55 protein-coding genes, 2 pseudogenes and 3 riboswitches (2 of these 60 cut by a window edge) are annotated in these 57,671 nt (G+C 45.3%); of the genes and pseudogenes, 18 read left to right on the forward strand and 39 right to left on the reverse strand.

What is annotated here, in order from left to right; translation table 11 throughout:
• The 3 genes from AR442_RS12510 to AR442_RS12520 all read left to right on the forward strand — a co-directional run.
• Positions 1-483, forward strand: partial view of a L,D-transpeptidase family protein gene (locus AR442_RS12510; protein WP_088056573.1) — the 3' portion only. Its footprint begins 12 nt before the window's first position; the window shows 483 of its 495 coding nt (coding positions 13-495); its start codon lies off the left edge, out of view; the stop codon is at positions 481-483.
• 75 nt (positions 484-558) lie between these two features.
• Positions 559-1,851 carry an MFS transporter gene (locus tag AR442_RS12515; protein ID WP_014417606.1) on the forward strand — a complete coding sequence of 431 codons (1,293 nt, stop codon included), beginning with the start codon at positions 559-561 and terminating at the stop codon, positions 1,849-1,851.
• A gap of 122 nt (positions 1,852-1,973) precedes the next feature.
• Positions 1,974-2,438 carry a YkyB family protein gene (locus AR442_RS12520; RefSeq protein WP_003154622.1) on the forward strand — a complete coding sequence of 155 codons (465 nt, stop codon included), beginning with the start codon at positions 1,974-1,976 and terminating at the stop codon, positions 2,436-2,438.
• Between the two features lie 42 nt (positions 2,439-2,480).
• On the opposite strand, the gene cheV is transcribed toward AR442_RS12520, so the two are convergent.
• Positions 2,481-3,392, reverse strand: coding sequence for a chemotaxis protein CheV (gene cheV / locus AR442_RS12525; protein ID WP_014417604.1), 912 nt, complete (start codon positions 3,390-3,392; stop codon positions 2,481-2,483).
• A gap of 188 nt (positions 3,393-3,580) precedes the next feature.
• Between cheV and AR442_RS20650 the strand changes: the two genes are divergently transcribed.
• Both AR442_RS20650 and AR442_RS12530 read left to right on the forward strand, forming a co-directional pair.
• Positions 3,581-3,742 carry a hypothetical protein gene (locus AR442_RS20650; RefSeq protein ID WP_007409608.1) on the forward strand — a complete coding sequence of 54 codons (162 nt, stop codon included), beginning with the start codon at positions 3,581-3,583 and terminating at the stop codon, positions 3,740-3,742.
• 200 nt (positions 3,743-3,942) lie between these two features.
• Positions 3,943-5,156: pseudogene (locus tag AR442_RS12530) on the forward strand (aminotransferase A).
• Here the strand turns inward: AR442_RS12530 and AR442_RS12535 are convergent.
• Positions 5,137-6,957 carry a PAS domain-containing protein gene (locus tag AR442_RS12535; protein WP_021493759.1) on the reverse strand — a complete coding sequence of 607 codons (1,821 nt, stop codon included), beginning with the start codon at positions 6,955-6,957 and terminating at the stop codon, positions 5,137-5,139. The pseudogene AR442_RS12530 and the gene AR442_RS12535 sit on opposite strands and share 20 nt — an antisense overlap.
• A 177-nt stretch (positions 6,958-7,134) precedes the next feature.
• On the reverse strand, positions 7,135-9,267 hold the full coding sequence (locus AR442_RS12540; protein WP_014417602.1) for a peptidoglycan D,D-transpeptidase FtsI family protein: 2,133 nt from the start codon (positions 9,265-9,267) through the stop codon (positions 7,135-7,137).
• A 339-nt stretch (positions 9,268-9,606) separates the two neighbouring features.
• Here AR442_RS12540 and AR442_RS12545 point away from each other — a divergent pair, with 339 nt between their 5' ends.
• Together AR442_RS12545 and AR442_RS12550 are read left to right on the forward strand one after the other, a co-directional pair.
• Complete coding sequence (locus AR442_RS12545; protein WP_014417601.1) at positions 9,607-10,383, forward strand: CAP domain-containing protein; 777 nt, start codon at positions 9,607-9,609, stop codon at positions 10,381-10,383.
• A 316-nt stretch (positions 10,384-10,699) separates the two neighbouring features.
• A complete protein-coding gene (locus AR442_RS12550) occupies positions 10,700-11,092 on the forward strand; it encodes a hypothetical protein (RefSeq protein WP_032863772.1) in 393 nt (130 codons plus the stop codon).
• Between the two features lie 556 nt (positions 11,093-11,648).
• On the opposite strand, the gene AR442_RS12555 is transcribed toward AR442_RS12550, so the two are convergent.
• The 9 genes from AR442_RS12555 to AR442_RS12595 all read right to left on the reverse strand — a co-directional run bounded on the left by AR442_RS12555 (position 11,649) and on the right by AR442_RS12595 (position 22,420).
• On the reverse strand, positions 11,649-12,515 hold the full coding sequence (locus tag AR442_RS12555) for an NAD(P)-dependent oxidoreductase (RefSeq protein ID WP_014417599.1): 867 nt from the start codon (positions 12,513-12,515) through the stop codon (positions 11,649-11,651).
• 82 nt (positions 12,516-12,597) lie between these two features.
• Positions 12,598-14,565, reverse strand: coding sequence for a methyl-accepting chemotaxis protein (locus AR442_RS12560; RefSeq protein ID WP_032863836.1), 1,968 nt, complete (start codon positions 14,563-14,565; stop codon positions 12,598-12,600).
• A gap of 126 nt (positions 14,566-14,691) precedes the next feature.
• On the reverse strand, positions 14,692-15,720 hold the full coding sequence (gene splB / locus AR442_RS12565; RefSeq protein WP_003154644.1) for a spore photoproduct lyase: 1,029 nt from the start codon (positions 15,718-15,720) through the stop codon (positions 14,692-14,694).
• 84 nt (positions 15,721-15,804) lie between these two features.
• Positions 15,805-16,044, reverse strand: a complete 240-nt coding sequence (gene splA / locus AR442_RS12570; protein ID WP_003154646.1) for a splAB operon transcriptional regulator SplA — start codon at positions 16,042-16,044, stop codon at positions 15,805-15,807.
• 87 nt (positions 16,045-16,131) lie between these two features.
• Positions 16,132-17,847: a phosphoenolpyruvate--protein phosphotransferase gene (gene ptsP, locus AR442_RS12575; RefSeq protein WP_014417597.1), complete on the reverse strand. Its 1,716-nt coding sequence runs from the start codon at positions 17,845-17,847 to the stop codon at positions 16,132-16,134.
• The gene (locus AR442_RS12580) at positions 17,847-18,113 is read right to left on the reverse strand and encodes a phosphocarrier protein HPr (RefSeq protein WP_003154654.1); all 267 of its coding nucleotides are present in this window, start codon (positions 18,111-18,113) and stop codon (positions 17,847-17,849) included. Before AR442_RS12580 ends, ptsP begins: the two co-directional genes overlap by 1 nt.
• Positions 18,114-18,209: 96 nt before the next feature.
• On the reverse strand, positions 18,210-20,306 hold the full coding sequence (ptsG, locus tag AR442_RS12585; protein ID WP_014417596.1) for a glucose-specific PTS transporter subunit IIBC: 2,097 nt from the start codon (positions 20,304-20,306) through the stop codon (positions 18,210-18,212).
• A 231-nt stretch (positions 20,307-20,537) separates the two neighbouring features.
• On the reverse strand, positions 20,538-21,404 hold the full coding sequence (gene glcT / locus AR442_RS12590) for a glucose PTS transporter transcription antiterminator GlcT (protein ID WP_012117426.1): 867 nt from the start codon (positions 21,402-21,404) through the stop codon (positions 20,538-20,540).
• A 50-nt stretch (positions 21,405-21,454) separates the two neighbouring features.
• Entirely contained in the window at positions 21,455-22,420 is a 966-nt protein-coding gene (locus AR442_RS12595; RefSeq protein ID WP_014417595.1) for a LacI family DNA-binding transcriptional regulator, read from the reverse strand.
• 98 nt (positions 22,421-22,518) lie between these two features.
• On the opposite strand from AR442_RS12595, the gene AR442_RS20990 reads away from it, so the two are divergent.
• Entirely contained in the window at positions 22,519-22,644 is a 126-nt protein-coding gene (locus tag AR442_RS20990; protein ID WP_014721086.1) for a hypothetical protein, read from the forward strand.
• Positions 22,645-22,701: 57 nt separating this feature from the next.
• On the opposite strand, the gene AR442_RS12600 is transcribed toward AR442_RS20990, so the two are convergent.
• From AR442_RS12600 to AR442_RS12625, 6 genes are all read right to left on the reverse strand, one after another.
• Positions 22,702-23,796 (reverse strand): M24 family metallopeptidase, encoded by a 1,095-nt coding sequence (locus AR442_RS12600; protein WP_014417594.1) that lies wholly within the window; start codon positions 23,794-23,796, stop codon positions 22,702-22,704.
• 112 nt (positions 23,797-23,908) lie between these two features.
• Positions 23,909-25,822, reverse strand: a complete 1,914-nt coding sequence (locus AR442_RS12605) for a heavy metal translocating P-type ATPase (protein WP_014417593.1) — start codon at positions 25,820-25,822, stop codon at positions 23,909-23,911.
• A 242-nt stretch (positions 25,823-26,064) separates the two neighbouring features.
• Positions 26,065-26,559, reverse strand: coding sequence for an endospore biogenesis thiol-disulfide oxidoreductase StoA (stoA, locus tag AR442_RS12610; RefSeq protein WP_014417592.1), 495 nt, complete (start codon positions 26,557-26,559; stop codon positions 26,065-26,067).
• Positions 26,560-26,621: 62 nt separating this feature from the next.
• On the reverse strand, positions 26,622-27,962 hold the full coding sequence (locus AR442_RS12615) for a polysaccharide biosynthesis protein (protein ID WP_003154663.1): 1,341 nt from the start codon (positions 27,960-27,962) through the stop codon (positions 26,622-26,624).
• Between the two features lie 115 nt (positions 27,963-28,077).
• Positions 28,078-28,701 (reverse strand): cell wall hydrolase, encoded by a 624-nt coding sequence (locus AR442_RS12620; protein ID WP_014417591.1) that lies wholly within the window; start codon positions 28,699-28,701, stop codon positions 28,078-28,080.
• A gap of 275 nt (positions 28,702-28,976) precedes the next feature.
• Positions 28,977-29,171 (reverse strand): hypothetical protein, encoded by a 195-nt coding sequence (locus AR442_RS12625; protein ID WP_014304905.1) that lies wholly within the window; start codon positions 29,169-29,171, stop codon positions 28,977-28,979.
• Positions 29,172-29,334: 163 nt separating this feature from the next.
• Here AR442_RS12625 and AR442_RS12630 point away from each other — a divergent pair, with 163 nt between their 5' ends.
• A complete protein-coding gene (locus AR442_RS12630; RefSeq protein WP_003154669.1) occupies positions 29,335-29,520 on the forward strand; it encodes a YkvS family protein in 186 nt (61 codons plus the stop codon).
• A 72-nt stretch (positions 29,521-29,592) separates the two neighbouring features.
• Here the strand turns inward: AR442_RS12630 and AR442_RS12635 are convergent, their stop codons facing one another.
• From AR442_RS12635 to AR442_RS12645, 3 genes and pseudogenes are all read right to left on the reverse strand, one after another.
• A complete protein-coding gene (locus tag AR442_RS12635; protein WP_014417589.1) occupies positions 29,593-29,868 on the reverse strand; it encodes a DUF3219 family protein in 276 nt (91 codons plus the stop codon).
• Between the two features lie 349 nt (positions 29,869-30,217).
• Positions 30,218-30,430 (reverse strand): annotated as a pseudogene (locus tag AR442_RS12640) (tunnelling fold family protein); the annotation flags it as partial.
• A 136-nt stretch (positions 30,431-30,566) separates the two neighbouring features.
• Positions 30,567-31,313, reverse strand: coding sequence for an SDR family NAD(P)-dependent oxidoreductase (locus tag AR442_RS12645; protein ID WP_014417587.1), 747 nt, complete (start codon positions 31,311-31,313; stop codon positions 30,567-30,569).
• A 168-nt stretch (positions 31,314-31,481) separates the two neighbouring features.
• Here AR442_RS12645 and AR442_RS12650 point away from each other — a divergent pair, with 168 nt between their 5' ends.
• Complete coding sequence (locus tag AR442_RS12650; protein WP_014417586.1) at positions 31,482-31,838, forward strand: winged helix-turn-helix transcriptional regulator; 357 nt, start codon at positions 31,482-31,484, stop codon at positions 31,836-31,838.
• 517 nt (positions 31,839-32,355) lie between these two features.
• On the opposite strand, the gene queF is transcribed toward AR442_RS12650, so the two are convergent.
• The 6 genes from queF to AR442_RS12680 form a co-directional block, all read right to left on the reverse strand.
• A complete protein-coding gene (gene queF, locus AR442_RS12655) occupies positions 32,356-32,850 on the reverse strand; it encodes a preQ(1) synthase (RefSeq protein WP_003154673.1) in 495 nt (164 codons plus the stop codon).
• A 17-nt stretch (positions 32,851-32,867) separates the two neighbouring features.
• Positions 32,868-33,599, reverse strand: a complete 732-nt coding sequence (gene queE, locus AR442_RS12660) for a 7-carboxy-7-deazaguanine synthase QueE (RefSeq protein ID WP_003154676.1) — start codon at positions 33,597-33,599, stop codon at positions 32,868-32,870.
• Positions 33,592-34,032, reverse strand: a complete 441-nt coding sequence (gene queD / locus AR442_RS12665; RefSeq protein WP_014417585.1) for a 6-carboxytetrahydropterin synthase QueD — start codon at positions 34,030-34,032, stop codon at positions 33,592-33,594. Before queD ends, queE begins: the two co-directional genes overlap by 8 nt.
• Entirely contained in the window at positions 34,033-34,692 is a 660-nt protein-coding gene (queC, locus tag AR442_RS12670) for a 7-cyano-7-deazaguanine synthase QueC (RefSeq protein WP_003154679.1), read from the reverse strand.
• A gap of 97 nt (positions 34,693-34,789) precedes the next feature.
• A riboswitch (PreQ1 riboswitch) is annotated at positions 34,790-34,834 on the reverse strand.
• A gap of 107 nt (positions 34,835-34,941) precedes the next feature.
• Positions 34,942-36,063, reverse strand: a complete 1,122-nt coding sequence (locus AR442_RS12675; protein ID WP_053285010.1) for a hypothetical protein — start codon at positions 36,061-36,063, stop codon at positions 34,942-34,944.
• Between the two features lie 97 nt (positions 36,064-36,160).
• On the reverse strand, positions 36,161-37,198 hold the full coding sequence (locus AR442_RS12680) for a YkvI family membrane protein (RefSeq protein WP_021493779.1): 1,038 nt from the start codon (positions 37,196-37,198) through the stop codon (positions 36,161-36,163).
• 401 nt (positions 37,199-37,599) lie between these two features.
• On the opposite strand from AR442_RS12680, the gene clpE reads away from it, so the two are divergent.
• The 3 genes from clpE to motB all read left to right on the forward strand — a co-directional run bounded on the left by clpE (position 37,600) and on the right by motB (position 41,438).
• Positions 37,600-39,696, forward strand: coding sequence for an ATP-dependent protease ATP-binding subunit ClpE (gene clpE / locus AR442_RS12685; RefSeq protein ID WP_053285011.1), 2,097 nt, complete (start codon positions 37,600-37,602; stop codon positions 39,694-39,696).
• Positions 39,697-39,865: 169 nt separating this feature from the next.
• Positions 39,866-40,681, forward strand: coding sequence for a flagellar motor stator protein MotA (gene motA, locus AR442_RS12690; protein ID WP_007408461.1), 816 nt, complete (start codon positions 39,866-39,868; stop codon positions 40,679-40,681).
• Complete coding sequence (motB, locus tag AR442_RS12695) at positions 40,653-41,438, forward strand: flagellar motor protein MotB (RefSeq protein WP_017417652.1); 786 nt, start codon at positions 40,653-40,655, stop codon at positions 41,436-41,438. Before motA ends, motB begins: the two co-directional genes overlap by 29 nt.
• A gap of 35 nt (positions 41,439-41,473) precedes the next feature.
• Here the strand turns inward: motB and mhqR are convergent, their stop codons facing one another.
• Positions 41,474-41,920 (reverse strand): MarR family transcriptional regulator MhqR, encoded by a 447-nt coding sequence (mhqR, locus tag AR442_RS12700; RefSeq protein WP_003154686.1) that lies wholly within the window; start codon positions 41,918-41,920, stop codon positions 41,474-41,476.
• Between the two features lie 198 nt (positions 41,921-42,118).
• Between mhqR and AR442_RS12705 the strand changes: the two genes are divergently transcribed.
• Complete coding sequence (locus tag AR442_RS12705) at positions 42,119-43,636, forward strand: sporulation kinase KinD (RefSeq protein ID WP_029974827.1); 1,518 nt, start codon at positions 42,119-42,121, stop codon at positions 43,634-43,636.
• A gap of 210 nt (positions 43,637-43,846) precedes the next feature.
• Here the strand turns inward: AR442_RS12705 and spo0E are convergent, their stop codons facing one another.
• From spo0E to AR442_RS12735, 6 genes are all read right to left on the reverse strand, one after another.
• Positions 43,847-44,107 (reverse strand): aspartyl-phosphate phosphatase Spo0E, encoded by a 261-nt coding sequence (gene spo0E, locus AR442_RS12710; protein ID WP_003154690.1) that lies wholly within the window; start codon positions 44,105-44,107, stop codon positions 43,847-43,849.
• A gap of 280 nt (positions 44,108-44,387) precedes the next feature.
• Positions 44,388-44,924: a 1,2-dihydroxy-3-keto-5-methylthiopentene dioxygenase gene (locus AR442_RS12715; RefSeq protein ID WP_021493782.1), complete on the reverse strand. Its 537-nt coding sequence runs from the start codon at positions 44,922-44,924 to the stop codon at positions 44,388-44,390.
• Between the two features lie 15 nt (positions 44,925-44,939).
• Positions 44,940-45,569: a methylthioribulose 1-phosphate dehydratase gene (locus tag AR442_RS12720; RefSeq protein ID WP_014417578.1), complete on the reverse strand. Its 630-nt coding sequence runs from the start codon at positions 45,567-45,569 to the stop codon at positions 44,940-44,942.
• Positions 45,527-46,231: a 2-hydroxy-3-keto-5-methylthiopentenyl-1-phosphate phosphatase gene (gene mtnX / locus AR442_RS12725; RefSeq protein WP_014721075.1), complete on the reverse strand. Its 705-nt coding sequence runs from the start codon at positions 46,229-46,231 to the stop codon at positions 45,527-45,529. The genes AR442_RS12720 and mtnX overlap by 43 nt, the downstream gene beginning before the upstream one ends.
• Positions 46,228-47,442: a 2,3-diketo-5-methylthiopentyl-1-phosphate enolase gene (gene mtnW / locus AR442_RS12730; RefSeq protein WP_014721074.1), complete on the reverse strand. Its 1,215-nt coding sequence runs from the start codon at positions 47,440-47,442 to the stop codon at positions 46,228-46,230. Before mtnW ends, mtnX begins: the two co-directional genes overlap by 4 nt.
• 81 nt (positions 47,443-47,523) lie before the next feature.
• A riboswitch (SAM riboswitch) is annotated at positions 47,524-47,623 on the reverse strand.
• Positions 47,624-47,659: 36 nt separating this feature from the next.
• Positions 47,660-48,856, reverse strand: coding sequence for a pyridoxal phosphate-dependent aminotransferase (locus tag AR442_RS12735; protein WP_014417575.1), 1,197 nt, complete (start codon positions 48,854-48,856; stop codon positions 47,660-47,662).
• Positions 48,857-48,948: 92 nt separating this feature from the next.
• Here AR442_RS12735 and AR442_RS12740 point away from each other — a divergent pair, with 92 nt between their 5' ends.
• The 3 genes from AR442_RS12740 to mtnA all read left to right on the forward strand — a co-directional run bounded on the left by AR442_RS12740 (position 48,949) and on the right by mtnA (position 52,337).
• Positions 48,949-49,728 (forward strand): carbon-nitrogen family hydrolase, encoded by a 780-nt coding sequence (locus AR442_RS12740; RefSeq protein ID WP_003154702.1) that lies wholly within the window; start codon positions 48,949-48,951, stop codon positions 49,726-49,728.
• A 92-nt stretch (positions 49,729-49,820) separates the two neighbouring features.
• Positions 49,821-49,975: riboswitch (SAM riboswitch) on the forward strand.
• Positions 49,976-50,084: 109 nt separating this feature from the next.
• On the forward strand, positions 50,085-51,269 hold the full coding sequence (gene mtnK / locus AR442_RS12745) for an S-methyl-5-thioribose kinase (RefSeq protein WP_014417574.1): 1,185 nt from the start codon (positions 50,085-50,087) through the stop codon (positions 51,267-51,269).
• Positions 51,270-51,275: 6 nt separating this feature from the next.
• Complete coding sequence (gene mtnA, locus AR442_RS12750) at positions 51,276-52,337, forward strand: S-methyl-5-thioribose-1-phosphate isomerase (protein ID WP_014417573.1); 1,062 nt, start codon at positions 51,276-51,278, stop codon at positions 52,335-52,337.
• Positions 52,338-52,578: 241 nt separating this feature from the next.
• Here mtnA and AR442_RS12755 read toward each other — a convergent pair whose 3' ends face one another.
• Both AR442_RS12755 and AR442_RS12760 read right to left on the reverse strand, forming a co-directional pair.
• The gene (locus tag AR442_RS12755) at positions 52,579-53,076 is read right to left on the reverse strand and encodes a methylated-DNA--[protein]-cysteine S-methyltransferase (protein ID WP_014417572.1); all 498 of its coding nucleotides are present in this window, start codon (positions 53,074-53,076) and stop codon (positions 52,579-52,581) included.
• On the reverse strand, positions 53,073-55,292 hold the full coding sequence (locus tag AR442_RS12760; RefSeq protein WP_014417571.1) for a PAS domain-containing sensor histidine kinase: 2,220 nt from the start codon (positions 55,290-55,292) through the stop codon (positions 53,073-53,075). Before AR442_RS12760 ends, AR442_RS12755 begins: the two co-directional genes overlap by 4 nt.
• Positions 55,293-55,547: 255 nt before the next feature.
• Between AR442_RS12760 and AR442_RS12765 the strand changes: the two genes are divergently transcribed.
• On the forward strand, positions 55,548-56,570 hold the full coding sequence (locus AR442_RS12765; RefSeq protein ID WP_014417570.1) for an acyltransferase family protein: 1,023 nt from the start codon (positions 55,548-55,550) through the stop codon (positions 56,568-56,570).
• Between the two features lie 41 nt (positions 56,571-56,611).
• On the opposite strand, the gene AR442_RS20335 is transcribed toward AR442_RS12765, so the two are convergent.
• The 3 genes from AR442_RS20335 to AR442_RS12775 form a co-directional block, all read right to left on the reverse strand.
• A complete protein-coding gene (locus AR442_RS20335) occupies positions 56,612-56,782 on the reverse strand; it encodes a hypothetical protein (protein WP_014417569.1) in 171 nt (56 codons plus the stop codon).
• 1 nt (position 56,783) lies between these two features.
• Entirely contained in the window at positions 56,784-57,458 is a 675-nt protein-coding gene (locus AR442_RS12770; protein ID WP_014417568.1) for a DUF421 domain-containing protein, read from the reverse strand.
• Between the two features lie 94 nt (positions 57,459-57,552).
• Positions 57,553-57,671, reverse strand: the final stretch of a protein-coding gene (locus AR442_RS12775; RefSeq protein WP_007408478.1) for a TrkH family potassium uptake protein. Its footprint extends 1,234 nt past the window's final position; the window shows 119 of its 1,353 coding nt (coding positions 1,235-1,353); its start codon lies beyond the right edge, outside the window; it ends in the stop codon at positions 57,553-57,555.

The raw sequence follows: 57,671 nt of genomic DNA on the forward strand, positions 1-57,671 counted from the left end.
CAAGTGAAACAAGGAGAAACCATCTCAAGCATTGCGCAAGACTTCAGAATAAGCACTGCTGCTCTCCTTCAGGCAAATCCCTCAATCCAATCGGTCATATACGCGGGACAGCACATTATCATACCGAATCTTCCTGACCCATCCACCATTCCCTACTCCATCATCGTGTATATCGGAGCGAAGAAACTGGAGTTATACCGCCTTGGCAGGCTCATCCGTACGTACCCCATCGCAGTCGGAAAAATATTGACGACCACGCCGACCGGAGAATTTTACATCGTGAACCGCCAGCCTAAGCCCGGAGGCCCGTTCGGCGCTTATTGGCTCAGCCTCTCTAAAATTCATTACGGCATTCACGGAACAAATAATCCTTCCTCCATCGGCAAAGCGGTATCAAAAGGATGCATCCGGATGTATAATCAGGACGTCACTAAACTTGCCGCTGCCGTTCCTAATGGAACAAGGGTGACTATTATAAGATAGAAAGATCTTATTTGTTAATGGAACGAGCTGATGATAATATATTACAGTGGGACCTTTAGGGTAAGGAGCGTGTTTATGGATATATTTAAAAATCGCAATTTTGTCCGTCTCTTTTTCGCAGCACTCGCTTCTCAAATGGGAACGACTGTAGGTAATATGGCTTTCGCTTTTTACTTGCTGGACCATTTTTCAAATCAGCCGGCATACACGACTTTGGCTGAGCTGATGTATTCACTGCCGACAGTTTTCGTATTTCTGATTGTCGGTGTCGCAGCTGACCGGCTTGACAGGAAAAAGGTCGCAGAGAATTGTGACTGGATCAGAGCCGGACTGACGATCGTATTGTTTGCCGCACTATACACCGGGAGCATCCCTCTCGTGTTCTGTATTTTGTTCATCAGAAGCGCCGTGACCAAGTTCTTTTTCCCGGCGGAAGCCAGCCTTGTACAAGCTATTCTGCCTAAGGAGCATTACGCGAAAGCGGCGGGACTTAACCAGATCCTGTTCAGCATCTTCATGGTATTCGGCGTCGGTATAGGCGCGTTTATGTATAAAACGATCGGTATTCACGGAGCCATTATCCTTGATTTTGTCAGCTTTATTGTATCAGGCTTTCTGATCCGCGCCTGCCGCATTCCGAAAGAAGCCCGTCAGCCGAACGGCCCTTTTAAATGGGGAGATTCGTTTCTGAAAGACTCGGTCGCTGATTTTAAGGAAGGGATCGTATATATTGTTAAAAACAAATTGCTTGCTTCCCTTATTTTCGGCTTTTTTATCTTCGGTTTTGTCAACGGCGGCTTTGCCGTACTGCCGATGTTTACGATGAAGTACGGACTTGCGCCTGATCATTACGAATCACATACTTCCATCTTCACCGTCGCACTCGGCTTCGGCCTGCTTGCAGGAAGTGTGATCGGAACGATGATCGCGAAAAAAGTCAAACCGCATCATTTGATGTCGATTCCTATTTTGGCAGCCGGACTGCTCATTTTTGTCCTCGGCTATACGGATAAGCTGTGGATTTATTATGCGGCGGCTTTCGTCCTCGGCATGTGCATCGGCCCTGTCAATATCGCCATCGGCGGCTGGATGCCGAAAATTGTTCATCCGAAAATAATGGGCCGGGTCAGCGGCTGGCAGGATCCTTTTATGATGTTTGCCCAATCGATTACACTCGGACTGGTTGCCCTGTTATTTCCGAAATTCGTTTCCAATATTGATTACCTTTATTACGGCATGGGAATCGTGATTTTAGCGGTATTTGTGTTCTATTTTATCGCTCTTCCGAAATACAGCGCCGAGGCAGCAGAGGTCGATGTGCAGCAATCATTAAAGGCTGATTCCGAAAAACATGCGAATCCTGTCTAATAAAGGAAAAAGATGCGCCCTTTTCATCAGAAAAAGGCGTATTTTTATAATCAATATTTGCATTTCAACGCTAAAAAAGTATAATCTATATATGAACTTGATCAATGCAAAGGAGAGAAATAATGGACGACCACGCTTATTCGAAAGAGCTGCAGCCAACCATCGAGAATCTTTCAAAAGCTGTTTATACTGTGAACCGCCATGCAAAAACCGCCCCCAACCCTAAATACCTTTATCTGCTGAAAAAACGGGCATTACAAAAGCTTGTGAAAGAAGGCAAAGGGAAAAAAATAGGGCTTCACTTTTCAAATAATCCCAGGTTTAGCCAACAGCAGTCAGACGTACTTATCTCTATCGGAGACTACTATTTTCACATGCCTCCAACAAAAGAAGACTTCCAGCATCTTCCGCATTTAGGTACGTTAAATCAATCGTACCGCAATCCTAAAGCACAAATGTCTTTGACAAAAGCGAAAAACGTATTGCAAAAATATGTGGGCTTAAAGGAAAAACCGCTTGCCGCCAACAGGCAGCAGCCCGCTTATCATAAACCCGTATTTAAAAAACTTGGTGAGAGTTATTTTTAATTCCTCCGCAAAAAAGCCGATGCGTCATGCATCGGCTTTTTTCTATTCAATCACGTACGTATCCACTTTTTTAATGAGCTCGCTGATTTCAGGCTTGCTGATCTGTTCATCCGCTCCGACTACTTCGCCCCGGTGGCGCAGGTCGTCCGTAATCAGGGACGAGAAAATCATAATCGGCACATCAGAGCTTTGCGGGTTATCCTTAAGGAGCTTCGTCAAACGATGCCCGTCCATTTTCGGCATCTCAATGTCACTGATAATCATGTCAATATGGTCTGACAGGTTTTCTCCGTTATCCGTCAGTTCTACGACGTAATCATACGCTTCTTTTCCGTTTTCAAACGTAACGATTTCACTGTACCCCGCCTCAGTCAGCTCATCCGTCAAAAGACGCATCAGAAGCGGCGAATCTTCAACGATGATCAGTTTTTTACCCGCCCGTCTTTCGTCAAATCCTTCCTGATGGACATGATAAGTCTCAACTCCCGATGCCGATTCAATATCGTAAATGATCTTTTCATAATCAGGCAGAAAGATCATCGTGTCTTCCAGTTTGATGATTCCCGTTAAATGCCGCTCCATGCCCTGGTTCAGGGAAGTCGGCTTTTCAATCGCCTCCCAGGACACCCTGTGGATTTGTGAAACGGAACCGACGTGAAAGACGATTTTCCGTTTGTTGAATTCCGTTACGATATATTTATCGTCTTTTGCTCCTTCGGCATCAACGCCGAAAAAGGAATACAGACTGATGACGGGAAGAATTTCGCCTCTCAGCTTAATCATCCCTTCTACGTCTTTATGAGACTGAGGCACAGATGTGACATCTACCGGCTGAATGATTTCCCGGACTTTCATCACATTTATGCCAAATGTATTGACGCCTACTTCAAATTTGACGATTTCTAATTCGTTTGTGCCTGAATCCAATAAAATATCGTATTGTTGTAAAGACAATTCAATCCCTCGCTATCCGCATTCAGTATTGTACTGTATATATCGGCTGTAAACGGAAAAAGTGAATGTATTCGGTCCAACTGGCCAAAAACTCTTTATAAAAAAATGCTTTTTTCTGATATCCCATTGACTTTTTGACATCGAGTGGTAAAATAGTCAAGGATTTTTCAGGAAGAAGGGTGTAATAAATGGGTACAGTAGTCATATTCGACCAAGATCAAATGACGGTGTTAGAAGATATCAGCAAAACGGCTTACCTGCAAATGAAAAAAGAGGCGAAAGAGCGTCCCGACAAGCCCGCTCCATACATCTTATGGCGGGAAGACGTCAGCTTTGAATACGGGTATTAATGACATTCGCTACATATCACAATAGATAGATCATGATACAATGAAGACAATCATTTCAGCTGGTTGTCTTATTTTTTTCTGAAAGAAGGTATGTTTTCACATATCGGACATATACTCGGGATAGTTCAATAAAAAGATGACAAATGCTCAGCTAGTGGTAAAATAGGATAAACTCAATATATAGTATAAGGTGATGAATTATGGAACATTTGCTTAATCCGAATGTAAAAGAAATTGAAATTTCAGGAATTCGCAAATTCTCAAATCTTGTAGCTCAGCACGACAATGTCATTTCGCTTACGATCGGTCAGCCGGATTTCTTCACGCCGCACCATGTCAAAGCGGCTGCCAAAAAGGCAATCGACGAGAACGCCACGGCATATACTCCGAATGCGGGCGGCCTTGAGCTGAGACAGGCCGTACAGCTTTATATGAAGAAAAAAGCTGATTTGAATTATGAAGCTGAAACTGAAATCATCGTCACAACCGGGGCAAGCCAAGCGATTGACGCGTCTTTGCGGACGATTTTATCTCCGGGCGATGAAGTTATTCTCCCCGGACCGATATATCCGGGCTACGAACCGATCATCCGCATGTCGGGCGCCGTTCCGGTCCATGTGGATACGACGACACACGGATTTAAGCTGACGGCGCGGCTCATTGAAGAATCGCTGACACCAAAAACAAAATGCGTCATTCTTCCTTATCCGTCAAATCCGACCGGAGTGACATTGTCTGAGGAAGAGCTGCAAAACATCGCAGCCGTCCTGAAGGGCAGAAATGTTTTTGTCCTGTCTGATGAAATTTACAGCGAATTAACCTATGACAGACCGCATTATTCGATCGCGTCTTATTTGAGAGACCAGACGATCGTCATCAACGGCCTGTCAAAATCACACAGCATGACGGGCTGGAGAATCGGTTTCATTTTCGCACCGAAAGAAATTGCCAAGCACATCTTAAAAGTTCACCAATACAGTGTGACATGCGCGTCTTCAATCTCTCAGAAAGCGGCTCTTGAAGCAGTGACAAACGGTGTTGATGATGCGCTTATTATGAGAGAACAGTATAAAAAGCGGCTTGACTATGTATATGACCGTCTTGTTTCAATGGGGCTTGACGTCGTAAAGCCGTCAGGCGCATTTTATATCTTCCCTTCCATTAAGTCATTCGGAATGTCATCGTTTGATTTTAGTATGGCTCTTTTAGAGGATGCAGGTGTGGCTCTTGTCCCCGGCAGCTCGTTTTCAAAGTTGGGTGAAGGGTATGTGAGGCTGTCATTCGCATATTCACTGGATACATTGAGAGAAGGCTTGGACCGGCTGGAAGCATTTATTTTAAAAACGAGAGAATCCATGCAGACTATTTAAACAACGGCATAACGCCGTTGTTTTTTATTGTTTCGGGAATGTAATATGAAAGGCCGTGCCTCTATCCGGTTTGCTGTCTACTTGGATAGCTCCCTGGTGGTTTTTAATAAGGTTGAATGTGACCATCAGCCCCAGGCCGGTTCCTTTTTCTTTCGTTGTCAAAAACGGTTCGCCTATTCGTTTCAGCACGTTTTCCGGTATCCCGTCACCCTCGTCTTTCACCGTCACATTAACGGAATACTCATCTTCTGTCATAAGAATGTGAACCGTTCCCCCATCCGGCATCGACTCAACGGCATTTTTAATCAGATTGATAAACACCTGTTTCAGCTGATTTTGATCACCGTTAATATACATGCTGTCATGTTCGTAATCCGTTTTGATAAAAATCCCTTTAAGATTTGCCTGCGTCTCTAAAAGAGCGGTCACTTCACTTATAATTTTCTTTAAGTTTACACGCTCTTTCACGGCGTTTTGCTGAGGTTTGGCAAGCATTAAAAGCTCACTTAAAATTAATTCGATTCTGCTCAGTTCAGAAAACACAATTTCAAAGTAATGTTCGTTTTCCTCCATCGTCGGCTTCATGAGCTGTAAAAATCCTTTGATCGCCGTCAGCGGATTGCGGATTTCGTGAGCGATTCCCGCCGCCAGCTGCCCTGCGATAGACAGCTTTTCCGACTTCAGCATTAATTCCTCCGTCTGCTTCCGCTCAGAAATGTCACGCAGAATGACCTGTACGGCCGTTTCTCCGAAAAACGTCGTCGGAATGCAGACCATTTCCGTGTAGATCAGCCGGTTTTTAAAGGTAAACCACGATTGCTTAATAATTTCTGACTCGGTCTTTCGGTTGATAATATTTTGGATCCGCTGTTTCACGCCGTCATGATCACAGGGATGAAGCTGATCATAGACGTTTTTCCCGATTAAATCTTCATATGTTTCAGCCTCAAACAGCGAAATGCCCGACTCATTCATGAATACCCATTTATCATTGTGAATCACGGCGATCGTATCAATTGAATTCTGAATGAGGAGCTGATAACGCTCTCTGCTTTTTTGCAGAATCGTTTGGAATTTTTTCCGTGAAGAAATATCAATCAGAAGCAGCAATTCCGCCCGCTGATTTTTATATGTCGTCGGTGCCGCCTTTACTTCTAAATGAACGGGCGTGCCGTCGAGCCTTCTCCACGTCTGTTCGATCATTCCGACTTCCATTCCTTTTTGCATCCGCACAATTCGGTTTTTCACAATGTCGTGATACTCTTCTTCAATAAACTCATAAGAGCGCCTGCCGATTACCTCGTCTTTGCTTTCGGCTCCCAGCATGGCAAGCATCGCATTGTTGGCGTAGGCGATTGTGCCGTTGATGCTGACATATAAAGGATTCGGCAGCATTTCGACAAGACGCTCGAATTCGCCGTTTCCAGCCGCATCTTCCGACTGTTGTTCTGCCTTTTGCTTCTTTTGTTCATACATATAAGGCCGGCGGGGCGTCTTCTCCTCAAGCACCTTGATTTTGAGGATGATTTCCCGATCCGTCCCCTCCATTTGCGGTGTGACAATTTCCACACCCGCTTCAAGCCATACGATGGTATGATCTTTTTTAATAAGACGAAAGGTGCAAGGCATCAAATGATGCTCATTATAGAAGTAACTTTCAACCAAAAATTGATCTTCTTCATGCAGGAACGTTTTGAGAAATGACCCAATCATCTCTTCCTGAGAATAACTGAAGTACGATTTGCAGTTTGCAGAAATATACATAATACGCCCGTTAGACGTCAAAACGGCATGAAGATCGGTTTTCGATTGAAACTGTTTGACATGCTGAGTATCCTGTTCCACAGAATCCCTCCTTTGCATTATACTCGCACTGCAGGCTGGACACGGACTGATATAAAAAGAAATTCCACTAGATTGATTCGCTAAAAAATAAGCATTCTCCTTCTATTCTTATTGTGAACGTCAATTTTCCTGAATGAAAGAAAGGGCGCACGAGATGTTCGGCCGCCCTTTCATTTGTTATTTTTTATTGTATTTCTTTTCAAGCTCTTTGTAAGCGTCAACTGCTCCCTTGGCAATGTTTTTACTGACGGGATCGTGATCATCCTGAACAGTCGGTACGACGACACTGAATGCCACTCGCGGATGTTCTGACGGATAATAGCCGACAAAGGTCAGGTTATACGTCTCTTTCCCCCACCAGTTTTTGTTCGTGCCGTAATAGCGCGTCTGCGCGGTTCCCGTTTTTCCGGAAACATCGGCGCCGGACCCCTGGAATGTTGAATAAGCCGTTCCTTGAGGTGAGCTTGTAACCAATTTCATCCCTTTATGAACTTGGTCAAAATCGCTCGGGCTGTTATTTACTTTGTTCAAAATTTTAATATCTCGCTGTTCAATCGCTTTTCCAATCTTGTTTTTGCTGTCCGGTTCATGAATGCTTGTGACGATCCGCGGCTGGACGCGATACCCGCCGTTTGCGATGGCTGAAATATATTGAGCCATTTGAAGCGGCGTATATGTATCAAATTGTCCGATCGCAAAGTCAAGCAGCAATCCCCCGACCATTTGCGGATTTGACTGCATGCCCGCTGATTCCTGCGGAAGATCAATCCCGGTCTTCACACCCAGGCCGAATTGGGCGTAGTAGTTGCGCATTTTCTTAATATCGTCTAATCCGGCAGGCAGCGTGCCGTGCGGGACGTAGGTAATGCCCGCGATATGCATGGCCACATGAAACATATATACGTTTGAACTTCTTTGCAGCGCAGTCAGCTCAGTAATGGCTCCCATTTGTGTCCACGATTGTTTTCTCGTTTTGCCTTTAAATACAAGCGGTGCATCGACAAACGTTTTATAATGCGGGAGGCCGCTTTGGTAACCTGCGAGAACAGTCGCTCCTTTAACAGAAGAGCCCATCTCATATTGGGTCGTAAATGCTCCGATCGCAAAATCCTGTATTTTATTTGTTTCGAGATCGATGCGTTTCCCCGCCATTGAGAGAATGTCCCCGTTGTTCGGGTCCATCATGACGGCAAATCCTCTGTCAACCATATAGTTGCCTGCGGCGCGGCTTCTTCTCAGCTCTTTTTCAATGACTTTTTCGACTTTCGACTGTAGTTCCATATCGAGCGAGAGCTGCAGATCGTAGCCTCTGCTGCCTTCATCGACGGGCTTTTGGCTGACGACCTCACCTTTGCTGTTTTCCACATACTCTACTTTTTCTTTATGCGCGTTTAAATAGTCTTCATACTGATATTCGATGTAGCTTTTTCCCACTCGGTCATTCAGTGAATAGCCTCTTGTGACATAGTAATCTTTCCGTTCGCCCAACAATCCCTGTTCCGGTGTCGTCACACCGCCGAACAGAGAGTACAGTGTTTTGTCGTACGGATATTTCCGCGTCCAGTCATTGATTACGTCAATGCCGGGGAGCTCTTTCAGGTGCTCGGATACGACGGAAACTTCTTCATATGTCAGGTCGCTTTTCGGTTTTTGCTTGTTGTTGTCATGCTCGTCAAGCAGTGAACCGCTGTTTCCGTTTCCGTTCAGCTTATTCGGGTCCATTGATTTGACGACTTGCGGCTGATAAGCGTTGCCGCTTGAAAAACGCGTATAAATCGCCGCGATTTCCAGCTCTTTTTTATTTTGTTTGATCGCATCAATCTCTTGCTTCGGGACGCGTTCAATCTGGCGTTTGTATACTTCTTGCGGCTTCAGGCTGTTTTCTGAATCCTTCATAAGCTTTTCCGCCTTCTTCGGATGTGCCGCAAGCCAGTAATCAATGATATTTCGATCCTTCATAAATTCAGTATCAATATGAATCAGTGCGGCGAGATTTTTTGCCGTTTTCAATTTGTCCTTTGCCGAGGTTTTTGAGGTGGATACATATACAATTTCGGGCACGGCCTGGTTATCAACCGCCACTCTGTTCCGCTTGTCATACATCTTTCCCCGCGGTGTCGGATAATAGGCGGTTTTTGCGTTTGCCTTCTCCGCATCCTGGCGGTGTTTATCCCCTTCGACAATCTGGACGATGCCGAGTTTAAAAATCAGTGCCGTAAAGAGAAGAAAAACAATCAAAAAATAGAGATTCATTCTCAGCGCTCTGTAACGTTTCGTTTTTTTCTTTGGTTCGCGCGCGACTTCAGCCACTTTCTGTTACACCTCTCAAATCATTGAATATATTTACATAAACAGATTTTAATTGTAACATTTTTGTAAAAGTTGTTACAGCGAAAACGGGTAAAAAAAACTGTCAAGATCAAATTATCTTAAAATATATCTAACACTTCAAATAATTTGAAGAGATGTAACGGATTTTAAAAATAAATACAGATCGTTTTTCCTGATATAAAGCCATTTTTCTGTGCTCAATTACAATTATGACAAACGTTTGTTGTCAAAGGAAATGGCTGCCTGCATTATGACAAAAAAGCTGTGATAAGATTTTTCATGTAGAAAAAAACAACTTCTCTGGGAGGCTATAAACTTATGAAAAAAGCATTTCTCTTATCTGCCGCCGCGGCAGTCAGTTTGATTACATTCGGAGGCATTCAGCAGGCATCTGCCAAAGAGCTGTCATGCCAGCACGTCGTTACTGTGAAAAAAGGAAACACCGTACAGCATCTGACTCTTCAAGAGGCTGTTGAAAAACTACATATGAAAACGAGCGTGAAAAAGCTGAACGTTAAAAATGAGAAAGAACTGACTCAGCTGCTGCAAAAACACGCAAAGCATTCTGATATGACAGTTAAAGACGTTCAAAAAGAAACACCGGCAAAAACGGCTCCGGCAGCTGCCGAAAAACCGAAAGCCGATCAAAACCAGACGGCTGACAATGCAAAGCAGACAGATAACACAAACAACAGCAGCGAGAAAACTCCTTCATCAGTCAGTGCGTACGAAAAGAAAGTCGTTGAATTGACAAATGCAGAGAGACAAAAGCAAGGCTTAAAACCTCTGCAGATTGATGAAAAATTAAGCAAATCAGCTCACGCAAAATCACAAGATATGAAAGACAAAAACTATTTTGATCACCAAAGTCCTACTTACGGCTCACCTTTCGATATGATGAAGTCTTTCGGAATCACTTATAAAACTGCCGGTGAAAATATTGCCAAAGGACAGCCGACTCCTGAAGCTGTCGTTAAAGCTTGGATGAACAGTGAAGGCCACAGAAAGAACATTATGAATCCTGAGTTCACTCAAATCGGTGTCGGTTATGTAGAATCAGGAAACATCTGGACACAGCAATTCATCGGAAAATAAATAATAAAAAAGATTGCCCCTGCGGGCAATCTTTTGTCTGTCGAAAAAGTGGCTGAGACGGCACAAAAAGTGCTCAAAACCCGTGAACCCGGTGACGGCAAAATTTATAAATTTTGAAGCTCCCAGCACATAAGTGCTGGGAGCTTTTTTGTAAAATCTTAAACGTGATGATTAAATTGGTTTTGTTAGCCTTTGCTTCTTTAGTAATACTTTATTTAATAAAAAGTAGAATTTACCTATTTTCTGTTGAATAATTTTTCAATATTTAGTAGTATATTGAATGGGTTTCTAAATGAATGGAGAGAGGAAGTTTAAATTGAAAAAAATTGTAATGACACTATTCACAGTTGCTCTTTTGACATTCGGGATTTTCTCAAACAGTTCAGAAGCGTTAGCCATGACTTCAAAAGGAGCAATTAAATTCCAAACAGATGCTAATACTTACTCAAAACACGCTACTTCTATTGTCGTAACAGGTACTGTTCCTGCAAAATATGAGGTAAACTGGGGTGTTAATGTTCTTCTTGTCAATAAAAAAAGAGATGTAGTCAAAGACATATATGTTAATGGCCGTAATATTCGCAGTTTTAAAGTGAGCTTTTTGACAAAAAATATTCCAGCAGGCAAGTATGATGTGGTGGTAGCATTGACTTGGGGAAATCAAACCCATAGAGGAGAACTGAAACACTATATTACTGTAAAACATTAAAATTCATATTATTAACAAATGGGTTTAACGTTGATTTCATCTGGAATTCAAAAAACAGCATGTAATGATGAAATCTCTGAATCGAGGATGTTTTCGTAAATCTCTTGGATTTTTTACGATACATCCTCTTTTATTTTTCAGTTTTGCTAGAAAGCTAATCTGTAGAGTTTCGGATGCCAAATTATTAGGTTTTAATTGCGGGAATCAACTCGATTTATTGCTATGTACATTTGGGTTACTCGAATTCATAGTTGAATCAAACATGATACATCCTACTGTTGTAAAGTTGTATTAATCCTAATCATTATTTGGAAATCCCCCTTTAGATTTATAATAGACAGTCTGCATCAAACAAACGAGGGGGATTTTCCAAATTATTCACAGTAGAGCATTATAAACGGATACACGTTAATACATTATCCTGCTAAGTTCCTGTCTTCATTAAAGACTCTAAGAATACAAGGTTTACAGATCATTGTTTACAAAACACCATCAACAATACCGTAAGCCTTCTCTTCCTCGGCATCCATAAAATAGTCCGTTCGGGCAATCTTTTTTATTTCACCCAAAGCTTATAAATACTTTGAGTTCCGCTGTTTTCTTCACCTTGCGCGGAAAGCTTGTCGTACAATGATTTGGCAAGAGCCAATCCGGGCATTTCTTCTCCCATGAGCTCCGCTTCTTCAAGGGCAATGCCCATGTCTTTAATAAAGTGTTTCACGTAGAATCCGGGCGCAAAATCGCCTTTCAGCATACGGGGGGCGAGATTTGACAATGACCAGCTGCCAGCCGCTCCGGTTGTAATGCTTTTCAGCACTTGTTCCGGGTTCAGACCGGATTTTTCAGCGTAAGCCATCGCTTCAGCCACTCCGACCATTCCCGCTGCAATCGCGATCTGATTGCACATTTTCGTATGCTGGCCGCTGCCAGCCGGCCCTTGATACTGAATGTTTTCCCCCATAACGGAGAAAAGCGGCAGGCATGCTTCAAACGCTTCTTTTTCTCCTCCGGCCATAATGGCAAGCGTTCCGTTCCTCGCGCCGATGTCTCCGCCGGAAACGGGTGCATCCAAGGCGTGAATGGACTTTTCTTTGGCTTTCTCCGCAATCTTTTTCGCCAGAGACGGTTTTGATGTCGTCATGTCAATGACAAACGCCCCTTCTTTTGCGTGCCGGAGAATGCCGTTTTCGCCGAGATAGATGTCCTCGACATCACTCGGATAGCCGACCATGGTAATAATAATGTCAGCTTTTTCCGAGAGGTCTTTGACCATCTCCTGCCAGACCGCTCCCTTATTCAGAATCTCTTCCGCTTTTTGTTTCGTCCGCGTGTAGACTAAAACAGGATAGCCCGCTTCTAAAATGTGCGATGCCATACTGTTTCCCATGACGCCCAAACCGATAAATCCGACCGTTTTGTTCACTGCGCTTTCCTCCCCTTATGCGATTCATAGTATTTATTCTTCCATGTCTATATTACCATATTATAGGCTGATAGAGACCGCATTACAAAGTGAATTTAGAAATGGCGCTGATCAGATCTTCGCTTGCGCTCTTTAACATATCAGTCGATTGCTTCACTTTTTCAAGCGTAACGAGCTGTTCATCAGTAGAAGCATTCACTTCTTCCGCCGCTGCCGCAGATTCTTGAGAAATGGCGGAGATGCTTTGAATCGCTTCTTGAATCGCGGCTTGTTCTTCACTCATTTTTTGAATGTCATTGTAAATATGATCTATACCTTGAACGAGAGACTGCATTTCCGTCGTAATCAGATTGAGGACCTCACCCGTTTCATGAATGGCGCTGTTTTGTTCATCATTCATTCTGCTTGCCTCAATCATCGCGTGTGACGCTTCTTTTGTCTCAGATTGAATCAGACGGACCGTCTCACTGATATGGCCGGAAGAAAGAGCTGATTGTTCAGCAAGCTTTCGGACTTCTTCCGCGACGACGGCAAAGCCCCGGCCGCTTTCTCCCGCTCTTGCGGCTTCAATGCTCGCATTCAGCGCCAAGAGGTTCGTCTGGTCTGAAATGGCGGATATTGCCGTCACGACTTCTTCTATGTTTTTCGTTTGTTCTTCCAGGTCATTCAGCATTGCCTCTACTTTTTTCGTTTCTGAATTGGCTTCGTTTGACTTCATCAGCAGCTGCCCGAGCGCGTCCAATCCTTTGTAGCTGGCATCCTCTGAAGATTTTGAGAGTTGTTTTATGCTGCCCGCGCGATCTGCGATTCCTTTTATTTTGACTGAGAGATTTTCTGATTTTTCGTTGATCGTCTCAACCTCTGACGCTTGCTCTGTCGCTCCGGCGGCGACTTCCTCTATCGCTTTTGCGATTTGTCCGCTCGTTTCATTTGTTTCTTGTGAAATGACGGTTAGCTGGTCAGATGTATCAGACACATTTTCTGAGGAGGCCTTAACCTGTTCGACCATCTCTTTCATATTTTCAACCATTTGATTAAAGTCTTTTGTTAACTCGCCTACTTCATCTTTTGATTTCGTCTGGGCGCGGACGGTTAAATCTCCGGCTGAGACTGAATTTGTTTTGGCGATCAGCTGCTGAATCGGCCCGGTTATCGTTTTTGCTAGTAAATAGCTGAGTCCGATCGTAATCACAAGGGCGATCAGTGACATAAAAATGCTCACCGTGTTCATTTTGTCGGCTACTCCCATCAGCTGATCTTTTTCAAACTGCGTTCCGACTTTCCACCCTGTTTCTTTTACCGTTTGGTAGACGACCATGTTCCCCTGCAGCTCTTTGATGCCTTCTTTATCCGTAGTGATGTCTTTTAACGTCTGATCTTCCGAAATATTTTTTCCCTGTTTTTCCGGATGCGCCAGCAGAGAACCGTTTTCATCCGCCAAAAACGCAAATCCTTTATATGGAACCTTTTGCTCGTTGACCATGCTCTGAATGGAGGACAGCTTCAGATCTAAGCTCGCCACTCCGACGACGGTTCCGCTGTTTTGAATGGCTTTTGACGCCGTCACAATCATGTCTCCCGTCACTGCATCTTTATAAGGATCAGTCCAGACAACTTTATCGGGTTTTTCGGCCGCCATCTTATACCACGTTCGATTTGTCGGATCATAGTCTTTGGCAAATTCGGCCTTTGGATATGTAAACATTTGTTTGTTTGCGGTTCCGACATACGCAAGCGCGACATATTTGTCATTCTGTCCGATCTGTTTTAACTCATCGTTAAAAAGCCGCGCGGTTTCTTTCTTCCCATCTGATAGAAAAGACCGGGACAATTCACCGTCTGCTAATCTCATTAATACGGTCTCATCATTTTTCAGCTGAAGCTCAATGTTCTGACCGAGTGAATTGGTGACATTCTCTGTCGTACGTTTTGCTTCCTCCGTCATCATCGGCTTTAATGTCAAATATGAAGAAACCGTTAAAAAAACAACCGTTACGATAAGCATTACCGATACAAACACAGCAATTTTGATGTGCATTTTTTTAAACATAACCATCCCCTCCTGAGAGTTATATCGGTCTTTCGGCCAAGAAAATGAATAAACCTTGAAATAAATATCAAAAATTCCCGCCATTTGGCGCAGCAAAAAAAGAGCTGTCATGCCGACAGCTCCGCCTTACGTAAAATATTCGATTTTCGCTTTAGGGAAATAGGTTTCGATATAAGACTCCAGTGTTTCCCTTAAAGCATGCTCTTCGTCTTTTTGGTATATATACTTGCCGATTCCGTAGCGTCCCCATTTGTATCTGCGCTTTTCTTCATCAAGCTCAAGCTTTGTTTTCGGATAGTTCTTCTCAATCACCCGTTTGGCCGGTTTTGTAAAACGGTGCTGGATCAGTTCAAATGTGATGTCATGCCGAACGTCTTCATCAAGCGCCGCGTCAAGTTTCTCAAACAGTTCCTTATAGCCTTCCTCCCAGCCATCGTGAATATAAATCGGCGCCACGATGAAACCGAGCGGATAGCCCGCTTTAGCGACTTTGACGGCGGCTTCTATCCGTTTGTCGAGCGGAGAAGTTCCCGGTTCAAAGTTTTTAATGACATAATCCGCATTGATGCTGAATCTGAACCTAGTCTTTCCGTTATGTTTTGCATCAAGCAAATGATCGACGTGGTGAAATTTAGTCACGAATCTGAGCTGTCCCAATTCGCTTTGTCCGAAATGTTCAATGGCTCTTTTTAATGTATGTGTCAGATGATCGATTCCTACGATATCAGATGTACAAGAGGCTTCAAATCTTGTAAATTCCGGCGCCCGTTCTTTCATATACTCATCAGCCTGATCCAGAATCTCTTCCACATTGACATATGTCCGGATGTAAGGCTTTGACCCCATCGTCGTCTGCAGGTAGCAATAGTGACAATGCCCCATACAGCCCGTCGCAAATGGAATGGCATATTCGGCGGACGGCTTTGAAGAATCGAATTTCAGTGTTTTCCGGACGCCGATTACCAATGTTGATTTCGCGTTCCGGTATTGCTGCAAGTGATTTTTTCCCGGAATATTCCGGACTTGATTATGCGATGTCGTTTCTCTGATCTCAAGCCCCATGTTTTCAAACTTATTCTTCAGCTCTTGTCCTAACGGGTATTCGAGCGCTCTCGGTTCAATATAAACAAGCTGGGGCACAAACGGCTTCAGCATAGACAGACACTCCCTTTACATATTCTCATGTTGTTACTTTCCGTTGAAAAGAGAGTGAATATGCGTTGTAAACATTTCCTTTGATCAATGATATCGGTCTTCTTCAAAAAGCTCGCTGTAAAGCGCTTCCGCTTCCTCATATGTCGAAAAGACCGCGTCATCTTCGGCCAGCGGATGATAGGTTTCGTATAAAAACAGAGACAGTTCTCCCTCGTGATACGGGTGATGGACGATCTCCGCCTCTTTAATATGGGCAACATTGGCGGCATGCGGATTGCGGTAAATCACATAGACCGTATCCCCCGCTGCAAATGATTTTGTCATGATAATCCCTCCTGTTGAAAGTTATTGTTCCCCCCTTTTTTCCGAATATGAAAAAAACCAGACGGCTTACACCGTCTGGCTTTTGTATTACTTATTGAATGTTTCTTTAACGAATGCGACAACCTCTTCTGTCGTGCTCATAGACAAGATTGTTTCTTTGAATGATTCAGCTTCTTTTTTAGAAAGCTTGCTGATCTGCGTTCTTGCCGGAAGGATGGATGTAGCGCTCATTGAGAACTCATCTAAGCCTAAGCCGAGAAGAATCGGAATCGCAATTTCGTCTCCCGCCATTTCTCCGCACATGCCGACCCATTTACCCTCTTTGTGAGCGGCTTCAATAACAAGGGTGATCAGACGAAGAATCGCCGGATTGTATGGCTGATACAGATAAGCTACGCGCTCGTTCATGCGGTCAGCAGCCATCGTGTATTGGATTAAGTCATTTGTTCCGATACTGAAGAAGTCAACTTCTGTGGCAAACTGATCTGCGATAACGGCTGTAGACGGAATCTCTACCATCATACCGACTTCAATATCGTCAGAAACCGCTACGCCGGCTTCAACGAGTTTTTCTTTTTCTTCGAGAAGAATCGCTTTCGCCTGTTTAAACTCGTTTACTGTCGCAATCATCGGGAACATGATTTTTAAGTTTCCGTATGTACTTGCACGAAGCAGCGCACGAAGCTGAGTTCTGAAGATTTCTTGCTCTTCAAGGCAAAGGCGGATGGCTCTGTAGCCTAAGAACGGGTTCATTTCTTTAGGGAGCTGCAGGTATGGAAGCTCTTTGTCGCCGCCGATATCCAATGTCCGCACGACAACTGATTTTCCTTCCATACGCTCAAGAACCGTTTTATAAGCGTCAAACTGCTCCTCTTCCGTCGGAAGCTGGTCGCGTCCCATGTAAAGGAATTCCGTACGGTAAAGCCCTACAGCTTCTCCTCCGTTTTCAAGAACGCCTTTTACATCGTCAGGTGTGCCGATATTTGCGGCAAGCTCTACATGATGGCCGTCTTTAGAAACAGTCGGTTCATTTACGAGCTTCGCCCACTCAGCTTTTTGCGCCAGGTAAGCACTGTGCTTTTCTTCATATTTCTTTAACGTTTCACTGGAAGGATCGATGATCACATCACCATCGATGCCGTCTACGATTACCGTAACACCGTTTTCAATTGTCCCTGTAGCCGCTTTTGTGCCGACAACAGCCGGAATTTCAAGCGAACGGGCCATGATCGCGGAGTGTGAAGTGCGTCCGCCGATATCAGTTGTAAAACCTTTTACAAACTGGCGGTTTAATTGCGCCGTATCAGACGGTGTTAAATCTTCAGCCACGATAACAACCTCTTCTGAGATCATGCTCGGGTTCGGAATTTCCACGCCCAGCAGGTGCCCCGTCACACGTTTTGTTACGTCACGGATATCCGCCGCACGCTCTTTCATGTACTCGTTATCCATTGATTCAAACATAGTAACGAACATGGAAGCTGTTTCTTTCAGAGCGAATTCAGCATTGACTGAATCGGTGCTGATTTTCTCCTTTACCGGGTTCAACAGCTCAGGATCACTCAGAACTAAAAGGTGCGCGGAGAAAATGTCAGCTTTGTCTTGTCCCAGTTCTTTTAAAGCATGCTCTTTAATTTTTTCAAGCTCTTCTTTAGAACGTACAATCGCTTCATCAAAACGGCTTACTTCAGCCGCAGCATCAGCAATGTTTTTCTTTTCAACCGTTAAGTCCGGCTCTTCAAGCCGGTATGCTTTCGCAATCGCAATTCCGGCTGAAGCGCCTATTCCCTTTAATTCTTGCATTACTCGCCGAGTCCTTCGCTTTTCATTGTTTCTTCTAAAGCGTTAAGAGCATCGTTTTCGTCAGCGCCTGAAGCGGAAATTGTGATTTCAGCGCCTTTAGCGATACCTAGAGACATAACGCCCATGATTGACTTAAGGTTTACTGTTTTGCCGTTATATTCTAAGTTTACGTCAGCATCGTATTTGCTTGCAGTCTGTACAAGAACTGTCGCAGGACGAGCGTGGATTCCGGAATCTGCTGTTACTTTAAATGTTTTTTGTGCCATGATTATCATTCTCCTTTAAATTAAAGCTATTTTACTACACAATATTATATCATACAGCCGTACTTGTCATCTGACAAGCACGGCGTATTTATATGCTTATTTTCCGATTTTCACAATATCTTTTTGTTCCCGTTTTACGGTACCTTCGGCCGAAAGGGAAATCGCTTCACCCTCGGCAAGATTTGTAAAGACAATCGGTGTCATTAATGAAGGAACATGAGGTTTAACCGCTTCAAGATCAACTTCAAGCAGCTTTTGCCCCGGTTCAACCCGGTCACCCTCAGAAACAAAAGAAGTGAATCCTTCGCCTTTCAGGCTGACTGTGTCGATTCCGAAATGAATGAGGATCTCTCTTCCGCCGTCAGCCTGAAGGCCGATCGCATGTTTTGTCGGGAAAACATTCAGCACTTTTCCGCGGACAGGCGATACGACGATTCCTTCTTCAGGAAGAATCGCAAAACCGTCACCCATCATTTTTCCTGAGAACACCTGGTCAGGCACATCAGTAATCGGATGGATTTCGCCGGTGATCGGAGAAGCGAACACTTCTTCACCCTGCTCGTTTCGGAGCGGATCTGCGATAACCTCTTCAACCTGCTGGCTGACTTCTTCTTGCGCGGATACTTTCGGTTCAGGGCGCGGCGTGCGTCCGGCGATAATATCCTGCATCTGTGTTTTTAAACCGTCAGAACGCGGGCCGAAAATGGCCTGAATGTTGTTTCCGACTTCAAGAACGCCTGAGGCGCCAAGCTGTTTCAGACGGGCCTTATCCACTTTCTTCTGGTCGTTGACCGTAACGCGGAGTCTCGTGATACAAGCGTCAAGGTGCTTAATGTTTTCCTGATCACCCATTGCCTGCAGGATTTCATAAGGAAGGTCGCCGGCTTCGCCTGAGGCGCCCGCACCTTCATCCGCAGCCTCTTCTTCACGGCCCGGCGTTTTCAGATTGAACTTTCTGATCGCAAACCGGAAACCGAAGTAGTAAATGACGGCTAATCCTAAGCCGACCGGAATGACAAGCCACCAAGCCGTCCGGTTAGGCAGAATTCCGAACAGGAAGTAGTCAATCAGACCGCCTGAGAAGGTCATACCGATTTTTACATGCAGCAGCTGCATGACCATAAAGGAAAGCCCCGCGAAAACGCAGTGAATCGCAAACAGGATAGGAGCCACAAACAAGAATGAGAATTCAAGCGGCTCGGTAATTCCCGTTAAGAAACTTGTCAGAGCGGCAGAACCCATGATTCCGGCTACAAGTTTTTTCTTTTCAGGCTTCGCTTCATGATAGATTGCAAGTGCTGCCGCCGGAAGACCGAACATCATAAACGGATATTTCCCCGTCATAAATGTTCCCGCCGTCAGCTGCACGCCGTCTTTGATCTGAGCCATGAAAATCCGCTGATCTCCGCGGATGATGTCTCCGGCGGCATCTTTATAGCTGAAAAATTCATACCAGAACGGCGAGTAGAAAATGTGATGAAGACCGAACGGAATCAATGACCGCTCAATCATCCCGAAAATAAAGGCCGCCAAGGTTGGATTCGCTTCCACAAGACCCGTGGAGAAGGAATTCAGACCGTGCTGGATCGGAGGCCAGATCACTAACATAATAAGACCGAGAATTAATGCGGAAATTGATGTGATAATCGGGACGAACCGCTTACCCGCAAAGAATCCGAGGTACTGCGGAAGTTCAATTTTATAAAACTTGTTGAACAATAACGCGGCCAGAACCCCGACGATAATACCGCCGAACACGCCCGTCGCCAAAGTGGGTATCCCCAGCATGTTAATATAGGCCGGATGGTTTTCCGCAAAAAACTTTGCCCGTTCAATTTTGTCAGACGGAATACTGCCGTTTGCCATAAGCACGGCGCTCATGGATACGTTCATGACCAAGTATCCGATAATAGCCGCGATTCCGGCAACACCGTCTCCGTTGGCAAGACCGATCGCAACCCCTACTGCAAAAAGAAGCGGCAGGTTGTCAAATACGATTTGGCCGGCGCTTTCCATGACGTTCGCCACAAGCTGAACGTTATCATTGCTTAAGAAATGCATGACTTGAATCATATCTTTGTTCTGCATGGCATTCCCTAACGCAAGCAAGATCCCTGCAGCCGGTAAAATCGCAACCGGAAGCATAAGAGCACGGCCGATTTTCTGGAGAACGCCGAATAATGCTTTAAACATAAAAGATGTACCTCCTCTGTTAGCTAGTGTGACCTTACAGCGAAAATTCATGACAACGAATTCACTGGCGCAAGTCTTCAGTTTAACCGTTTACATTTGCCCTTTTACACAACAAAAAAGGCATGAGTAAAAAGGGTGTGCAAAATAACGGGATCGTTCTTCCCGTTTTTTTACCCTCAATCACTCATGCCTGATCGAATCAGTGACACGTTTTTAAGGTTTCAACTGAAATTATGAAATTTTATTGGTTAATCGGTACAAATGAAGCGTGAGATAAACCGCTTCCGCCTCATGAACTGGTTTTTTCAGTATTTGCTGCAAGATTTTTATCAGTTTCCAAGCAGTATTGTAGCATAGCGGGTATTCATTTTTCAATAATAACATTAACTTTTCTGGTTCTTTTGTCTGCTCTTCCCGATTAATCCTGTCTATGGTAAATCTGATATGCCGGATCAGCCGCAAATAGTGGACGCTTTCTTTATTCACTTTCATCTGGAAAGATTCCTCAATCACCTGAACGAGGCGGGACATCAGCTGTGAATGCTGATTGACCTCTGAAAGGGGCCGATTCGTCAGGGCGGAATGGATATGCAGAGCGATAAAGCCGATCTCTCCTTCCGGAAGGCAGATTCCCGTCTTTTCATTAATCATGCCGACGACTTCACGGGCAATTTGGAATTCTTCCGGATAAAGCGTTTCGGTTTCCATGAGAAACGGGTTTTTAATGTCAAAACCCTGCTGCAGCCGCTTTACCGCAAAGGCGATATGGTCAGTCAGCGCAATATGGATATGCTCATTTAACGGTTGGCTTGTCCGCTTCTTGATATGATAAATGACGTCATTGGAGATGTCGACAAGTGTCTCGTCCACATAACCGAGGAGCTTTTTAAATTGTTTTTGTTCTTTTTCATCCTTTAAGATGAACATCTTGTCATACCCTTTATCTTCAATGACATCCGCTTGTTTTTTTCCAAAGCCGATCCCTTTTCCGATTAAGACGACCTCACTGTATCTATCATGTGTTGCGATGAGCACATTGTTATTTAATACCTTTTCAACTGTAAAGGACCCCTTCATGATCCTCAGCTCCTTTGTCATTCAATACCTCATATCGTACAAAACGAACGGAAAGCGCGTCAATTCTTTTTTTAGACGGTTGATCGTTCAATAAGGCGGTAATCAAGAACTTTCCTTGCCGGAGGCCCGCCGCTGATCCGGTTCTCAAGCATGTGAAAAGCCTGCTTTCCCATTTCTTTTGTTTGTATATCTATTGTGGAAATACCTAACATCTTGCTGATATCATGATTGTCGATGCTCAAAATCGCAAGCTCTTCCGGGATGCGTGTCCCGTTTGCCTTGGCTTCAAGGTAAAGACCTGCGGATACTTGATCATTCGCTGCAAACAGCGCAGTCGGTTTGTCATCCCAGCTCTTCCATCTATGAAAAAGGGCTTTCCCGTCAAGCAGCGTCAGCGCCTTTTCCACAACCAGCTCTTCCCTGTAAGGCTGCCCGATCTTCTTCAGCGCCTCTTTGTATGCGGCAATGCGTACTTGACTGTTTTTTCCCTTTTTTCTGGCCAGGCTGATCGCTATTTTCCGGTGTCCCTTTTCTATCAGATAATCCAGACCGTGCCGAAATGCTTCCCGATGCGGATTACTGATGGAGGAAAGCCCCGCCGCATCAGTGTACTGGCAGAGGATGAGCGGTTCTTTCACGGTAAGCAGATGCTCATCAGGAATTGCTTTGGAGCAGATAATCAGGCCGTCCACTTGGCGCTCCTGTAATTGTGATAAAGCAAAACGTTCTTTTTGCTCCTGATAATCTGTCTGGTATAAAGAAAGATGCACGCCTGACGCTTCGGCAGCCTCGGCAATACCTGCAACAAGGTCTGCAAAATACGGCAGATTCACCGACGGAAGCACAACGCCGATCATATCGGAAAAACCTTTGGATAAATGCACAGCATGAATGTTGCGCGTATATCCGAGCGATTGCATCGCTTTTTTCACTCTTTCTCTTTTGTCCTTACTTACATAAGGATGATCGTTTAACACTCTTGATACCGTGGTAACGGAAACCCCGGCAGCGCCGGCAATGTCTCTGATCGTAGCCATGGCGTCCCCCCTTTCTTTTTTCCCTTGATCTGGAATGCGTTTCATACAGTAAGCTAGAAACAGATACAGCCTATTCGTTTGAAAGGAGAAGAACAGCGATGGGGATTCTTTGCTTAATCGGTTTGTGTCTGGCCATAGTCGGCGGCAGTTACCTTGCCATGCGGCCCCTGAATGAAAAGCATGACATCAAACCATTTCAGCATTTTGATGATTTTTTCATTTAAAAGGTGATAAAAAAGGACGCTGCGTTCCAGAACCGTCCTTTTTTATCACAAAGCTTTCTATTTCAGAATCGTTAATTCTTTCGGATACTGCGTTAATGCTTCGGCGCCGTCTTTTGTGACGAACACATCGTCTTCAATGCGCACGCCGCCGACATCCGGCACGTAAATCCCCGGTTCTATCGTGTAGACCATGCCTTCTTTGAGGAGTGTGTCGTTCGCGCTGCTCATTGATGGATATTCGTGAACCGAAATCCCGAGTCCGTGGCCGAGGCGGTGCGGGAAATAGTCTCCGTATCCGGCTTTTTCAATAATGCCGCGGGCTTTTAAATCAAGATCGCCGATTCTGACGCCGGGTTTGCTTAATTGAAGCGCCGCCTGTTCAGCTTTAAGCACCGTTTCGTAAATCTCTTCCTGTTTCGGGCTGATTGATTGGTATGCGAATGTTCTCGTAATGTCTGAACAGTAGCCGTCAAGAATAACGCCCAGATCAAACAGAACGAAATCGCCTTTTTTCAACCGGTCTGCACCCGGATTTCCATGGGGCTGGCCTGATTTTTCCCCGAACAGCACCATCGTTGAAAATGACATGCCCTGCACGCCTTTTTTCTTCAGCTCAAACTCAATCTGCGCGAGTACTTCGGTTTCACTCACACCCTCTTTAAGCGCCGCGACACCGACTTCAACTCCGTAATCCGCGAGTTTTGCCGCTTCCCTGAGAATGCTGATTTCCTTCTCATCTTTTACGAGACGGAATTGGTTGAGCGTTTCTTCTGCCGAAACAAATGCCGCGCCCCCTGAAGCTTGTTTGAGCTGTTCTGAGCGGGAAAGAGAGATCGAATCCTTTTCAACCGCGATGGAATCAAGCCGCACATTTCGTTTTGTGAGCTCGGCTTTGATCAGCTCCCACGGATCTTCGTGATCGCCGTAGCCGATAATACCATGCTCCCACCCGGCGCTTCGGGCTTGTCCGGCTTCCATTCCCGGACAAACGAAAAACGGCTCCTGTTCCTGAAACAAGAACAATCCCATTAACCGCTCATGCGGATCCGTGTAAAAATCAGTTAAATAAAATACGTTTTCCTTTGTATGTATAAACGCCGCATCATGTCCTTCTTTTTTCAGCCAAGATGAAACACGTTTTAATCTGTTCATTTTTTGCTTTTCCTCCTTACCAAAGTGACTCTTTATTCATTCTATCAGTTTTCCGGCGTTTATGCTGTGAACGAACATTAAAAAAACAGCCGCCCGTGTGCGGCTGTCATGTTTATTTTAATAATCTCAGTCCGTTCAATATGACCAGAATCGTGCTCCCCTCATGCCCGATCACGCCAAACGGCAGTTCCATCACCTGCAGAAAGTTAGCGCAGATCAAAAGGCAGATGACCGAGAGCGAGAAAACAATATTCTGCTTAATAATCCGGTTCATTTTCCTTGAGAGTCTGCACATTTTCACAAGCTTGTGAAGATCATTTTTCATAAGGACTAAGTCAGCCGTTTCAAGAGCCACGTCCGTTCCCCCGCCCATCGCAATACCGACGTCAGCGGTTTTCAGAGCGGGCGCGTCATTAATGCCGTCTCCCACCATGGCGATTGTGCCGTACGTTTCTTTCAGCTTCTTCACTTCTTTTGCCTTTTGGTCCGGCAGACAATCGGCAACAACCGTCGTCATGCCCGCCTCTTTTGCAATGGCAGCCGCAGTTTCAGACTGATCGCCGGTGAGCATGGCTGTTTTAATGCCCAGTGATTCAAGCTCAGCCATCACGGCTTTGGCTTCAGGTCGGATTTGATCCTTTAAGGCGAAGCAGCCCGCAATCCGGTCATCTTTTTTAACAAAGACCAGTGTAAAGCCTTTATCCTTTAATTCTTTTCCCGATGTTTGCAAAAAAGCATCTGCCGCATCTTCACCTGCAAATCCCGCTTTTCCGACCATCCATTTGACGCCTTCTATTTCAGCCTGAACACCGAATCCGGACGTCTCGTCAATCGATAAATGTCCTGCGGGCGCGGCGCCCCGGCTTTCGGCGAATTCAGCTATCGCTTTTGCAAGCGGGTGGCTTGATTGCTTTTCTATCGCATACACCGCCTGCATGATCTCATCTTCACTCACATTTTCCGCAGCTTGAAATGCCGCGACTGCCGGCTGTCCCTTAGTGACCGTGCCGGTTTTGTCAAAAGCGATCATCCGTACGCTTCCCAGCTGCTCTAAAAACACACTTCCTTTAACCAATAATCCGTTGCGGGCCCCATTTGAGATAAGGGAAAGCGCAGCGGGCATAATAGAAGCGACAAGCGCGCACGGGGAGGCGACCACCATAAACACCATCGCCCGGTAAAAGGTTTCACTCCAGCTCCAGCCTAAAGCGAAATGAGGAACGAATAAAAGCAAAGCCACGGCTAACAGTACGCCTTTGACATAGACACTTTCGAACCGCTCAATAAATGCCTGAGCCGGTGACACGCTGTTTTGGGCTGATTCCACCAGCCGGATGATTTTTCTGAATAAAGACTGTTCATTTGTTTTCGTCACACGGACCGTTAAGGAGCCGTTTCCGTTTACCGTTCCTGTAAACACAGAATCTCCGGCTGTTTTTTCCGCCGGCATCGCTTCACCCGTAAGCGCCGATTCATCGAGGCTCGTCACGCCAGACTCAATGATCCCGTCTGCCGCTACGCGTTCGCCCGGCTTAATGACGATCATGTCACCGATCTTAAGTTCAGCAGCCGGCACCCGCTTTTCCCGTCCGTCCGCAAGCAGAGTCGCTTCCTCCGGTTCCAGTTTCATCAAAGAGGTTAAATCACGGCTGCTTTTATTCATCGTATATGTTTCGAGCGCGCCGCTTAACGAAAAAATAAAGATAAGAACAGCGCCTTCCGCCCAGTAACCGATCAGGGCGGAGCCGACAGCCGCAAAAATCATCAGCAGTTCCACATTTAACGCCTTCGTCTCAATGGTATCCTCAATTCCCTCTTTCGCTTTTGCAAATCCCCCGATCAGGAAGGCAAGGATATACAAAGTGACGGACAGGCCTTTTGTTTCGGTAAAAAACCAGGCCGCAAGAATAAGGACGCCGGATACGAGCGCCGCAATGAGTTCTGCATGCTGGAGCCACTTTTTTCCGGCCCGCTCTTCTTGTATGTGCTGTTGTGAATGGGTTTGTGTCATCACTTGTTCATTCATTATGAATTCTCCTCTCTAATTGAGAACGCAAATCATCTTCAATTCCCCGATAAAAGCAAAACAGCCGCCTGACAGGCAGCATTTTCACAGTGTTATCGCAGTGTTTTCTTTATTATAGCATGCCGGCGGAAGATTTCAATTATAATTGTTTTAATTTCTTTTTGATAATAATTATCATTAGTGTTTCTTCAGCTGTTCATTATATGCAAAAAAGGTGCGGGAGGAATTCCTCCCGCACCTTTTTATTTCTCTGACCATTCTTTTAATTGTGAGGCGGTCATCGGACCGACGATCTTTTTTTCGATTTCTCCTTTTTCATTCAGCAGAAATGACGTGGGAATCGTCATGACATCGTATTCCTTCATAAGCTCGCCTTTCGTGTCAAGAACAATCGGGAAAGTGAGATGGTGCTGACTGACAAAGTTTTGAACGGTATTTTTGTTTCGCTCGGCATTCATCAGATTTACCGTTACAAGGCTTACATCATCGGACTGATACTGTTCATAATACGTTTGGAACTGCGGCAGTTCTTTTTTGCACGGCGGACACCACGATGTCCAAAAATGCAATATCGTTTTCTGCCCTTTATTCGGAATCGATATCTCGTCTCCTTCAATCGTCTTCATCAGAAACACGGCGGGAACTGCCTGTTTTTCTGATGAGGCGTTTGCTTCAGGCATCCAGACGGCGGCAGCTATCAAAAGGACTGCACATACAATTAGGCGGTTTTTATGCATATGATCTTCCTTTCACGCGTTTCGGATAGCTTGCCCTTCCTTATTGAAATGTATCAGCCTTTTCAGCTTTCGATCCGGGGCGCTGTTCTTCCGCCGCCCGTCAAAAACACGGAGACACCGAGGTCTTTGCAGATCGTCGCGTAATGTAAACTTGTCAGAAGAATCATGCCGGTATTCATGCCGAGTATAATGCCGAGCATTTGCAATTCCGGCATAGAACCGAGCACATACATCATCGAAAGCCCTACAATGCTGCTCCATACGTTATGATAAAACGCCGTTTTCACGTGGCCGATGCCGATCAGACAGGCCTGAAGCGGCATCACAAACAGGTGAAAAAGAAAAAACGGCCACAAAAGCTGCAAATAATACTGCGCTTCCGGAGACTGAAAAAACAAATGGGTCAGCGGGCCCGCGAACTGAAACATGACCCAGACTGCCGGAATGCCGTAGCCGAATGTAATAAAAATCGCTTGTCTCAGCCGTTTCAGCACAATATCATATTGGGACAGCGCATACGCTTCTGAAATGCTGGGAATCATGACGACCATCAGCGAATGGGCGATAAATGCAGGAAACGAACCGATTGTCATCGCTACACCGGCAAGCATGCCGTATTGATCAATCGCGGCGGTCCCGGCTGCCCCGGACGCCAGCAGCGCTCCTTTCACTAAAAAGGGTTCAATGGCGTTTGTCACCGCATGAAATATACGAAGTCCCGTTGTCGGGATGGATACGGCCAGGAGGCGTTTCCGCACGTCTTTCCCGCGAAGATGAATGTGCTGATGGCCGGAAAGCGCCCTCCGCGCCAAAATAAACTGCGTATACAAGTAAACGAACACCACAACATCGCTTGCGACCAGCACAAATAACGAAATGAGCACGGCCATATCAATTTCAAAAGAGTACCATTGAAAAAAGATAAACAGACAAAGCACTTGAATGATTTTTTTCAAGACATTCGCAACCGCGATTTTTCCCATTTGCTGCACACCCATAAAATAACCTCTGGCGATGGATGTAAAAGCGACGACTGGAATCAGCCCGATGACAATCCCTTTAATAAACGGGTGATACGTATCGAATACAGGAATGAACGGCAGCGCGATGCTTGCGGCCGCGGTTGAAAACGCGGTAAAAACGGCGGTCATTCTGAAGGCATGCCGGAGCATGCTTTCATGCAGCTTCTGATTGGATTCCGCGATGAATTTTGAAATAGAGATCGGAAGCTCCAGACTGGCGATCACGATAATTAAAAAAATGGTGGGCAGGATGCTCATGTAAAGCCCCATCCCATGCTCGCCAAGCTCCCGCGCCAGTATCATATTCACGACAAATTCCAGACATTCCGCGAAAAAGGCGGCGATGGATAAAAGAATGATCCCTTTCACAAATCGATTCATGGTGTCTCTCCTTGTCTCTCGTTCTTCCATCATCATATGAGACAAGTTCTGAAAATATTTTCGATTTCTCAAAATTGAAAAAAGCATAGCCGGGATATTTTTGATCCCGCTATGCTTACATCGCAAATACGTGTCTGCCGATCCGTTCGATAATTTTTCGGGAACGGATCCAGTGGTCAGATGCCGTTTTCGGATTGTAGAAAAACAACGCGTTCGTTTCTCTGCCCGGATGGTCAAGCGCCTCATTTGCGGCGGCGACGGAATCCTTATCCGGCTTTTGATTAATGCTTCCGTTTGCTACCGGTTCAAATGCATTCCTTTGATAGATCACACCCCGAATGGTATCCGGGAAGCCGTTTTTTTCAGTGCGGTTCAGCACTACGCTGGCTACCGCAACCTTCCCTTTATAAGATTCACCTTTCGCTTCTGCGTGAACGAGACGTGCCAGAAGTTGTCTGTCAGCGCGGGAATACGTTTTTTTCGGCGGCTGATAAGCCGTCTCTTCCGGTTTTGCTTTCTTCTCTTGGTGAGATGACAGCTTTATCGGTTGGATAGAATGCTTATGATCCGTTTTTGAAAGCTTCGGAACCGAGCTTTTTTTATTTAAATCAGCAACCAGTGTGCTGGGTTCTTGCTTTGGCTTCTTCGCAAAAGTAAACAGAGCTTCTGTATGTTCAATTTTTGATGCAGGCATAAAACATAGAAAAAAGACAGCCAAGGCAGCAAATTTTGTCGTCATACGATTTCCTCCTTAAATACTTCACTACCTTAACAAGAGCTGTGCGCAAATTCACGGTTAAAGATTTTCCAGTGCTCCCAATCAGCTTTTATGATGGAAGAAGTTCGTTAACAGCCTTGTTATTGGCAGGAAAACAGCCGTCATTTTCACAACATTAACCAAATAGCAGTAAAAGTATCCATCGGAGGGATTTTACATTTTGTTTACATCTGTTACAGCCAGATGAAATGAGAAACTAAAAAACAAAAAAAAGACTCCTCAAGTGCGAGGAGCCGTCAGCTTCTTGGCTGTTCTAAATACTGGAATATAACATCCCCGCCCTGCTGGGCAATACCGCGGAAATGCTTAAAATCTTCCTGCTTCGACAAAACCGCTCGAAATGCAAGAAAATGTTCTTTCTGCACCCTGAATTCTTTGATTTCACCGGTGCGCATTTGGTTGATACGTTCTGAAATTTCCTCAGGCAGCAACGAATACAGCCTCCTTTTCTCGGCTTTTTCCCGAAAAACAATATACCATCTTTCCCCCGCCGGGACAATGATTGAGCGGGCTGATACCCATATCGCTTTACTTCTTAAAGAAAATACTGCAAAATATTTTCAAACAGGATTTATGATAAAGGAGAGGAAGCTCGTGAAAATTGCTAAGGTTGGAAACGTCATTGAATTTAAAAACGGATTAACCGGTATTGTTGAAAAAGTAAATGAAAACTCCGTCATCGTTGATGTAACCATCATGGATAATTATCGTGACCTTGAATTAGATTCCCTCACTGTCGTCAACCATAAGAATTATAAAATCATCAGAGACTCCTATTAAACCCCCCCGAACATCCGAACCATTTACATATCCCGCACAAAAGCTGCCGCCCGGCAGCTTTTTCAAATGAATTCAGATCTCGGTCATTTCTACATAAAAATCACCGGTCTCATCTTTATTGTAAAGATTTGTGACGGATGTATAGTAGTTGGTTATTTTACCGCGGAATTCAAGCCCGCGCTCGGGCGCCTTGATGTCAAATGTTTTTTCATACAAAAGGACGGCAATATCATGATACGTTTCAGAGGTCACCTTCAATACAAATGAAATCATGCGGCCGTTTTTGCCCGCACTTTCTTTACAATCATACATTTTCAGCCTTACACCGTTTAACTCTAACGGCTCCATAACGAACACTCCTTCTTTTTACAGGACATGCTATCATGCTGACCATTCCTTTACAATTGATCCGCTCCGAATGAGAAAAAACAGCGCAGGTCTTTACAAACATACGTTCCCTATTTTATAATAAAACAGACGAGCTGCCATCCAGCACCCGTCACGTATTGAAGCGGCGAGTACACTCCCCCCGGGTTTACTCGTCTTTTTCTTTTCTCCAAATGATCTCTCCTTTCCTTATAGAAGTTCTGTGCAAATATCATGCACCTTTTTGGCGGCGCGGCACAGACGAAAAATACCCCCGCTTAAAAGGCGGGGGTATTTAGGTTATATTCCGAGACCGTACTCCGTCTGAAAATTAACGGTTGTCAATCGTCTCCGGATACATATCATGATTCATCATCCGATGTTCGGCCATTTTTTCATATTTTGTTCCCGGTCTGCCGTAGTTTGTATACGGGTCAATGGAGATTCCGCCTCTTGGCGTGAATTTGCCCCATACTTCAATGCAGCGGGGGTTCATTTATTCGATCAAGTCATTCATGATGATGTTCATGCAATCCTCGTGGAAGAAAAGGCAGGTCAAAGTCTTGTCCCATAAGTACTTGCTCTAGACATTAATCATGAAGTCACACCAATTTCACACCTTACCAAACGATTGATTTTAACCTTTTTTGGGGACTATTTGTAATCTCTGCGCAGGGAAATTATACCTGTGCTAGCCCGCCATCTACGAACAATTCAACACCCGTCAAGTAACTGCTTTCGTCTGAAGCAAGGAAAGATACAGCGTTTGCTACTTCTTCAGGTGTCCCAACTTTTCCAGCTGGAACAGTATTTCTGCTATTTTCCATTACTTCTTCAAGTGCATCACCAAAAAGCTCATCGTAGGCAGGTGTAAGAATAGCTCCTGGACTAACCACATTTACACGGATTTCAGTACCTTTTAGGTCAAGAATCCAGTTGCGAACTAGTGCTCTTAATGCTGCTTTAGATGCTCCATATACACTAAACGCTGGGTTGCCAATTGATCCAGCAGTAGAGCCCGTTACAATAATAGAACCTGCTTTGTCCGGGAATAGTGATAACGCTTTTTGAACAGTAAAGATGGTTCCTTTAACGTTAATGTCGAACGTTCTATCAACCTGCTCTTCAGTAATTTCACCTAATGGAAGGAAGTTGCCGATGCCTGCATTAGCAAAAAGAATGTCCAACTTACCTTTTTCCTGCTTTATAATGTCATATAGTTTGTCTAAGTCTTCAAGCTTAGAAATATCACCTTGAACACCGGTTACGTTCTTGCCAATTTGGTTAACTGCTTTATCAAGTTCGTTTTGTCTGCGTCCCGTGATATAAACATATGCACCTTCGTTTACAAATTTTTGTGCTGCAGCAAGACCAATCCCACTTGTTCCACCCGTTACAAGCGCTATTTTACCTTCAAATTTACCCATACTTAACACTCCTTTAGAATTAATTTTATTTTATGTCTAGTACCTTTAAGTACTTGAAGAACAACTTACAAGATATAGTATCCTTCAGTAAGCACATTATCGGAAGTACCCACTTTTTTGTGATATAGTAACTAAAAAGTAATAAATGTGGAATGGAGAGCTTTAGACATGAAAAAATTTAGCTGCGGGTTTGAAGTGACAAAGGAAGTTATTGGCGGAAAATGGAAAGGGCTTGTATTATACTTTTTAATGAATGGACCAAAGAGAACGAGTGAATTAAAGCGCATTATCCCAAATATAACTCAGAAAATGCTGATTCAAACACTTAGAGAGCTTGAAGCCAGTGGACTTGTGAGCAGAAAGATGTATAATCAAGTACCGCCGAAGGTTGAATATTCATCCACTGAACTTGGAGAATCTCTTAAACCTATCTTGCAGGAGCTCTGTCAATGGGGAGGCCATTATGCGGAGCAAGAGTATGCAGAAGGTGAATATGAAATTGTACAACCAGAACAACTAAGTTAGGATTGATGTAGCTGCTGAAGTAAATGCTAAACAACTTCAATACCATCACCTAACAGATGAAGAACAGTCAGAAATAAATGAGATATTCAATTTTGAAAGTGAAGTTCTAATAAGAAGTGTCATCGACTATATTCAGGAGAACTTTGATGAAATTCAAAAAAGAGCTGTTTCAATTGTTAAAGAGAAGGTTCAGAAACTTAGCCAAAAAATAAATGAAGATATTGATAATCATATTTAATGCCTATGATCTCTAGATAGGCATTTTTTCTTTCGGATAAAAAAGAAAAGACGTACAAATTGTACGCCTTAATCTGCTTCTGTACTATCAATTTTTCACTGCATAAAAGTCACAGTTCAGGTTGCACCTCAGGTCAAACTTTTATTGAGCTTAGTGCGGGTCACACTCCGGTCACTTCGGGTCACAGTCGGGTCACAATTCCGCTAAAATCAGCACTGAATGTTCGGATTTTACTGTAACTCCACTTCGTTTCACACTCCGTATCACACAGCGGAATAATTACCGATTATCAATCGTCTCCGGATACATATCATGATTCATCATCCGATGTTCGGCCATTTTTTCATATTTTGTTCCCGGTCTGCCGTAGTTTGTATACGGGTCAATGGAGATTCCGCCTCTTGGCGTGAATTTGCCCCATACTTCGATATAACGCGGATCCATTAATTCGATCAAGTCATTCATGATGATGTTCATGCAGTCCTCGTGGAAATCTCCGTGGTTGCGGAAGCTGAAAAGATACAGCTTCAGCGATTTGCTTTCCACCATTTTTTCATCCGGAATATAGCTGATGTAGATGGTTGCGAAGTCCGGCTGTCCCGTTTTCGGGCAAAGCGACGTAAATTCCGGGCAGTTGAATTTTACGAAATAATCACGGTTCACGTGTTTATTCGGAAATGATTCCAAAACCTCCGGCGCATATTCAAATAAATAGTTTGTCCCTTGATTCCCCAGGAGCGTAACTCCTTCTAATTCTGATTCTTTTCTTGTCATATAAATCTCCCTTTCTATTAAACTCCCCGTTTATTGCCCCAAAGCAGCGTATGCAGCTGAGGCAGGACTCTGACGAGATTCAGATCCGAATCGGCTGAAACCTTATCAACGAGTGTTTCGTATTTTCCGAGCAGATGTGCGATTAATGCCCGGTCGTCCGTCGTATGGACATTATCGTTTCCGACCTGAAGATAAAACGGGATATTCGGATACCGCTTGTGCACGGTTTTCGCGAATTGCAGATCTTCATCATTAAAAATGACGACCTTTAAGCTGACCGCGTTAAGCCTTTCTGCCGCATCAAGCGAAGACACAATGTGATCGAGCTTTGCAAAATCGGTTGTCATCCCCGAACTTGGCGGCTTCGGTGAAATCGTCAGGTCGTTAATCATTGTGAACCAATCCTGATAGACCGTTCCCTGCGTTTCTAAAGCGGCGCGCACCCCGTGCTCTTTCAGCAGCAGAATCAGCGCGTCAAGCTGCTTTAACAGCGCCGGGTTTCCTCCTGAGATGGTGACATGGGAAAAGGCGTCTCCGCCGATTTCTCTCAGCTCGCGGTAAATGTCTTCCGCCGTCATCCAGCGGATATCTTTTTTGGCTGAGCCGTCCCATGTAAAAGCGGAGTCGCACCAGCTGCAGGAGTAGTCGCAGCCCGCCGTGCGGACAAACATGGTTTTCTGGCCGATAACCATGCCCTCCCCTTGTATCGTCGGTCCGAAAATTTCTAAAACCGGAATTCCTTTAGCCATTCCTATCACCTTTTTTCGGGCGGTATACGCAATAGCTTGTCGGGGTTTCCCTGACAAAAATCTGCACGCAGACCGGCTGATTCTCCAGTGTTTCGAGGTAGGACTGCACCTTATCGTAAATCGTTTTGGCCACGACCTCGGTCGTCGGCAGTGAATATCTGTCATCATCAGAAAATTCCTCATGGTCATTCAGCAATGTATGGTCATAAGCGCCGTGCACCAATTTCTTCAGCACGCTGAAATTCACGAGAAAGCCTGAATCGTCCAGTTCATCCCCCGCAACTGTAATATTTACTGTATACGTGTGCCCGTGGACTCTGCTGCACGCTCCGGCGCTTTCGCGGGGAATAAAGTGCGCGGCTGAAATGTGCATATCCTTATTCAACTCAAACGAATAAGGATGCTGAACCTGCGGGTAAATTTGAGAAAGCAATTAGTTCCGCTCTCCTTTCATTTTCATATATTCATCATATCCTTTATTGCGGAGCAGGCATGCCGGGCATTCGCCGCATCCGTCCGCAATGATGCCGTTATAGCAAGTCAGTGTGTTATTCTTTACAAAATCAAGCGCGCCGAGCTCATCCGCAAGTTTCCACGTTTCCGCTTTGTTCAGCCACATAAGCGGCGTATGAATGACGAACGGCTTTTCCATCGCCAAGTTGACGGTGACGTTGCAGGATTTGACAAACTCGTCACGGCAGTCCGGGTAGCCGCTGAAATCAGTCTCGCAAACACCGGTGATAATGTGGCGCGCGCCGATTTGATATGCAAGAATCGATGCAAAGGATAAAAATACAAGGTTTCGTCCCGGCACAAAGGTTGTCGGCAGTTCCCCGTCCTTCGCTTCAATTTCGATATCATCTCTTGTCAGCGCATTCGGCGCGAGCTGATTTAAAAGAGACATATCAAGCAAGTGATTTTTGACACCGAGCTTTTCGGCAATCGATTTTGCCACATCGATTTCTTCTTGGTGACGCTGATTATAATGGAATGTAACGGTTTCCACTTCTTCAAAGTTTTGCAAAGCCCATAATAAACAAGTCGTGCTGTCTTGGCCTCCGCTGAACACCACAACTGCTTTTTCTTTTTTCATGTCTTTCTCTCCCTTATCTATCATTCCATAAAAAAAGCGCCTTTTTCGGAGAAGGCGCCCTAAAAAAACATAAAAAAACCGTATCCAAGGATACAGCTCGTCCTTAGTTTTTTATAGAGGGTGTAGCTAGAACCTCTCCCGCATACATACGGATTTTCTTCTTTTTTCACTTTCGCTATCATACCATAATGTTGTTTCCCGTGACAATAAAAAAACAGCCTGAACCTGTGTCAGGCTGCAAAAGCGGGATTAGGCCCCGCGTTTTTTCCCCGGAAATACCATCAGCGCAATCCCGATCAGAACAAATAAAGCAGGCCAGAAAACAGAAACCGGAATGATCGGCTGATTCGTCATCATAAAGCAAAGTGCTGTCAAGGTCAGCACCGCAACCGGGATGAGCAGCGCCTTCTCTTTCCCGCCGAACAGCCACAGCTCAAATAAACCGAATGCCGTTGCAAGCAGGTAAACAGGCCATGTCACACCGGAGTAGGACCAATTGGTTGCCGTTTCAAAGACAAACAAGATCCCCGTAATCAACAAGATGCCGCCCGGTACGAGAAGTCCCGCGTTTTTGACAGGTTTCGGGCCAAAAATCGGAATGTGAAAAGCGGCGCCCAGCAAAAGAATGAGAGCGGGCCAGCCGCGTTCGCTGATGACTTCATTTGCATTGGTGAATATGCCGAAAATGCCCGCGGCGCACAGAACCGCAGCAGCAGTCAAAAGCCCTCTTTGCCTTCTGCCGAACAGCCAGGCTTCAAACAGGCCGAACGCAACGGCAAAGAGGTAGACAGGCGATGTCACATTTGCGTATGTCCAATCCGTCAGCGTTTCAAACCATAACAAGCCGCCCGTCACAAGCAAAATGCCGCCCGGAATAAGAAGGCCCGATCTTTTTTTCGGCTGCATAAAGGCAGCGGCGTGAAACAAAAGCGCGGCTGCGATGATCAAAAGCGGCCACAGCCCCGGCATCAGCATACCGGCAAAGCATAGTGCTCCCACGGCAGTCAGGATGAAAGCAGGAATCAATACACCTAACTTCCTCCCGCCGAAATACCACAGCTCAAACAGACCGAGAGCAGGCGCCCATATATAAACAGGCCACGTCACGCCTGAATACGTCCATCCCGTTGCGGTCTCAAAACAAAACAGGCAGCCCAGCACAAGAAACATACCGCCCGGAACGAGCAGTCCCGCCTGTTCAGTCGTTTTTTTCGCAAAAATAAATCCGGCGTGAAATCCTGCGGACATTATAATGAAAAGAAACGGCCACGCCGAACCTGCGGATATATGTATAACTCCCGCCTTCTGTAAAAAAAATACAATGCCGATACAAATAAAAATAAATCCCAATAATACACGTCGATCCTTCATCTCTTACTCCTCCCCATCATTTCCCAATTCATTATACAGAAATGGCAGGAAAAAAGAAGGGGAATTCCCAAAAAATACAGACATTTTCCTTATATCCTTATTTTTCTTTCGGGATTTTTTTGCAAATCAATGCGCCGATGAAAGCGAGGCTCACATACCCAAACACCGGATAAACGGTGGAAATCAGCTGCCCGTAACCGATTTGGCTGATAATGAAAGCAAACGCCAAAATGCCGCCGTAAATATATGTACTTTTTATACGAAGAAAACTGTTTAATTGTTTTTCCAATCCGTATAAATTGCCGATAACCGACGTAAACACTTCCCCGAAAATAATAAACAAATAAATGATATGAAGCGAACGCGAATACGAATAGACGACTTGAGCCATCGGAATGTCAAACTCCAGCACATCCGGCAGCACCGATAATGATAAGAAGCTCGCGGCAAGCACCAGTGTCAACAGAACGCCGCCTAAATAAGCTCCCCTTCTGATCACCTTCTCTGAAGACATTTCGTTCGCAAGCGGCACAAGGACGGCTTGGGCGAGCGATAAATTTAACGCGCCGTAAGAGACGGCGGACAAAAGCCAGTTCCACTTGTCAGGCCATACCCATTCGTCCGCGTTTCTCGTGCTTGTAAATACAAATGAATCAGCTGTCACGATAAAAGAGAAAGAAATTAAAAGCGGCACAACCAATATATTGACGCCGACCACACCTTTAACACCGCTTGTCATGACGGCAAAGCTCAGTACGATCGTCAGAAGGATCCCCGCTTGTGCGGACCATCCAAGCTGTTCATGAAACAGCGCCCCAGCTCCGGACAGCATGACAGAGGTCACTCCCAGCAATATAAACATCATAAACATGTTCACGGCGCGGCCGATGGACTGGCCGAATAAATATGTGTTCAATTCCTGATAAGATGCTGCATGAATCCGTTTGGAAATGATCATGATTTTGGCGCCTAAATATGTAAACATCAGACCGCTTACCACGATACCGAACAGACCGATCCAGCCGAACTTCAGAAAAAACTCAACGATTTCCCGTCCCGTGGCAAAACCGGCTCCTACAACCGTGCCTACGTATACAAATGCAAGCTGACTTGCAGAACCTTTTGTTTGTCCCATTTCACCCTCCGGCTAAGCGCAGATTTGTCCAGGCCTTTATATATGCTTATGAGACAAGTCTCCCGAAAAGACGAACAAATCGTCCTTCCCCGGAGAAAACAGATTCAGCTCTCTCCTCTAAGCAAAAATATTGAAAGAAAAAAAGGGCCGGCGTATACTCTTCATCAAGAAAGGTCAAATCATTCCATTTCCTTTCTGACTATATTGGTCAAAAATAATCAAACCTCACGAATATCACTTATCATGCTGTAAACATTTATTTTTCGGGGTTTGAAACAAAATACTTGAAAGTCAAAGAAGGTCAGAGTATACTAATAATCAAAGAAGGTCAAAGTTTCGGCCTTATTTTCTAATCCATTTGGTCAAAGATGATCAAACATTTTTCGAGGAGGTTTTGGCAAATGCGTTGTCAACATTGTCAGAAAAACGAGGCGACGATTCGCCTGAACATGCAAGTCAATTCCATTCAAAAACAATTCGTTTTATGTGAAACATGTTATACAGAATTAACCCGAAAACCGTCTATGAGCATGGGGCCGCAATCATTCGGATTCCCGTTTGAGCAAGGTTTCGCTCCCAATCAAAATAAACAGCAGTCCGGCCCTGAAAAAGGCCTGCTCGACGAGCTCGCTCAAAACGTCACAAACGGCGCAAAAGCAGGTCTGATTGACCCTGTGATCGGCCGCGATAATGAAGTGGCGCGCGTAATTGAAATTTTGAACCGCCGGAATAAAAACAATCCGGTGCTGATCGGTGAGCCGGGCGTCGGTAAAACGGCTATTGCAGAAGGCCTCGCGCTTAAAATCGCTGAAGGCGATGTGCCGAACAAATTGAAAAACAAAGAGCTTTACCTGCTTGACGTCGCTTCTCTCGTCGCCAATACAGGGATCAGAGGCCAGTTTGAAGAAAGAATGAAACAATTAATGAACGAATTAAAAGAACGGAAAAACGTCATCTTATTCATTGATGAGATTCATCTTCTTGTAGGCGCCGGCTCTGCCGAGGGATCAATGGATGCCGGGAACATCCTGAAACCGGCGCTTGCCAGAGGCGAGCTGCAGGTCATCGGGGCGACAACGCTGAAAGAGTACCGCCAGATTGAAAAAGATGCGGCGCTTGAAAGACGCTTCCAGCCCGTCATGGTTCACGAGCCTACAATAGAACAAGCCATCAGCATTCTGGAAGGCATTAAAGATAAATATGAGAAATACCACGGCGTCACATTCAGCAATGAAGCGATAAACGCCTGTGTTACGCTTTCATCCCGTTACATTCAGGACCGCCGCCTGCCGGATAAAGCGATCGACTTATTAGATGAAGCCGGCTCTAAGGCGAACCTGGAGCTTGATACCGTAAATGAAGAAGATGCGGCTGAGAGACTCAAAGCAATTGACGCGGAGAAAACAAAAGCGCTTCATGAAGAAAATTATGAGCTTGCCGCGAAACTGCGTGATGAAGAAGCGGCTTTGGAAAAGCAGCTGGCGCATGAAACACCGGCCTCTTCACCTGAAATCGGTGCGGAGCATATTCAAGCCATCGTTGAACAGAAAACAGGCATTCCGGTCGGAAAACTCCAGGCTGATGAACAAGTCAAAATGAAGGAACTTGAAGAGCATCTTCATCAGCGTGTCATCGGTCAGGAAAAAGCCGTGAAAAAAGTGGCAAAAGCGGTCAGACGAAGCCGCGCCGGCTTAAAATCCAAAAACAGACCTGTCGGCTCCTTCCTCTTTGTCGGACCGACCGGAGTCGGAAAAACCGAGTTATCAAAGACACTCGCAGATGAACTGTTCGGTACAAAAGATTCCATTATCCGTCTCGATATGAGTGAATACATGGAAAAACACGCCGTATCAAAAATCATCGGTTCACCGCCGGGATATGTCGGACACGATGAAGCCGGTCAATTAACGGAAAAAGTGCGCCGCAATCCGTACAGCATCGTGCTGCTCGATGAGATTGAAAAAGCCCACCCTGATGTCCAGCATATGTTTCTGCAGATTATGGAGGACGGCCGTCTGACAGACAGCCAGGGCAGAACGGTCAGCTTCAAAGATACCGTTTTGATTATGACAAGCAACGCTGGAACCGGCGAAAAACAGGTGAAAGTCGGATTCCAATCTGAAGAGAGCGTCCTGGAAGAACAAACGCTGATTGATTCACTGAGCGCGTTCTTCAAACCGGAGTTTTTAAACCGGTTTGACAGCATTATTGAATTCCAATCCCTGAAAAAAGAACATCTCGTGAAAATCGTCAGCCTGCTTCTCACAGAGCTTGAAGACACATTAAAAGAGCGCGGCATCAGCCTGAGCGTCACCGATGATGCGAAAGAAAAAATCGCTGAAATCGGCTACCACCCCGCTTTCGGAGCACGCCCGCTCAGAAGAACCATCCAAGAATTGATCGAGGACGAAATGACAGATCTCTTATTGGATGACAACGAAATAAAAGCCTTCCATGTCGTAATGGAAGAGGACGGCATCAAAGTCCGGGCACAATAAGAAAAAAGCGGTCCCCTCCTTTCGGGGAGCCGCTTTTTTGTTTCTTTCTCCATGCCGGAAGGGAGAAACTGTGAAGAATTCGGGAACAATTTCTCAATCACCCTAAAGTTCCATGCACTGCCACCGATATTAACCATAGAAAGCTAGTATAAAGGATTTGGTGAAAACTATGGATAAAACATCGATTATCGGTATCATCCTCGCCTTGATTGCTTTAAGCGTGGGCATGGTGCTGAAAGGGGTCAGCTTAAGCGCACTCGCTAACCCGGCAGCTATTCTGATTATTTTGTTCGGTACGATTTCTGCGGTGATCATCGCATTCCCCGGAAAAGAAATCAAAAAAGTGCCTGCCCTTTTTAAAGTGCTGTTTAAAGAAAACAAACAGCTGACAATTGCGCAATTAATTCCTATGTTCTCTCAATGGGCGCAAATCGCCAGACGTGAAGGTCTGCTCGCATTGGAAGCAAGCATTGAAGACGTGGATGACGCATTTTTGAAAAACGGCCTGAGCATGGCGGTTGACGGACAAAGCGCAGAATTTATCAGAGATATTATGACTGAGGAAGTTGAAGCGATGGAAGACAGACACCAGGCCGGCGCAGCCATCTTTACACAAGCCGGCACATATGCGCCGACACTCGGCGTTTTGGGTGCGGTCATCGGCCTTATCGCCGCTCTTTCCAACATGAACAACACCGAGGCGCTCGGACATGCCATCAGTGCGGCGTTTGTCGCCACCCTTCTCGGGATTTTCACAGGATATGTACTATGGCATCCCTTCGCCAACAAACTGAAACGCAAATCAAAACAGGAAGTCAAACTGCGTGAAATCATGATCGAAGGCGTTCTGTCAGTGCTTGAAGGACAGGCTCCGAAAGTGATCGAACAAAAACTTCTCATGTATCTTCCTGCGAATGAACGCGCAAAAGTCGCTGAACAAGAAGGAGAGGCAAACAATGGCGAGAAAAAAGAAGAAGAAGCATGATGACGAGCATGTGGATGAGTCTTGGCTGATCCCGTACGCGGATTTGCTCACCCTTCTTTTGGCTCTGTTCATTGTATTGTTCGCCATGAGCTCGGTCGATGCGGCGAAATTCCAAATGCTGTCTAAATCATTTAACGCCGTGTTTACCGGAGGCACGGGTGTTCTTGAATATTCAAGCCTCACCCCTCCTGAAAACGAAAAAGACGGCGTTGATCAGTTAAAAAAAGACAAGGAAAAAGATAAAGAACAGAAAAAGAAAGAAAGAGAAGCAGCCGACCGCGAAGAACTTGAAGGCGTGCAAAAGCAAGTCAATCAATTTATAAAAAATAAAAAGCTTGAAACTCAGCTTGAAACAAAGCTGACTAAAGAAGGACTCTTAATTACGATTAAAGACAGTATCTTTTTTGATTCCGGACGGGCGGATATCCGTCAGGAAGATATTCCGCTTGCCAAGGAAATCTCGAATCTCCTTGTGCTGAATCCGCCGAGGAACATTATCATCAGCGGACATACGGACAATGTACCGATTAAAAACTCACAATATCAATCTAACTGGCATTTAAGCGTCATGCGGGCCGTCAACTTCATGGCTATTCTGACAGAAAACCCGAAACTTGACGCAAAAGTTTTCAGCGCCAAAGGTTTCGGAGAGTATAAACCGGCCGTGTCGAACAAAACCGCTGAAGGGCGCAGCAAAAACAGGCGCGTCGAGGTATTGATACAGCCTAGAAACGCCGCGACTGACCAAAATCAGTAATATAAAAAAGGAAGCCTTTCAAATGGCTTCCTTTTTTATTTCTGATGAAAATGTTTAGCGTTTAATCCCACTCTTTTCAGCATTTCCGTACACATTTCTATCTCTTCATCACTCAGCACACTGATCATTTCTTTAATTTCTTCAGCATGATCAGGGAAAATATCGTCCAAAAGACGGATTCCCTTTTCGGAAATCTGTGCGAAAGTCACTCTTCTGTCAGTCGGCGAAGCTTTTCTGATGAGAAGTTCTTTTTTCTCTAATTTGTCAACAACGTATGTAATACTTCCGCTCGCTAATAAAATTTTGTCGCCGATCTGCTGAAGCGGCTGGTTGCCTTTGTGGTACAGCAGCTCAAGCACCGCAAATTCCGTCGGGTTCAGGCCGTGCTTATGAATATGTTTATTCATATGGTCGTTAATAGATCGGTACGCACGTGACAGTACAATAAATAATTTCAATGAGTTTTCTGTTTTATCCGTCATACATTCAATCATCCTTTTACAAAAGAAACCGTTACAGAGAAACATTAATAAACAAAATGAAAAATGTCAACAAAAATGTTTCCAAAATTTCTCTTCTTTTTGTCTGACCTTAATAAAATAATTTGTTTTTCTATCATTTTGGTTATTTTTTCTTATTAAAGAAGTATAAAAATGATATAATACCTCTATTCAAGTGTAATGTTGGAGCGATGCAGAGTGAATACATTTAAAGGTGCCCGGGGAAAGATCAAGCTTTATCTCATATTGGTGATCATCCCGGCACTTATTATCAGCTTTTTCATTTATGAAAAAGAAAAGCAGAAAATAGCCGATAAACACATACAGGAAGCCAGTATGATGCTCAACCTTCACCGCAATAAGCTCAATTATTTAATCGGTGAAACAAAAGCCCGGATGACAACACTTGCGATCGCTGTCGATAAGCCTGTCAATGAAGAAAAGATCATTGACATTCTCGATCAGGCTTTTGAGGATGAACCCAGATTCAGCGGTCTGTATATGCTGAATTCCAAAGGTGATGTCATCGCAAGCACAACTGATCTGAAATCAAAGGTGAATTTGGCCGACAGACCGTATTTTACGAAGGCGAAAAAGACGAAAAAAACGGTCATCACAAATGACTACTCCAGCAGAATTACAGGCCAGCGCATCTTCACGATCTGCGTGCCGGTGTTAGACGCAAAACGGGAAGTCACGGATTATTTAGTAGCCGCCATACAAGTCGATTATTTGAGAAATATGATCAATATGCTGAGCCCTGACGTTTATGTCAAGGCAACCAATCAGAATAAAGTGATATTTGCCAGCGGACGGGCTGATCAATCAGAAGGTGTGAAACCGGTTAGCGGCTATCTGGATGATATTAATTGGAATATCAATGTTTATCCGAAACCGGTTGAGCTGAATGAGCTGACCAAAAGCGTGCTGCTGCCGATGTCCAGTATTGCCGTGCTGCTGAATATTCTGTTCATCCTCGTTCAATATTATCTGCTTAAGCGCAAGACCCAGCTGGAGCGCGCTCAAAATGAAGCGCAGAAATTGGAGCTGATCGGAACGCTTGCCGCCAGCACCGCCCATGAAATCCGCAACCCGCTTACAGGGATCAGCGGCTTCATTCAGCTTTTGCAGAAAAAATACAAATCGGAGGAAGATCAGCTGTATTTCTCAATTATTGAGCAGGAGATTAAACGGATCAATCAGATTGTCAGTGAGTTTTTAGTGCTTGGAAAACCCACTGCTGAACGGTTGGAAGTGAACTCGCTGCAGGATATTCTTGATGAGATTATGCCGATTATTTATTCTGAAGGGAATCTGTATAATGTGGAAGTGAATGTGGAGATTCTCGTCAATCGGCCGCTCAAGGTCAACTGCACGAAAGACCATATTAAACAGGTGATTTTAAATGTCGCGAAAAACGCGCTGGAATCCATGCAGGAAGGCGGCCGGCTGTCCATCTATTTAGAAGCCCGCGATCATAAAGCAGTCATTAAGGTGGCCGACAACGGAATGGGCATTTCTGAAGATATGCTTGAGCACATTTTTCTTCCGTTTGTAACGTCAAAGGAAAAAGGCACCGGCCTCGGCCTTGTCGTATGTAAACGAATCATGCTGATGTACGGCGGTTCGATTGACATTCAAAGCGAAGTCGATAAGGGCACAGAGGTCACCATTGCCCTCCCTGCCGCTTCTCGATGAAAAAAACACCCTGGATCGGGGTGTTTTTTATTTAAAGAAGAATATGTGTAAGAGGATATACCAGAGGAACGGCATCATAGCCGGCAGATAGTACGAGGCGCTTCGTGAGCCGTGCCAGCGGAAAAATCTGCTGACTGTACGCGGTCATCTTTCGGATGCGGCGCTTGATCAGGAAGCGCATTCAGTCTTCGTTATCTGTTTTATCATCAATCATTTGTTTGCTTCATATGCAGGCATGACGTCACCGCGGGAGAACAAGCCTATTTTCTTCACAAGGCCCTGTATTCCTTGGTGATGTGTACGATCACGGTTTACCAGCTGCTGATACGCGTTCATCAGACAGTCCAGTTCCTGGCTGTGCCTGATCGTGTCATATCCTGTAAACCCTTGCCTGTTAGCCGCATCTATCATCATTTTTCTTTTTTTATCAATAGATACAAGCAATTTTTCTTGTTCAGAATAACTGCCCATTCACTTCACCCCTCACCGCTAAAAGAATAGGAAACAAGTTTGATTGGGTTATTGAGCATTATTACAGATTATACTTTATTTGTAAACATTTTTTTACTAAATAACTTATTTTTTCATTTCATATTGGAATCTTTAGCATGAATACGAGAATAATACCCATTCGGGTAATGATATAAACAGAATGCGGCATATTCAGGAATTAAAAAACAGACACAGCTGACTTTATATTACAATAAAAAACCTCTCATGCCGGTGGGTGCATGAGAGGTTCGGGCGTCTATCAGTTTTGCACACTTTCATTTTCGTAAATCGGCACCCAGCCCTCAGTCGTCACAAAGATTCGGATTGCGACGACCCGGCGGTCTTCCTGAAGCGTAAAGTAGTGGCGGATGTTCTCCGGAACTGAAATCAAATCTCCCGGATTTAAACGGACGTCGAAAAATGTGCCGTCTTTGCCTTGAATGACGAAGATGCCGTGTCCGCTGACGATAAAGCGGACTTCATCATCCGTGTGGTGATGTTCTCTTTGGAAATTTTTTAATAATTCATCAAGGTTCGGCGTGGTATCTGATAAAGAAATGACATCCTGAGACTGATATCCGCGACGGGCTGAAATGTCCTGAATCTCCGTGTCAAACGCCGCGAGAATCCGTTCTTTTTCATCCTCGGTTAGATCGTATTTTTCCGAAAGCTCAGACGGAAGTTTTTCAATGTTCCACTGCTCATAGATCACCTCTTGTTCATCTAAGAAGCGCGCTACTTCTTCCTGATGTTCAATGATCATATTTTTTTCGTCATGAATTCTGATGGTCGCCATTTGCTATTCCTCCTTTTATTTTACCAGCTGCGGACGAAGTGACAGAAGCTTGAGGTGACAGCTGAATAAAAATTCATAGGCTTCCAGCACCCTTTTCGCTTCAAATGCGGTCCGCCCCCATGCCGTAATGCCGTGATTGCGGATTAACACCGCGCCTGAGCCGGCGTCCGCATGGTGCGCGAAATTTTCGGCCAATGCCGGGATGTGCGCCGGATTGTCAATGATCGGAACGGTCACGGACGCGTTTTCCTCCCATAATCCGAGCGCCTTAATCATCTCCTGCCCCTGAAAAGTGATTTGTTTTTCATCCCCGTAAAGCTCTGAGATGACATTATTATTGACGGTATGGACATGCAGACAGCAGCCTGCGTCTGTCTTTTGGTATAAGTAAGTATGGAGAAGCGTTTCCGCTGAAGGTTTTAAAGAATGGCCGGTCTCAGCGGGCTTCCCGTACTCATCGATTAAGAGAAAATCTTCGTCTGTTTCTTTTCGTTTGTCTTTTCCGCTCGCCGTAACGAGAAAAGTCAGCGGCCCGTCGGATACTTTGATGGAAAGATTCCCGCTCGTTGCCGGGAACCAGTCTCTTTCGGCCAGCTCGCGCTTTACCTCAGCAAGTTCGCGCCAGCGTTCTTCTTTTGCAGCCATGCCTGCACCTCCCCGATGTTTTCAATGCCTGTTTTCACCTCATGAAAATCTTGAAAAGGCAGATGCCGGAGGCCGAGTTCTTTGCATTCAGTCAAAAGATAATCTCTCGCAAAACACATATCGGATAACTTTGCAGCCTCGACATCCGTGACCGAATCACCGATCATAACGAGAAATTTCTGCTGATCGGATAGCTTCCGGATGACTGACGGTTTGCAGCAGCCGCATTGATTGGTGCAGTCTCCGTCACAGGCGTGCGGCCAGTCTATATGAATATATTCATTGTCAAAGGATGCATGATTGCAGAAAATCCGCTCCTTTTCTACGATCCCTTCCAAAAGCGGATGCACAAAAAAGTCCATTCCTCCGCTTACGATATAAAACGGGAGGTCGTTTGAGCGGACAAACGAGACAAAATCAAAAAAGCCGTCCCGTATTTTCGCATCCTTCAGGATAAAGCCGGTCAGTTCTTCTTTTAAGCTGCTCGGCAGCAGTCCGAACATCCGTCCGACTCCTTCTTGGATTGATATGCTTTTAGACAGAACACCGTCTTTTAATTCAAGCCACTCAGGAGGCGCGAATTCTTTCATCATGCTGACAATGTTGTCGTTCATGGTGACCGTTCCGTCGAAATCACAAATAATCAGCGGTGTGCGGGTCATACGGCTTCCACCCTTCCCCATTTGTCTAATGCGAGCTGAAGATCTTTGCACGACGCGGCTTTTTCTTCAATCGGCTGCGCTTCAAGCACCGCATCAATGACGGCGCGGAACGCTTTTCCGCCACCCTCGGCTCCTTTCGGGTGGCCGTGAATGCCTCCGCCGGCATTGATGATGTGATCGATGCCGAAATCGCGCATCAATAATGGCACCATACCGGGATGAATGCCTGCTGACGGGACGGCAAACGACGGATGAAAGACATCGTCTTTTACACATTCATCATGGATTGCAAGCGCGGACTCCTTCGGAAGAGCAACGGTTCCGTAAGGTGACGGAAATAAACTGAAATCAGCGCCGCAATAGCGGTTCAGCTTGCCGAGCAAAAGCGCATGCGACAAGCCGTAAACGGGAGATGATGTGAACGCGCCGCTGACTGCCGGATGCGCCATGATCGGAAGCGGGATTTCCCTGTCTTCAGCAAGGCTCTGCATCACATCTAAACCGTAAGCGAACACATTCAATAAAAGCGCGTCCGCCCCGAGTTCTGCCGCGCGCCTCGCTTTATCCCGCAATTCGGCGGTCCTTCCCGTAAGGTTTACGGCATACAGCGTTTTATGCCCCGTCTCCTCCCGGGTTTCCTTCAGGACTTGTTTTCCTTCGATAATGCGGGTTTCAAACGGAGCCAGTTCATTTTCAAAGAAAATTTCGTCATCTTTAATAAGATCCACGCCGCCGAGCGCCTGCTGTCTGAGCTGTTCTTTAATGTCGGCGAGATCCCGTCCGATCACGCCTTTAAATATGCTCATCAGAAGCGGTCTTTCAAATTCGCCCAGCAGTTTGCGGATGCCGTATATACCGAATTTCGGCCCGGGAAGGGAGCGTTTAAACCCTTCGGAAAATTCAAGATCAGTCAATTTTATTTTTCCGTCCAGTGACAGCTTTCCGAATACCGTCGTCAGGACGGCCGGAATATCTCTTGAAAAGTTCGCCTCAGGATAGGCGATGGTGATGACGGATTGTGTTTCGTTTTCTGAGGTTCCTTCTTTCTCCCCAACTTTTACGACCCGCCCTTTATGTTTTCTGAGCTGTTCCTGCTTCACCAGGGGCAGGTCAGTCCAGGAGCCTACCGTCAGCCCCGCCGCAATCTGTTCCGCCCGCTTTTCACTGTCCGTTGTGTCTGTCAGAAGATATGTTGCCAATAATTCGCTCATGCGTGAACGCCTCTCTTTCTTTCGCAAAACATAAAAAAACCTCTTCCGTATGAGCAGAAAGAGGCTTCGTGTTATGTCCGAATCTTATCTCTCAGCTCCTGCTGCAAGAATTAGCACCGTGCTTTATCAGTCGGTTGCCGGGCTTCATCGGGCTCGTCCCTCTGCCTGCTCTTGATAAGAATAATGATTTTATAAAGTATTTTGAATTATCGCATTGTTACCCTGATATGTCAATGCTTTTTCGGGTGAAAAGATTCAGTTTCCCGATCCGTTCCGCAGCTTCTTTAAGTCTTTCTTCACTTGTCAGAAGACCGACTCTTATATAGCCTTCCCCCCATTTTCCGAACCCGTTTCCGGCAGCGACCGCGACATCCGCTTTCTCGAGCAGCAAGTCTGAAAACGACTGTGACGTATAACCGTCAGGCACAGGGAGCCATGCAAAAAAGGAGCCCGCCGGAGCCGTCACATCCCAGCCGATATCGCGGCAGGCTTCAATCCATGCATTGCGTCTCGATTCATATCTGTCATTTTGCGCTGCGACGCATGCCTGATCCGCTAAAAGAGCGGCTGCCGCCGCCTGCTGCGCCGCGGGAAACAAACTGACAAACATATGATCCTGATAAAGGTTGATCGCTTCGATGACAGAAGCGTTTCCGACGGCAAATCCGACCCGCCAGCCCGCCATATTATAGGTTTTAGACAAGGTGTAGATTTCGATTCCCGTCTCTTTTGCGCCTTCGGTCTGCAAAAAGCTCAGCGGTTTATGCCCGTCAAAACCGACGGCTCCGTACGCGAAATCATGAACGACACAAATGCCGTTTTGTTCCGCAAAACCGACCGTCTCCTCGAAAAACGCCTCTGTCGCCACAGCGCCGGTCGGATTATTCGGATAATTGAGATACAGCAGCTTCGCCTCGCTCCGCACCTTTTCAGGAATTACGCTGTAATCAGGGAGAAACCCTCTTTCCTCCGTCAGCGGCATCATTTCCATTTTCGCTTTCGCAAGGGCGACGCCTGACCAGTAATCAGGATATCCGGGATCAGGCACCAGAATGGTATCTCCAGGGTTTAAAAGACATTGCGGAAGCTCAACAAGTCCCGCCTTGCCTCCGAACAGCACGGCGACTTCCGTTTCCGGATCAAGCGTGACCCCGTACTCCCTTTCATAAAATGCAGCGGCTGCTTTTTTGAAGCTGTAAGCGCCCCGGAATGATGAGTATTTATGATTTTCCGGCCTTTCGACGGCGCGCTTCATTTCTTCAACGATATGCTGAGGCGTCGGCTGATCAGGGTTTCCCTGCCCTAAATTGATGACGTCTCTGCCTTCTTTCAGCTTTTGATTCACTTTTTGCACCAATGATGCGAAAAATTGTTCCGGCAGCTGTTTGAGTACATCTGAGATTTCAAAGTTCATATTTTTCACCTTCTAAAAATGTCTTGAAATGATAGTCCATCATCATATATGGTTAAATAAAAAAAGTAAAGAGAAACTTGAGGTGTTAAAAAATGAAATGGACCGTTTCCTGTTTGCAATTTGATATTTCATACGGAAATCCTTCAGAAAACTTTAAAAAAGCAGAATCTTTGATTGAGCAAGAAAGCCGCCATGCGGATGTAATCGTGCTTCCTGAGTTGTGGACGACCGGCTATGATCTCACACGGCTAGATCAGCTTGCGGATGAAAACGGCAAAGTTTCGGAACAATGGCTTAAAGAAACGGCAAAAACATACAACGTACACCTCGTTGCCGGATCTTTTGCGGTCAAAGAAGGCGAAAATGTCTATAACACCATGTACATCGCCGATAACAGTGGACAGATCGTGAAGCGGTATCAGAAAGCACATCTGTTTCAGCTGATGGATGAACACCTTTACTTGTCAGCAGGAAACAGTGACGGTTCCTTTGAGCTTGACGGTGTCAAGTGCGCCGGGCTGATCTGCTATGATATCCGTTTCCCCGAATGGATCAGAAAGCATACGTCCCAGGGCGCGAATGTCCTGTTTATCTCTGCTGAATGGCCTCTGCCCCGCCTTGATCATTGGCGAAGCCTGCTTATCGCCAGAGCAATTGAAAACCAATGTTTTGTCGCAGCCTCTAACTGCACGGGGTCCAATCCCGATAATGAATTTGCCGGCCACAGCCTGATTATTGACCCGTGGGGCCGGATTTTAGCCGAAGGAGACCGGACGGAAGGCGCAGTCCGGGCGGAAATCGATGTGTCAGAAAGCGCGGCCGTTCGCGGAACCATTCCGGTTTTCCAAGACTTGCGGCGTGATTTATATTAATTTTCAAAAAAACGTTGACAAGAATATCCGGCACCTGCTAATATTTTCATCAACTGATTAATCCGAATTGTGATACAAATCAATATATTTTTCTCTTATCGAGAGTTGGGCGAGGGATTGGCCTTTTGACCCCAACAGCAACCGACCGTAATTCCATTGTGAAATGGGGCGCGTACATTTTGCGCCGAGACGATTGTCTCATAAGGCACGGTGCTAATTCCATCAGATGTTATCTGAGAGATAAGAGGCGGACTGCACTGTTTCAGCCTCCTTCTCTTTCAGAGAAGGAGGTTTTTTTTCGGGCGTATTCTCCGTCACGATCTCTTACTGCCACTACATAATTGGAGGGTAAATCCATGTCAGCAACTAAAACAAGTCTTTATGAACAATTAACAGAAAGCTCCGCCGCCGCGTTAGCCGTCAAGCTCGGCTTATTCCAAAGCAAAAGCACTCTGACATGCCGTGAAATCGGCGACGGCAATTTAAATTACGTCTTTCATGTTTACGATAAAGAAAACAAAAAAGGACTGATTATTAAACAGGCAATCCCTTACGCGAAAGTCGTCGGTGAAAGCTGGCCGCTTACCATTGACCGGGCGAGAATCGAAAGCAGCGCCCTCATCCGCCAGGGCGAACACGTGCCGCACCTCGTTCCGGCCGTTTACTATTCCGATACTGAAATGGCCGTCACGGTAATGGAAGACCTCTCCCATTTGCGGATTTCAAGAAAAGGGCTGCTGGAAGGGCAGCATTATCCGAACTTATCGGTTCATATCGGTGAATTTTTAGGGAAAACGCTTTTTTACTCATCCGATTATGCGCTTGATGCGAAAGTAAAGCAGCAGCTCGCAAAGCAGTTTACAAATCCTGAGCTTTGCAATATTACAGAAAGGCTTGTGTTTACAGAACCGTTTCTCGACCATGAGACAAACGATTTTGAAGAGGAGCTGCGCCCATACGCAGAAAAAGTTTGGAACAATTCCCGGCTGAAAGAAGGCGCTGACGAATTGAAAGCCATCTTTCTGAATTCCGCGGAAACATTGGTTCACGGCGATCTGCACACGGGAAGCATCTTCGCCGATGAACATGAAACAAAGGTGATTGATCCCGAGTTTGCTTTCTTCGGACCGATCGGGTTTGACATCGGCCAATTTATCGCCAATCTGCTGTTAAACGCCCTCAGCCGCGACGGTGACGACAGACAGCCGTTATATGACCACACCGCTGCCGTATGGGATACATTTGTGAAAACATTCAGTGAAGCATGGGAGAAAGACTGCTTGCCTTCCCGCAGACACCTGCTGGAAGACACACTGAAAAACGCGTTTGAGGAAGCGGTCGGTTTTGCGGGATGCGAATTGATCCGGCGCACGATCGGACTCGCCCATGTGGCTGACTTAGATGAAATCACTCCGTTTGACAAACGAATCGAACGGAAGAAGCTGGCGCTTGACATCGGCGCCTATTATATCGAAAACAGAAAAAAACTGAAGCATATCACCGAGGTTCTGGACCAATTTAAGCTCCGTGTAAAGGAATGATGCAGCATGACCAATGAATTTGCCATCCCCCGTTCTGTAGAATGGAAAGAAACCTACATCCGCATTTTAAATCAGCAAAAGCTTCCCGACGTCACTGAATATGTGGAACTTGAAACAAAGGAAGATGTATTCGACGCGATTGTCACGCTGAAAGTAAGGGGCGCCCCGGCCATCGGTATAACCGCGGCGTTCGGACTCGCGCTCTCCGCCAAGTCATTTGAAGCCCGCGACCTTTCAGATTTCCGACGTCAATTCGCGGATGTCAAAGCGTATTTAAACAGTTCGAGGCCCACTGCCGTCAACCTTGCGTGGGCGCTTGACAGACTTACGGATTCGATCAGGGATGCGATCTCAATCAATGAAGCGAAGACAACGCTCGTTCATGAAGCCATTCAAATTCAGATTGAGGATGAAGAAACATGCCGAATGATCGGCCAAAATGCTCTGCACCTTTTTAATAAAGGCGATCAGATCATGACCATCTGCAATGCGGGCTCGATTGCCACAAGCCGGTACGGTACGGCGCTTGCTCCCTTTTACTTAGCGAAACAAAAAGACCTCGGCCTTCATATCTACGCATGTGAAACAAGACCCGTTCTTCAAGGATCACGGCTGACGGCGTGGGAGCTGATGCAGGGCGGAATTGATGTCACGCTCATTACGGACAGCATGGCCGCCCATACAATGAAGGAAAAACATATTTCTGCGGTCATTGTCGGCGCTGACAGAATTGCAAAAAACGGTGATACGGCCAACAAAATCGGAACGTACGGCCTCGCTATTTTGGCAAACGCCTTTCAAATTCCGTTTTTTGTGGCCGCACCGCTTTCGACATTTGACTTGCAGATTGAAAACGGCGATCAGATTCCGATTGAAGAAAGAGATCCGGATGAAGTCAGACAGATCTCCGGCATACGCACCGCTCCCGAGGATGTTCCGGTCTTCAATCCGGCCTTTGACATCACACCGGGCAGCCTGATTTCCGGCATAATAACCGAGAAAGGAATTGTGACCGGTTCTTACACGGAAGAAATTGAACAATTATTCGCTGACTGCCAGCTGAGCTGAAAAACCGCTGATGATATTGCCTCAGGCAATGTCAGCGGTTTTTTTGTCTGCACAACGTAATCACTTCATCTTTTTGGGCGGCTGTAATGAGATGCATTTTAAAAAACAGCTCTGCATAACCGGCTATCTTTTGCGGACGGCTCACTTTCATCAGGCTTCGTCCTCCTTTTTCATCAGGGCAACTTTTTTCACTTAATAAAATGATATGTCGGACGCAAAAAAACGGAACGTGCCATACGCTTTATTTTTCTTTATAGGATATTTGTTCGATGTTCAGCAGCACCGCTTTTACATCCGTCTTCGTGCCCGCGTATCCCGTTAAGGCGCTGTTTTTGCCGATTACCCGATGGCACGGGATCAAAATCGGCAGCCGGTTTCGTTTATTGGCTTGTCCGATGGCGCGCACCGCTTTCGGTTTTCCGATCGCTTCAGCCATATCGCCGTAGCTTCGGGATTCCCCGTAAGGAATCATCGTCAGCGCGTTCCACACCCTTTCCTGAAAGGGTGTGCCTTTTTGTCTCAGAGGCAGAGAGAATTGCTTTCTTTCTCCTGAAAAATATGATGCCAGCTGCTGTTTCGCCTCCGACAGCAAAGCGGTTTCGCACGGCTTTACGCTGGGCGCGTCTTTCCGCCATTCCTCAAAATCTTCCCCGGTGAGAAACAGGCCGGTAATAAAGCTCTCTTCCTCTGTTACGATGACGGTTCCAAACGGCGCTCTTACACTTGTAAAACAGATCATTCCCCGCTTCTTCTTTCTTCCGTATTCTGCCGGATCGGAAGCGTCAAATGAAAAACGGTGCCCTTCCCTTCTTCACTTTCCACATGAATGCGGCCCTGATGCTCTTCGATGATTTTATAGCTGACCATGAGGCCGAGGCCCGTTCCCCTGTCTTTTGTCGTGTAAAATGGTTCACCCAGACGTTTTAATTTGTCTTCGGAAATGCCTGTTCCTTCATCTTGAATAGAAATCAAAATGTGGTCTTGATCAGAAGACTGAATGGTCACGTAGATATTGCCGCCGCCCGGCATGACTTCAATGGCGTTTTTTAAAATATTGATAAACACCTGTTTTAATTGATTCGGTTCACAGTAAATCGGCGGGATGTTTCCGGTCAGGTTCAGATGGATCTGCACATTGACAAGATTGGCCTGGGCATTCAAAAGATCAGCCGTGTCTTTCATAATCTGCGTCACGTCTTTTTCTTCATATAGTATCGCTTGGGGTTTCGCTAAAATTAAAAATTCAGTGATGATAGACTCGATGCGTTTTAATTCTGAGGTAATGACGTTAAAGTACAGAGAATATTCGCCTTCAATGCTTCCTTGAAGAAGCTGAATGAACCCTTTCAGCGCTGTCATCGGGTTTCTGATTTCGTGGGCGATGCCCGCCGCCAGCTCCCCTACAACATGAAGAGTATCGGATTTCCGCAGCCTCTCTTCAAGCTCTTTGGCCTCTGTGACATCTTTAAAGATGGCCAGATTCATATTTTGAATGATATTTCTTTTGAAGGAGAATTCCAGTTTGCGGCTGTCGCTGCTGCTTAACAGGAAGGGGATTTCATTATCCATTCCTTCTAAATCAATCTTTCTGGCGGGAACACCCGCGTTTTCAATATCAAATAAAGAAAGAATATCCGGAACGGTGTACGCTCTCAGCTCCTCATCCGGCATACCAAGTATACGGCTTGCGAGAGGATTCGCGTCAATAATGCGGAATTGGTTGTCAAATAAGACCTTGCCGTCCATTGAGCCGTTGAATACTTTTCTGAATTTCAGCTCGCTTTCCCGCAATTCTTTTTCCATCCGCTTACGATCGCTGACATTTCTTAAAATGGTTAAATGCTGACCTTCAAGTATGGTTCGTTTTGATGTGAATTCCAGCTCTTTAAATTGGCCGTTTGCCATCTGAAACAGCATTTCTTCACGGATTTCCCCGTATTTTTCATATTTCTTCTTAATCTGCTTGTATTTTTTCTGCGGATCAACGATAAACGTACATAAATTCGTCTCCACCAGCTTATCCATCGGCAGTTCGAAAATGCGGCACGCCGATTCGTTTGCTTTGGCAATCTTTCCGTCATCAGACCAAATGACAATCGCGTCCATGGCGTTTTCAAAAATTTCGCGGAATCGCTCTTCGCTTTTAAAGAGTTTCAATTCCATCAGCCGTTTCTCTGTTATGTCTCTCATAATGGACATGTAGAACCCGCTGATTAAGTTGGACGTAATCGTAAATTCAAACAGCTTCTCTTCGCCGGACCGAAGCTTGACGGGCAGTTCTCCTTTGGCGTTTCCTTTTCTGCGGAGGGTTTCCCAGATTTCTTTCAGATGCTTTTTGTTTTCTCCGTCGGTAAAATGGCGGAGCGACAGATGGGACAATTCATTCTGGCCGATCTCAAAGCTTTTGCAAAAAGAGAGGTTCGCATCAATAAACCCGCCGTCCTTATCAAACAGCACGATGCCGTCGACAGCCCTGTCAAACAAATCTTTAAACAGCTGCTCGTTCATGGAGAATTCGCGCTCTAATATTTTTTTAGAGGAGATATCCCTCATCACCACAAAAAAATAATCCTCCCCAATTCCGTCTCTGGCGAGGAATTCAATGTATTTCGTCGCGCCGCTGTCAAGCTTAATCGGCACCTCTTTCCACAGATGGCCTTTTTTTAAAAACTTTTTCACGGCCTTATTCAGTTCTTCCTGAGGCACGGAATATAAAAAATCCAGGACGGAGCGGTTAATGAGGTTCTCTGCCTCAATCTGCATCATCCGGGCCGCAGCCTCGTTCGCCTGGACGATTTTCATTTCCTTACGGCATATAAAAATGGCATCAAGCGTGTTATTCATAATCACGTGATACCGGTTCAAATCACTCTTCAGGCGGTCATTTTCCTCTTTCATCCGCTTCAGCTGCTCTTTCAGCGACTCGTTTGTTTGCAAATCCAGAGTTTCAGCCATTCAGTACACTCCTTCTTCAAAAACCTATCCTTCAATATTTCTACAAAATACCTCATCTTCCTTCATTCGCCCTATACATTTCAGAAAATTTCAATGATATGACAAGTTAAAGTCTTTTTCTACGATCCTTACCTCCCCGTTACATCATCCTAACAATCCCTTTTGTCCTCCTTCAATTTTTTGTTTTTTATTTTAAAATGAACACCAACAGGAAATAATCATGCAGTGGATGATTTTTGAAGAGAAGGTGATGCTATGACAAAATCGCGAGACAGTTACTTTGACAACGCCAAGTTTATCTTGATTTTTCTGGTGGTGTTCGGCCATATCCTCCGGTCATTTATTAACGGAAATGAGTTTATGCTCCATCTCTACAAATTCATTTATACTTTTCATATGCCGGCCTTTATCCTGGTTTCCGGCTATTTCGCAAAAAACTTTAAGCGGACAGGTTATGTGAAGAAGCTGGCTGTGAAGCTGATTATTCCGTACCTGATTTTTCAGGGCATTTACTCAGTTTTTTACTATTTGATTCAGGATGAAAGCATGGCAAGCGTCAATCCGATTGATCCGCAGTGGTCTCTCTGGTTTTTAGTCAGCTTATTCTTTTGGAATCTGCTGCTTTATCCCTTTACGAAGCTGCCGAAAATGTGGGCGCTTGGGGCGAGCTGCGGGCTTGCCGTCATGATCGGGTATCTTGATTTTATCAGCAGCACGCTGAGTCTTTCACGGACGTTTGTTTTTCTTCCGATGTTTCTCGTCGGGTTTTATTTAAAGAAACAGCACTTTGATTTGCTTCGGGCTAAAAGAGGCAGGCAGATTGCCGCGGGCGTGCTGGGGATTGTTTTCCTGTTATGCTGGTGCATTGACTTTGATTACTCGTGGCTGTTCGGATCGGAGCCTTATTCCACATTCGGCACAGTGTCGCTGTTGAGCGGTCTGTCGCGCATCGGCTGGTATGTTTTGGCCTTTGCCGCCACTTTCAGCTTTTTGGCGCTCGTTCCGCAAAAGCGTTATTTCTTTACGAAATGGGGGACGAGAACGTTTTACGTATATCTGCTGCATGGATTCATTATAAAAACGCTGCGGCAGATCGGGCTTGAAGATCACTTGTCTGATTATCAGAATTTAGTCATACTCTTAATGTTAACGGCCGCTCTTACGTCCATTCTCTCCAGCAATGCGGTGAAAACGGCCGCACAGCCGTTTATTGAGCTGCGGATAACCGGCTTGCTTGAAGCGGTGAAAGGAACAAGAAACGGTGCTTATTCGAAATAATGCAAAATACCTCTTAAGCGTTGCCGCCTAAGAGGTATTTTTTATTTTTTGCCGTCTTCTTTTTTCTTTGGCTTCGTCTGTTCAAGCGTTTCAATCCATTTTCCGGCGTTATAATCACCGAGCTCGCTTGCAAACTCTTCTTCAAGCAATTTAGGGTCCATCGGCTTTTTATGGTTTTGCATGTCTTTGCTGTGGCGGTTTTTTTTCGTCATGTTACTCGCCTCCTTGTTTGCCGTGTTTTGATTTGCGGTTTGCGCCTCTCAGTCCGGGATCACCGTCATATTGTGTTTTGTATGCATCTTTGTCCATGCTCTCAGTCGGTGTGTTGTTATTGGTTAAAGCTTCATTCTTTGCTGCTTTGCGTTTCATTTGATTTCCTCCTTCTGTCAGCAAATCTGTTTTGAATTCATCAAGCATTTTTTTCAAGTCGCGCACTGTCACGTTTTTGGCCTCATCAATGAGTTCATAGCCGATCTGTCCGTTCGGCTCAAGCAGCACATATTTAAAATCTTGAATGTCTCCGAGGCCTTCCTGTCTGATCCTCATTGACAGCTGATCTTCGGTAAAACGCATTTTTATTAAGTTTTCCGGGATGATTTTTCCGTTTCTGACAACGGCGACGGTTTTTCCTGAAAATAAAAACTCAAAAAAGCTTGATTTGATTTCTAAATATTCCATCAGGATTAACACCGCAATAAAAATCGCCGCCGCGAAAATGGTTTCCCATAAATTATGTTCAATAAACGGCTGAATAATAATCGAGCCGATCGAAATCATGATGACTGTCTGGGTCACCGACAGCTGGCTGATTGATTTCCGTCCGGCAATCCGCAATAAAAAGGTACCGACCGCTATCATAACTACCGACTTCCAAAATACGGCAAACAATGACGTCACCTCTTTACAAGTAGAATCTCCAAAGAAACTGTTTCCACTCATCCATTTTACGGCAATAAAAAACACCGCTTTCTGAAAAGCGGTGTCAGCCGATAATCATTCTTTCCTTCGGATAGTGATAATTTGCTTCGATTTCTTTTCGGCCGATCAAATAAAGGAATGTCAAAATGCCGATCCGGCCGATAAACATGACAATCATGATCA

This window comes from Bacillus velezensis (genome assembly GCF_001461825.1).
Lineage (GTDB): Bacteria > Bacillota > Bacilli > Bacillales > Bacillaceae > Bacillus > Bacillus velezensis.

Bases quoted from the DNA above. Each gene is read 5' to 3' on its own strand.
- AR442_RS12515 (WP_014417606.1), top strand. From the start codon at position 559: ATGGATATATTTAAAAATCGCAATTTTGTCCGTCTCTTTTTCGCAGCA.
- AR442_RS12520 (WP_003154622.1), top strand. From the start codon at position 1,974: ATGGACGACCACGCTTATTCGAAAGAGCTGCAGCCAACCATCGAGAAT.
- AR442_RS20650 (WP_007409608.1), top strand. From the start codon at position 3,581: ATGGGTACAGTAGTCATATTCGACCAAGATCAAATGACGGTGTTAGAA.
- AR442_RS12545 (WP_014417601.1), top strand. From the start codon at position 9,607: ATGAAAAAAGCATTTCTCTTATCTGCCGCCGCGGCAGTCAGTTTGATT.
- AR442_RS12560 (WP_032863836.1), bottom strand. From the start codon at position 14,565: ATGTTTAAAAAAATGCACATCAAAATTGCTGTGTTTGTATCGGTAATG.
- splB (WP_003154644.1), bottom strand. From the start codon at position 15,720: ATGCTGAAGCCGTTTGTGCCCCAGCTTGTTTATATTGAACCGAGAGCG.
- splA (WP_003154646.1), bottom strand. From the start codon at position 16,044: ATGACAAAATCATTTGCAGCGGGGGATACGGTCTATGTGATTTACCGC.
- ptsP (WP_014417597.1), bottom strand. From the start codon at position 17,847: ATGCAAGAATTAAAGGGAATAGGCGCTTCAGCCGGAATTGCGATTGCG.
- AR442_RS12580 (WP_003154654.1), bottom strand. From the start codon at position 18,113: ATGGCACAAAAAACATTTAAAGTAACAGCAGATTCCGGAATCCACGCT.
- ptsG (WP_014417596.1), bottom strand. From the start codon at position 20,306: ATGTTTAAAGCATTATTCGGCGTTCTCCAGAAAATCGGCCGTGCTCTT.
- glcT (WP_012117426.1), bottom strand. From the start codon at position 21,404: ATGACAAAGGAGCTGAGGATCATGAAGGGGTCCTTTACAGTTGAAAAG.
- AR442_RS12595 (WP_014417595.1), bottom strand. From the start codon at position 22,420: ATGGCTACGATCAGAGACATTGCCGGCGCTGCCGGGGTTTCCGTTACC.
- AR442_RS20990 (WP_014721086.1), top strand. From the start codon at position 22,519: ATGGGGATTCTTTGCTTAATCGGTTTGTGTCTGGCCATAGTCGGCGGC.
- AR442_RS12600 (WP_014417594.1), bottom strand. From the start codon at position 23,796: ATGAACAGATTAAAACGTGTTTCATCTTGGCTGAAAAAAGAAGGACAT.
- AR442_RS12605 (WP_014417593.1), bottom strand. From the start codon at position 25,822: ATGAATGAACAAGTGATGACACAAACCCATTCACAACAGCACATACAA.
- stoA (WP_014417592.1), bottom strand. From the start codon at position 26,559: ATGCATAAAAACCGCCTAATTGTATGTGCAGTCCTTTTGATAGCTGCC.
- AR442_RS12615 (WP_003154663.1), bottom strand. From the start codon at position 27,962: ATGAATCGATTTGTGAAAGGGATCATTCTTTTATCCATCGCCGCCTTT.
- AR442_RS12620 (WP_014417591.1), bottom strand. From the start codon at position 28,701: ATGACGACAAAATTTGCTGCCTTGGCTGTCTTTTTTCTATGTTTTATG.
- AR442_RS12635 (WP_014417589.1), bottom strand. From the start codon at position 29,868: ATGGAGCCGTTAGAGTTAAACGGTGTAAGGCTGAAAATGTATGATTGT.
- AR442_RS12645 (WP_014417587.1), bottom strand. From the start codon at position 31,313: ATGGGTAAATTTGAAGGTAAAATAGCGCTTGTAACGGGTGGAACAAGT.
- AR442_RS12650 (WP_014417586.1), top strand. From the start codon at position 31,482: ATGAAAAAATTTAGCTGCGGGTTTGAAGTGACAAAGGAAGTTATTGGC.
- queF (WP_003154673.1), bottom strand. From the start codon at position 32,850: ATGACAAGAAAAGAATCAGAATTAGAAGGAGTTACGCTCCTGGGGAAT.
- queE (WP_003154676.1), bottom strand. From the start codon at position 33,599: ATGGCTAAAGGAATTCCGGTTTTAGAAATTTTCGGACCGACGATACAA.
- queC (WP_003154679.1), bottom strand. From the start codon at position 34,692: ATGAAAAAAGAAAAAGCAGTTGTGGTGTTCAGCGGAGGCCAAGACAGC.
- AR442_RS12675 (WP_053285010.1), bottom strand. From the start codon at position 36,063: ATGAAGGATCGACGTGTATTATTGGGATTTATTTTTATTTGTATCGGC.
- AR442_RS12680 (WP_021493779.1), bottom strand. From the start codon at position 37,198: ATGGGACAAACAAAAGGTTCTGCAAGTCAGCTTGCATTTGTATACGTA.
- clpE (WP_053285011.1), top strand. From the start codon at position 37,600: ATGCGTTGTCAACATTGTCAGAAAAACGAGGCGACGATTCGCCTGAAC.
- motA (WP_007408461.1), top strand. From the start codon at position 39,866: ATGGATAAAACATCGATTATCGGTATCATCCTCGCCTTGATTGCTTTA.
- motB (WP_017417652.1), top strand. From the start codon at position 40,653: ATGGCGAGAAAAAAGAAGAAGAAGCATGATGACGAGCATGTGGATGAG.
- mhqR (WP_003154686.1), bottom strand. From the start codon at position 41,920: ATGACGGATAAAACAGAAAACTCATTGAAATTATTTATTGTACTGTCA.
- AR442_RS12705 (WP_029974827.1), top strand. From the start codon at position 42,119: ATGTTGGAGCGATGCAGAGTGAATACATTTAAAGGTGCCCGGGGAAAG.
- spo0E (WP_003154690.1), bottom strand. From the start codon at position 44,107: ATGGGCAGTTATTCTGAACAAGAAAAATTGCTTGTATCTATTGATAAA.
- AR442_RS12715 (WP_021493782.1), bottom strand. From the start codon at position 44,924: ATGGCGACCATCAGAATTCATGACGAAAAAAATATGATCATTGAACAT.
- AR442_RS12720 (WP_014417578.1), bottom strand. From the start codon at position 45,569: ATGGCTGCAAAAGAAGAACGCTGGCGCGAACTTGCTGAGGTAAAGCGC.
- mtnX (WP_014721075.1), bottom strand. From the start codon at position 46,231: ATGACCCGCACACCGCTGATTATTTGTGATTTCGACGGAACGGTCACC.
- mtnW (WP_014721074.1), bottom strand. From the start codon at position 47,442: ATGAGCGAATTATTGGCAACATATCTTCTGACAGACACAACGGACAGT.
- AR442_RS12735 (WP_014417575.1), bottom strand. From the start codon at position 48,856: ATGAACTTTGAAATCTCAGATGTACTCAAACAGCTGCCGGAACAATTT.
- AR442_RS12740 (WP_003154702.1), top strand. From the start codon at position 48,949: ATGAAATGGACCGTTTCCTGTTTGCAATTTGATATTTCATACGGAAAT.
- mtnK (WP_014417574.1), top strand. From the start codon at position 50,085: ATGTCAGCAACTAAAACAAGTCTTTATGAACAATTAACAGAAAGCTCC.
- mtnA (WP_014417573.1), top strand. From the start codon at position 51,276: ATGACCAATGAATTTGCCATCCCCCGTTCTGTAGAATGGAAAGAAACC.
- AR442_RS12755 (WP_014417572.1), bottom strand. From the start codon at position 53,076: ATGATCTGTTTTACAAGTGTAAGAGCGCCGTTTGGAACCGTCATCGTA.
- AR442_RS12760 (WP_014417571.1), bottom strand. From the start codon at position 55,292: ATGGCTGAAACTCTGGATTTGCAAACAAACGAGTCGCTGAAAGAGCAG.
- AR442_RS12765 (WP_014417570.1), top strand. From the start codon at position 55,548: ATGACAAAATCGCGAGACAGTTACTTTGACAACGCCAAGTTTATCTTG.
- AR442_RS20335 (WP_014417569.1), bottom strand. From the start codon at position 56,782: ATGACGAAAAAAAACCGCCACAGCAAAGACATGCAAAACCATAAAAAG.